53 protein-coding genes and 1 pseudogene (2 of these 54 only partly in view) are annotated in these 57,671 nt (G+C 59.9%); 49 read left to right on the top strand and 5 right to left on the bottom strand.

Translation table 11 applies throughout. From position 1 onward, the window contains the following. The 45 genes from PseAD21_RS08325 to PseAD21_RS08105 form a co-directional block, all read left to right on the top strand. Positions 1-1,041, top strand: the 3' portion of a protein-coding gene (locus PseAD21_RS08325) for a calcium-binding protein (RefSeq protein ID WP_102355277.1). 966 nt of this gene lie to the left of the window's left edge; the window shows 1,041 of its 2,007 coding nt (coding positions 967-2,007); its start codon lies beyond the left edge, outside the window; its stop codon occupies positions 1,039-1,041. Positions 1,042-1,296: 255 nt separating this feature from the next. After that, positions 1,297-2,070, top strand: coding sequence for a glucose-1-phosphate cytidylyltransferase (gene rfbF / locus PseAD21_RS08320; RefSeq protein ID WP_095139348.1), 774 nt, complete (start codon positions 1,297-1,299; stop codon positions 2,068-2,070). Then, positions 2,052-3,134, top strand: a complete 1,083-nt coding sequence (rfbG, locus tag PseAD21_RS08315) for a CDP-glucose 4,6-dehydratase (RefSeq protein WP_003222822.1) — start codon at positions 2,052-2,054, stop codon at positions 3,132-3,134. The genes rfbF and rfbG overlap by 19 nt, the downstream gene beginning before the upstream one ends. Further along, positions 3,131-3,691, top strand: coding sequence for a dTDP-4-dehydrorhamnose 3,5-epimerase (rfbC, locus tag PseAD21_RS08310; RefSeq protein WP_102355276.1), 561 nt, complete (start codon positions 3,131-3,133; stop codon positions 3,689-3,691). The genes rfbG and rfbC overlap by 4 nt, the downstream gene beginning before the upstream one ends. Further along, positions 3,688-4,914 carry a class I SAM-dependent methyltransferase gene (locus PseAD21_RS08305; RefSeq protein ID WP_102355275.1) on the top strand — a complete coding sequence of 409 codons (1,227 nt, stop codon included), beginning with the start codon at positions 3,688-3,690 and terminating at the stop codon, positions 4,912-4,914. The genes rfbC and PseAD21_RS08305 overlap by 4 nt, the downstream gene beginning before the upstream one ends. Continuing rightward, positions 4,911-5,762 (top strand): NAD(P)-dependent oxidoreductase, encoded by an 852-nt coding sequence (locus tag PseAD21_RS08300; protein WP_102355274.1) that lies wholly within the window; start codon positions 4,911-4,913, stop codon positions 5,760-5,762. Before PseAD21_RS08305 ends, PseAD21_RS08300 begins: the two co-directional genes overlap by 4 nt. Continuing rightward, the gene (locus tag PseAD21_RS08295) at positions 5,759-6,829 is read left to right on the top strand and encodes a class I SAM-dependent methyltransferase (RefSeq protein WP_102355273.1); all 1,071 of its coding nucleotides are present in this window, start codon (positions 5,759-5,761) and stop codon (positions 6,827-6,829) included. The genes PseAD21_RS08300 and PseAD21_RS08295 overlap by 4 nt, the downstream gene beginning before the upstream one ends. Before the next feature lie 17 nt (positions 6,830-6,846). Then, positions 6,847-7,584 (top strand): cephalosporin hydroxylase family protein, encoded by a 738-nt coding sequence (locus PseAD21_RS08290; RefSeq protein WP_102355272.1) that lies wholly within the window; start codon positions 6,847-6,849, stop codon positions 7,582-7,584. 55 nt (positions 7,585-7,639) lie between these two features. Further along, a complete protein-coding gene (locus tag PseAD21_RS08285; RefSeq protein ID WP_102355271.1) occupies positions 7,640-10,555 on the top strand; it encodes a TIGR00180 family glycosyltransferase in 2,916 nt (971 codons plus the stop codon). Positions 10,556-10,585: 30 nt separating this feature from the next. Next, entirely contained in the window at positions 10,586-11,587 is a 1,002-nt protein-coding gene (gene pseB, locus PseAD21_RS08280) for a UDP-N-acetylglucosamine 4,6-dehydratase (inverting) (protein WP_102355270.1), read from the top strand. Beyond that, the gene (pseC, locus tag PseAD21_RS08275) at positions 11,584-12,741 is read left to right on the top strand and encodes a UDP-4-amino-4,6-dideoxy-N-acetyl-beta-L-altrosamine transaminase (protein WP_102355269.1); all 1,158 of its coding nucleotides are present in this window, start codon (positions 11,584-11,586) and stop codon (positions 12,739-12,741) included. Before pseB ends, pseC begins: the two co-directional genes overlap by 4 nt. A gap of 31 nt (positions 12,742-12,772) precedes the next feature. Next, positions 12,773-13,393: a pseudaminic acid biosynthesis-associated methylase gene (locus PseAD21_RS08270; RefSeq protein ID WP_102355268.1), complete on the top strand. Its 621-nt coding sequence runs from the start codon at positions 12,773-12,775 to the stop codon at positions 13,391-13,393. Next, positions 13,390-14,082, top strand: a complete 693-nt coding sequence (gene pseF, locus PseAD21_RS08265; RefSeq protein ID WP_102355267.1) for a pseudaminic acid cytidylyltransferase — start codon at positions 13,390-13,392, stop codon at positions 14,080-14,082. Before PseAD21_RS08270 ends, pseF begins: the two co-directional genes overlap by 4 nt. Beyond that, the gene (gene pseG / locus PseAD21_RS08260) at positions 14,082-15,587 is read left to right on the top strand and encodes a UDP-2,4-diacetamido-2,4,6-trideoxy-beta-L-altropyranose hydrolase (protein WP_102355266.1); all 1,506 of its coding nucleotides are present in this window, start codon (positions 14,082-14,084) and stop codon (positions 15,585-15,587) included. The genes pseF and pseG overlap by 1 nt, the downstream gene beginning before the upstream one ends. Next, a complete protein-coding gene (gene pseI, locus PseAD21_RS08255) occupies positions 15,580-16,632 on the top strand; it encodes a pseudaminic acid synthase (RefSeq protein WP_102355265.1) in 1,053 nt (350 codons plus the stop codon). Before pseG ends, pseI begins: the two co-directional genes overlap by 8 nt. Positions 16,633-16,858: 226 nt before the next feature. Beyond that, positions 16,859-17,785 carry a ketoacyl-ACP synthase III gene (locus PseAD21_RS08250; RefSeq protein WP_096796272.1) on the top strand — a complete coding sequence of 309 codons (927 nt, stop codon included), beginning with the start codon at positions 16,859-16,861 and terminating at the stop codon, positions 17,783-17,785. A gap of 85 nt (positions 17,786-17,870) precedes the next feature. Continuing rightward, positions 17,871-19,160, top strand: coding sequence for a motility associated factor glycosyltransferase family protein (locus PseAD21_RS08245; protein WP_102355264.1), 1,290 nt, complete (start codon positions 17,871-17,873; stop codon positions 19,158-19,160). Further along, positions 19,157-19,429, top strand: a complete 273-nt coding sequence (locus tag PseAD21_RS08240) for a hypothetical protein (protein WP_102355263.1) — start codon at positions 19,157-19,159, stop codon at positions 19,427-19,429. Before PseAD21_RS08245 ends, PseAD21_RS08240 begins: the two co-directional genes overlap by 4 nt. 237 nt (positions 19,430-19,666) lie before the next feature. Next, positions 19,667-20,527: a flagellin domain-containing protein gene (locus tag PseAD21_RS08235; protein ID WP_102355262.1), complete on the top strand. Its 861-nt coding sequence runs from the start codon at positions 19,667-19,669 to the stop codon at positions 20,525-20,527. A gap of 73 nt (positions 20,528-20,600) precedes the next feature. After that, entirely contained in the window at positions 20,601-20,960 is a 360-nt protein-coding gene (locus tag PseAD21_RS08230) for a flagellar protein FlaG (protein ID WP_102355261.1), read from the top strand. An 84-nt stretch (positions 20,961-21,044) separates the two neighbouring features. Next, complete coding sequence (gene fliD / locus PseAD21_RS08225; protein WP_102355260.1) at positions 21,045-22,514, top strand: flagellar filament capping protein FliD; 1,470 nt, start codon at positions 21,045-21,047, stop codon at positions 22,512-22,514. Positions 22,515-22,643: 129 nt separating this feature from the next. Then, complete coding sequence (gene fliS, locus PseAD21_RS08220; protein WP_102355259.1) at positions 22,644-23,042, top strand: flagellar export chaperone FliS; 399 nt, start codon at positions 22,644-22,646, stop codon at positions 23,040-23,042. A gap of 11 nt (positions 23,043-23,053) precedes the next feature. Further along, the gene (gene fliT / locus PseAD21_RS08215) at positions 23,054-23,350 is read left to right on the top strand and encodes a flagellar protein FliT (RefSeq protein ID WP_102355258.1); all 297 of its coding nucleotides are present in this window, start codon (positions 23,054-23,056) and stop codon (positions 23,348-23,350) included. Between the two features lie 171 nt (positions 23,351-23,521). Beyond that, positions 23,522-24,997: a sigma-54 dependent transcriptional regulator gene (locus PseAD21_RS08210; RefSeq protein WP_003222863.1), complete on the top strand. Its 1,476-nt coding sequence runs from the start codon at positions 23,522-23,524 to the stop codon at positions 24,995-24,997. A gap of 125 nt (positions 24,998-25,122) precedes the next feature. Then, complete coding sequence (locus PseAD21_RS08205; protein ID WP_178082105.1) at positions 25,123-26,316, top strand: PAS domain-containing sensor histidine kinase; 1,194 nt, start codon at positions 25,123-25,125, stop codon at positions 26,314-26,316. 5 nt (positions 26,317-26,321) lie between these two features. Further along, the gene (locus tag PseAD21_RS08200) at positions 26,322-27,713 is read left to right on the top strand and encodes a sigma-54 dependent transcriptional regulator (RefSeq protein WP_102355256.1); all 1,392 of its coding nucleotides are present in this window, start codon (positions 26,322-26,324) and stop codon (positions 27,711-27,713) included. Positions 27,714-27,963: 250 nt separating this feature from the next. Continuing rightward, positions 27,964-28,293, top strand: a complete 330-nt coding sequence (gene fliE, locus PseAD21_RS08195) for a flagellar hook-basal body complex protein FliE (protein WP_025111944.1) — start codon at positions 27,964-27,966, stop codon at positions 28,291-28,293. A 15-nt stretch (positions 28,294-28,308) separates the two neighbouring features. After that, complete coding sequence (gene fliF / locus PseAD21_RS08190; protein WP_102355255.1) at positions 28,309-30,096, top strand: flagellar basal-body MS-ring/collar protein FliF; 1,788 nt, start codon at positions 28,309-28,311, stop codon at positions 30,094-30,096. Further along, a complete protein-coding gene (gene fliG, locus PseAD21_RS08185; RefSeq protein WP_007920042.1) occupies positions 30,089-31,108 on the top strand; it encodes a flagellar motor switch protein FliG in 1,020 nt (339 codons plus the stop codon). Before fliF ends, fliG begins: the two co-directional genes overlap by 8 nt. 4 nt (positions 31,109-31,112) lie before the next feature. Beyond that, entirely contained in the window at positions 31,113-31,919 is an 807-nt protein-coding gene (gene fliH, locus PseAD21_RS08180; RefSeq protein ID WP_102355254.1) for a flagellar assembly protein FliH, read from the top strand. Further along, complete coding sequence (gene fliI, locus PseAD21_RS08175) at positions 31,909-33,267, top strand: flagellar protein export ATPase FliI (protein ID WP_083366598.1); 1,359 nt, start codon at positions 31,909-31,911, stop codon at positions 33,265-33,267. The genes fliH and fliI overlap by 11 nt, the downstream gene beginning before the upstream one ends. Before the next feature lie 6 nt (positions 33,268-33,273). After that, positions 33,274-33,723 (top strand): flagellar export protein FliJ, encoded by a 450-nt coding sequence (gene fliJ / locus PseAD21_RS08170; protein WP_102355253.1) that lies wholly within the window; start codon positions 33,274-33,276, stop codon positions 33,721-33,723. A 189-nt stretch (positions 33,724-33,912) separates the two neighbouring features. Further along, a complete protein-coding gene (locus PseAD21_RS08165) occupies positions 33,913-34,218 on the top strand; it encodes an STAS domain-containing protein (RefSeq protein ID WP_102355252.1) in 306 nt (101 codons plus the stop codon). Between the two features lie 5 nt (positions 34,219-34,223). Continuing rightward, entirely contained in the window at positions 34,224-35,927 is a 1,704-nt protein-coding gene (locus PseAD21_RS08160; protein WP_102355251.1) for a fused response regulator/phosphatase, read from the top strand. A 30-nt stretch (positions 35,928-35,957) separates the two neighbouring features. Beyond that, positions 35,958-36,305, top strand: a complete 348-nt coding sequence (locus PseAD21_RS08155; protein ID WP_102355250.1) for an Hpt domain-containing protein — start codon at positions 35,958-35,960, stop codon at positions 36,303-36,305. A gap of 104 nt (positions 36,306-36,409) precedes the next feature. Then, positions 36,410-37,792 carry a flagellar hook-length control protein FliK gene (locus PseAD21_RS08150; RefSeq protein ID WP_102355249.1) on the top strand — a complete coding sequence of 461 codons (1,383 nt, stop codon included), beginning with the start codon at positions 36,410-36,412 and terminating at the stop codon, positions 37,790-37,792. A gap of 210 nt (positions 37,793-38,002) precedes the next feature. Further along, positions 38,003-38,506: a flagellar basal body-associated protein FliL gene (fliL, locus tag PseAD21_RS08145; RefSeq protein ID WP_102355248.1), complete on the top strand. Its 504-nt coding sequence runs from the start codon at positions 38,003-38,005 to the stop codon at positions 38,504-38,506. A 9-nt stretch (positions 38,507-38,515) separates the two neighbouring features. Next, on the top strand, positions 38,516-39,484 hold the full coding sequence (gene fliM / locus PseAD21_RS08140) for a flagellar motor switch protein FliM (protein ID WP_003222890.1): 969 nt from the start codon (positions 38,516-38,518) through the stop codon (positions 39,482-39,484). Between the two features lie 56 nt (positions 39,485-39,540). After that, the gene (fliN, locus tag PseAD21_RS08135; RefSeq protein WP_102355247.1) at positions 39,541-39,990 is read left to right on the top strand and encodes a flagellar motor switch protein FliN; all 450 of its coding nucleotides are present in this window, start codon (positions 39,541-39,543) and stop codon (positions 39,988-39,990) included. Beyond that, positions 39,991-40,440 carry a flagellar biosynthetic protein FliO gene (gene fliO, locus PseAD21_RS08130; RefSeq protein ID WP_102355246.1) on the top strand — a complete coding sequence of 150 codons (450 nt, stop codon included), beginning with the start codon at positions 39,991-39,993 and terminating at the stop codon, positions 40,438-40,440. It abuts the gene before it with no gap. Further along, positions 40,440-41,198, top strand: coding sequence for a flagellar type III secretion system pore protein FliP (fliP, locus tag PseAD21_RS08125; protein ID WP_064121002.1), 759 nt, complete (start codon positions 40,440-40,442; stop codon positions 41,196-41,198). Before fliO ends, fliP begins: the two co-directional genes overlap by 1 nt. Beyond that, complete coding sequence (fliQ, locus tag PseAD21_RS08120) at positions 41,195-41,464, top strand: flagellar biosynthesis protein FliQ (protein WP_064586586.1); 270 nt, start codon at positions 41,195-41,197, stop codon at positions 41,462-41,464. The genes fliP and fliQ overlap by 4 nt, the downstream gene beginning before the upstream one ends. A gap of 3 nt (positions 41,465-41,467) precedes the next feature. Beyond that, a complete protein-coding gene (fliR, locus tag PseAD21_RS08115; RefSeq protein ID WP_102355245.1) occupies positions 41,468-42,253 on the top strand; it encodes a flagellar biosynthetic protein FliR in 786 nt (261 codons plus the stop codon). A gap of 3 nt (positions 42,254-42,256) precedes the next feature. Next, positions 42,257-43,396 carry a flagellar biosynthesis protein FlhB gene (gene flhB / locus PseAD21_RS08110; protein WP_102355244.1) on the top strand — a complete coding sequence of 380 codons (1,140 nt, stop codon included), beginning with the start codon at positions 42,257-42,259 and terminating at the stop codon, positions 43,394-43,396. A gap of 179 nt (positions 43,397-43,575) precedes the next feature. Then, the gene (locus PseAD21_RS08105; RefSeq protein ID WP_102355243.1) at positions 43,576-44,235 is read left to right on the top strand and encodes a hypothetical protein; all 660 of its coding nucleotides are present in this window, start codon (positions 43,576-43,578) and stop codon (positions 44,233-44,235) included. 351 nt (positions 44,236-44,586) lie between these two features. On the opposite strand, the pseudogene PseAD21_RS08100 reads toward PseAD21_RS08105, so the two are convergent. The 5 genes and pseudogenes from PseAD21_RS08100 to PseAD21_RS08080 all read right to left on the bottom strand — a co-directional run. Beyond that, a pseudogene (locus PseAD21_RS08100) lies at positions 44,587-44,799 on the bottom strand (DUF6124 family protein); the annotation flags it as partial. A 207-nt stretch (positions 44,800-45,006) separates the two neighbouring features. Next, positions 45,007-46,884, bottom strand: coding sequence for a hypothetical protein (locus PseAD21_RS08095; RefSeq protein WP_102355242.1), 1,878 nt, complete (start codon positions 46,882-46,884; stop codon positions 45,007-45,009). 44 nt (positions 46,885-46,928) lie between these two features. Beyond that, a complete protein-coding gene (locus tag PseAD21_RS08090; RefSeq protein ID WP_102355241.1) occupies positions 46,929-48,815 on the bottom strand; it encodes a hypothetical protein in 1,887 nt (628 codons plus the stop codon). 28 nt (positions 48,816-48,843) lie between these two features. Further along, on the bottom strand, positions 48,844-51,336 hold the full coding sequence (locus PseAD21_RS08085; RefSeq protein ID WP_102355240.1) for a hypothetical protein: 2,493 nt from the start codon (positions 51,334-51,336) through the stop codon (positions 48,844-48,846). Between the two features lie 288 nt (positions 51,337-51,624). Continuing rightward, positions 51,625-51,984, bottom strand: a complete 360-nt coding sequence (locus tag PseAD21_RS08080; protein WP_102355239.1) for a DUF6124 family protein — start codon at positions 51,982-51,984, stop codon at positions 51,625-51,627. 635 nt (positions 51,985-52,619) lie between these two features. On the opposite strand from PseAD21_RS08080, the gene flhA reads away from it, so the two are divergent. The 4 genes from flhA to fliA form a co-directional block, all read left to right on the top strand. Beyond that, entirely contained in the window at positions 52,620-54,749 is a 2,130-nt protein-coding gene (gene flhA / locus PseAD21_RS08075; protein WP_102355238.1) for a flagellar biosynthesis protein FlhA, read from the top strand. Between the two features lie 11 nt (positions 54,750-54,760). Continuing rightward, positions 54,761-56,101: a flagellar biosynthesis protein FlhF gene (gene flhF, locus PseAD21_RS08070; RefSeq protein WP_008077677.1), complete on the top strand. Its 1,341-nt coding sequence runs from the start codon at positions 54,761-54,763 to the stop codon at positions 56,099-56,101. A gap of 113 nt (positions 56,102-56,214) precedes the next feature. Then, the gene (fleN, locus tag PseAD21_RS08065; RefSeq protein ID WP_003222917.1) at positions 56,215-57,045 is read left to right on the top strand and encodes a flagellar synthesis regulator FleN; all 831 of its coding nucleotides are present in this window, start codon (positions 56,215-56,217) and stop codon (positions 57,043-57,045) included. Continuing rightward, positions 57,042-57,671 carry the 5' portion of an RNA polymerase sigma factor FliA gene (gene fliA, locus PseAD21_RS08060; protein WP_003222919.1) on the top strand. It continues 111 nt past the right edge of the window, so 630 of the gene's 741 nt are visible here — the first part of the coding sequence; it begins with the start codon at positions 57,042-57,044; its stop codon lies beyond the right edge, outside the window. Before fleN ends, fliA begins: the two co-directional genes overlap by 4 nt.

Raw genomic sequence — 57,671 nt, 5'->3', positions numbered from 1 at the left:
GTGGGTGTGACAATCGTCGAGGAGTGGGGGAGCCCGGGGTACGACGAGCTGTACACCAGCCTGTCGGTGATGAAGATGGATCCGTTCATCGAGAAGATGACTTACACCGGTACCGCTGATTTCACCGGTTATGGCAACGAGTCCGACAACCACATCTTCGGCGGCAGTGGCAATGATCTGTTCTTCGGTGGCGCCGGACGTGATGTTTTCGTCGGCGGCGAGGGGACGGACATTGTCAGCTATGACGACAGCGATACTGGCGTGGTAGCGGGGTTGTGGAAGATCGGCCAGAACGGCACGGCCGAAGGTGACATGTATTACGACATCGAAGGTTTGCGTGGCAGCCGTTTCAACGATGTGCTGGATGCCAGCCGGGACGACACGAGTCTGGAGGGTGGTAACGGCGACGATGTCATCAATGGCAATGATGGCAACGATCACCTCTATGGCGGACTGAAATCCGGTCTCGACGGCGATACCGCACAGGCTGACAAATTGTTCGGCGGCGACGGCGATGACGTCATCGTCAGTGCTGCGCATGACTTCGGCACCGAGGCCTACGGTGGACAAGGCAATGACACCCTCAGGGTCAACAGCGGCAGCGCCTTTGGAGACGATGGTAATGACGTGCTGACCGGCACCGGTAATCACTATCTGTTGTCCGGCGGCAGCGGCAACGATGTGCTGAATCTCAACGTCTCCGGGCAGTCGGGCACTGGCGGCGTCGCACTGGGGGGGATGGGGGATGACACCTATATCGTGAACGCCAGCGGCCTGGTGTCGATTCAGGACGAGGGCTGGGATCTCAACGACACCCTGATCCTGAACACCCTTGCCAATATCAGTCAGATGAACGTCACCCGCATCGGCGACGACGCCTACCTGCACAGCGCCAACGACGGCAGCACCGGCGTCCCTGACAGCGGCGTGAAACTGGCGGGATGGTATGCCGGGTTCAACAACATCGAGCACCTGCAGACTGCCGATGGCCAGGTCTACGACCTGCCTGCGACTGTCGATGGGTTCGCCATGTTTGGCTAATCGCTCAAACTGTTGATGCAACGCAATGAAAGGGATGAATCCGCTGCTGGATTCATCCCTTTTTTCATGCCTCGCGGCGCAGCTGATGCAGTGCTCGCGGAGCTGGCGCGTTTCCTGCAAGTCCCCCTTAAATCGCCATAAAACGAGCGCTCGCGGTCATCGCAGCGGCGCCGCAGGCGGCAAAAGGGTTAGCCAGACGGCCCGCATCGCTCAAGAAAGCCATGCGCAGCCCGGTGACGAACGAGAGGGGAGACGATGAAGGCAGTTATTTTGGCGGGTGGCCTCGGCACACGCATCAGTGAAGAGTCGCACCTCAAGCCCAAGCCCATGATCGAGATCGGCGGCAAGCCAATTCTCTGGCACATCATGAAGCAGTATTCCGCTCACGGAATCCACGACTTCGTGATTTGCCTGGGCTACAAGGGCTACGCGATCAAGGACTTCTTCGCCAACTACTTCCTGCACACCTCCGACGTCACGTTCGACATGCGCAACAACCGTATGGACGTGCACCAGAACTACAGCGAGCCGTGGAGCGTCACTCTGATCGACACCGGAGAGGAGACCATGACCGGTGGCCGTCTGCTGCGCGCCGGGCGTTACCTCAAGGATGAAGAGGCGTTCTGCTTCACCTACGGCGACGGCGTTTCCGACATCAACATTGCGCAACTGGTGGACTACCACAAAGCCCACGGCCGCCTGGCGACCGTCACGGCCGTACAGCCGCCGGGACGTTACGGCGCGCTGGAGCGTCAGGGCGATCAGGTCCTCGGTTTCACCGAAAAACCGCGCGGCGACGGTGGCTGGATCAACGGCGGTTTCTTCGTGTTGTCACCCAAGGTCTTGTCGTATATCGCCGGTGACGAAACCACCTGGGAAGCCGAGCCCTTGGCGCGCCTGGCCGAGGACGAACAGCTGAACGCCTTCGAACATGAAGGCTTCTGGCATCCAATGGACACCCTGCGCGACAAGAACCACCTCGAAGCGCTGTGGCAGAGTGGGGAGGCCCCATGGAAGCAATGGGCCTGAGTGCGGATTTCTGGCGCGGCAAGCGTGTACTGGTCACCGGTCACACCGGTTTCAAGGGCAGTTGGCTGACGCTGTGGCTGCAAAGCCTCGGTGCGCAAGTCAGCGGCTTTTCCCTTGATCCGTCGACCGAGCCGAGCCTGTATGAGCTGGCGCGGGTTCACGAAGGCATCAACGATCAACGCGGTGATCTGCGCGATCTCGGCGCGCTCCTGGAGATCATCGCCGACACCGAGCCGGAGATCGTCCTGCACCTGGCCGCGCAGCCGCTGGTGCGTGAAGGCTATCGCGACCCGCTGGGCACTTACTCCAGCAACGTCATGGGCACGCTGAACCTGCTCGAAGCGATTCGTCAGGTCGGCTGCGTGCGCGCCTGCGTGCTGGTGACCACCGACAAGGTCTACGCCAACAAGGAATGGCTGTGGCCATACCGCGAGGACGAAGCGCTTGGCGGGCACGATCCTTACAGCAGCAGCAAGGCTTGCTGCGAACTGTTGGCGCAGTCGTATGCGGCCTCGTTCTTCCCGGCCGACAAGTACGCCGAGCACGGCCTGGCGCTGGCCACCGCGCGCGCCGGCAACGTCCTGGGCGGCGGTGACTTTGCCCCTGAGCGCCTGATTCCCGACGTGCTCAAAGCCTGGACCGCAGACGAGCCGGTGACCCTGCGCTACCCGCAAGCCGTGCGCCCGTGGCAGCACGCGCTGGAACCGCTGGCCGGTTACCTGCAACTGGCTGCAGGTCTCTACGAACAAGGCCCGGAATACGCCGGGGCGTGGAACTTCGGCCCGGGCGAGGCAGACATGTGCAGTGTCGGCGAAGTGGTCGAGTTGCTCGCCAGTCGCTGGCCACAGGCACGCGGTTTGCGCATCGAAAAAAGCGAACTGCACGAGGCCGGTCTGTTGCGTCTGGACAGCAGCCGCGCCCGTCAAGTACTCGGCTGGCAGCCACGCTGGACCTTGCAGCAATGCTTGACCCAGACCCTCGACTGGCATCTGGCCTGGCAGAACGGCGATGACATGCGCAACGTCACTCTCGGCCAACTGAACCTGTACCGAGGCGCGCTGTGAGCGAGTTCTCCTTGAAACAGTTATCGCTGGCCGGACTGTTCAGCATCCAGCACAAGCGTTTCGAAGATCAGCGCGGGCACTTCGCCCGGCTGTTCTGCGAGGGCAGCCTGAGCGCGTTCGGCCGTGAATTTCACATCCGCCAGATCAACCATTCCTGCACCCGCGAGAAGGGCAGTGTGCGCGGTTTGCATTACCAGAACGCCAACGCCCCGGAAGCCAAGCTGATCACCTGCCTGCGCGGTGAAGTGTGGGATGTGGCGGTGGATCTGCGTCCTGATTCCGAGACTTTTCTGCACTGGCACGCCGAGCATCTGAAGGCCGGTGACGGTCGCAGCCTGTTGATTCCGGCCGGCTTCGCTCACGGCTTCCAGACCCTGACCGACGACGCCGAACTGCTTTACCTGCACAGCGCCGATTACGCGCCGGAGCATGAGGGCGGGCTGTCGGTGAACGATCCACGGCTGGCGATTGCCTGGCCGGTGCCTGTCAATAATTTGTCAGCGCGTGATTCCAGCCATCCCGCGCTCGATCAACACTTTGCTGGAGTGCGTCTATGAACTGTCGTGGGTGCGCCGCACCGCTGAGCCTGCCGCTGATCGACCTCGGCACCTCGCCGCCGTCCAACGCCTACGTGCATGCCGATCGCCTGGATCAGGCCGAGCAATGGGTGCCGCTGAAGGTTGCCGTGTGCCAGCAATGCTGGCTCGTGCAGACCGAGGACTACACCCGCGCCGACAGCCTGTTCGACGCCGAATACGCCTACTTCAGTTCGTTCTCCAGCACCTGGCTGTCCCATGCCGAGCGTTATGTGGCCGAGATGGTCGAGCGCTTTGACCTGAACGCCGGCAGCCGTGTGGTCGAAATCGCCGCCAACGACGGTTATCTGCTGCAGTACGTCGCCGCTCGCGGCATCCCGTGCCTGGGCGTCGAACCAACCCGCAGCACCGCGCAAGCGGCGCGGGACAAGGGCCTGGAAATCCGCGAACTGTTCTTCGGTCGCGACAGCGCAGCACAGTTGAAAGGCGAAGGCTGGGGCGCCGACCTGATGGCCGCCAACAACGTGCTCGCGCATGTGCCGGACATCAATGATTTCCTCAATGGTTTCGCCACGCTGCTCAAGCCGACCGGCGTTGCTACTTTCGAATTCCCGCAACTGCTGACACTGATGGCCGGTGCGCAGTTCGACACCCTGTATCACGAACACTATTCCTACCTGTCGCTGACCGCCGTGCAGACCCTGTGCGAGCGCAATGGCCTGGAAGTGTTCGACGTCAGTCAGTTGAGCACTCACGGCGGTTCGCTGCGGGTGTTCGTGCAACGCCGGGACGGTGAGCGTCGTGCGGTGCAGCCGGCGGTGCAGCAACAGCTGCAGGCCGAACTGGATGCCGGGGTGAAAACCCCTGAGTACTACGCGACCCTCGCGCCGGCTGCCGAACGTATCAAGCATGAGTTGCTGCGCTTCCTGTTGCAGGCCAAGGCCGACGGCAAGCGTGTGGTCGGTTACGGCGCGGCGGCCAAGGGCAACACCTTGCTCAACTACGCCGGGGTCAAACCCGACCTGCTGGCGTGGGTGGCCGATGCCAACCCGCACAAGCAGGGCAAGTACCTGCCGGGCAGTCGTATCCCGATTGTCGCGCCGACGCAGATCGACATCGAAAAACCGGATTACGTGCTGGTGCTGCCGTGGAACCTGCTGCACGAAGTCAGTCAGCAACTGGCGCAGGTGCGCCAGTGGGACGGGCGCTTCGTGATCGCCGTGCCTGAGTTGAAAGTCCTGTGAAAGTCCTGGTAACCGGGGCTACGGGCTTCGTCGGTCGGCATCTGGTCGCGGCGTTGCTCGCGCGTGGCTGCGCCGTTCGCGCAGTGGCGCGCAATACAGATACTGCCTCGACTATGCCGTGGATCGACCACGTCGAATTCGTCGCGGCGGATATTCACGCGGCGGATCTGGACATTGCGGCGCTCACCGACGGCATCGACGTCCTCGCGCACCTGGCCTGGCCGGGCCTGCCGAACTATCGGGCGCTGTTCCATTTCGAGCACAACCTGATGGCCGACTACCGCTTTATCAAAGGCGCGGTCGAAGCGGGTGTGCCGCAGGTATTGGTGACCGGCACCTGCTTCGAGTACGGCATGCAAAGCGGCCCGCTCAGCGAAACCGTCGAGCCGCAGCCGAGCAATCCTTACGGTCTGGCCAAACACACGCTGCATCTGTTCTTGCAAAATCTGCAGCAGGAAAAACCGTTCACCTTGCAGTGGGCGCGTCTGTTCTACCTGCATGGCGAAGGGCAGAACCCCAACAGTCTGCTGGCGGCGCTGGACCGGACGATCGATGCCGGGGAGGCGTCGTTCAACATGTCTGGCGGCGAGCAGCTGCGGGACTTTTTGCCGATCGCCAGCGCCGCCGCTTACCTCGCCACGATCATGCATCAGCGCGATTTCAACGGCGTGATCAATTGCGCCAGCGGCCAGCCGGTATCGGTGCGCGCACTGGTTGAACAACGTCTGCGCGAGCGCGGTGCGGCACTGAATCTGAACCTCGGCCATTACCCTTATCCGACCCATGAACCGATGGCGTTCTGGGCCGTGACCGAGCGTTTGCAACAGCTACTGGGAGAGCCGCAATGAGGCACGAGTTGTATCGGGTCACCGACCTGCCGGTGTTGCAGAACCGCACCTTTGCCGACCCCGAGTCGGCAAAAGCTTCGGCCAGCGCCGACATGCTGCTGGTGCAGGATGAGCGCAGCGGCTTGATCTTCAACGCCGCGTTCGATGCCGACAAGCTCAGCTACGACGCCGACTATCAGAACGAGCAGGCGCACTCCGGCCAGTTCCAGAAGCACCTGAGCGACGTCGAAGGCATCATCGCCAAACACTTCAAGGGCCAGGAGCTGATCGAAGTCGGCTGCGGCAAAGGCTACTTTCTTGAGTTGCTCAAGGGCCTCGGTTATTCGATCACCGGGATCGACCCGGCCTACGAAGGCGACAACGCCGACGTGATCAAGGCGCCGTTCACCCGTGGTCTCGGCCTGGCGGCGGACGCCATCGTCCTGCGTCATGTGCTGGAGCACATCGAAGACCCGGTGAGCTTTCTGGCGGTAATCGCCGAAGCCAATCAGGGCGGGCAGATCTACATCGAAGTGCCGTGCTTCGACTGGATCCTCGAGCACAAGGCCTGGTTCGATCTGTTCTACGAGCACGTCAATTATTTCCGCCTCGATGACCTGCGCCGAATGTTCGGCACCGTGCACGAGGCCGGCAACCTGTTTGGCGGCCAGTACCTGTACATCGTCGCCGACCTGTCGACGTTGCGTCTGACTCCGCAGCAACCGGTGCCACGCCTGACGTTGCCAGACGATTTCACCGCGAGCCTTGAGCGCGCGGTGCAGATCATCCAGTCCGCACCCGAGCAGGGTTCGGCGATCTGGGGCGCGTCGTCCAAAGGCGTGATCTATTCGCTGTTCCTGCAGCGCGCGGGTGTCGCGGTGGATCGCGTGGTGGATATCAACCCGGCCAAGCAGGGGCGTTATCTGCCCCTGAGCGGCGCGCGAGTGTCCTCGCCGCAGGAGGCTATGGACGCCTTGCCCGAAGGTGCCAATCTGTTTGTGATGAACTCCAATTACCTCGAAGAAATCAAGCGGATGACCGGTGGACGCTACGTCTATCACGCCGTCGATAGCGCTTCGTTCCAGTGACCATTGAGACTTTGAACATGACCGACAACAGCATCAACCAAGCCTTCGAAGCTGAATGCCGCGAGCAGATCGCTCAGCAGGGTGACGACCAGAAACTGACTGGCCTGGCCCGCGATTTCTTCAACGAATCGGCCAAACACAAGTACAGCTACCACTTCTCGTGGATGGGCCGCCCGATTATCCAGTTGCCACAAGACATGATGGCGATGCAGGAGATCATCTGGCAGGTCAAGCCGGATCTGGTCATCGAGTGCGGCATCGCCCACGGCGGCTCGATCATCTACTACGCCTCGTTGCTTGAACTGCAAGGTCACGGCGAAGTGCTGGGCATCGACCTTGACATCCGCCCGCACAACCGTGAAGCGATCGAAAGCCACCCGATGGCCAAGCGCATCAAGATGATCGAAGGCTCGAGCATCGACCCGGCCATCGCTGCACAAGTGCAAGCAGTCGCCAAAGGCAAGAAAGTCATTCTGGTCCTCGACTCCAACCACACCCACGATCACGTACTCGAAGAGCTGCGCCTTTACGCGCCGCTGGTCTCGGTCGACAGCTACTGCGTGGTGATGGACACCGTGGTTGAGGACATGCCGGCCGATTTCTTCCCTGATCGCCCATGGGGCCCGGGTGATAACCCAAAAACCGCGGTGTGGAAGTACCTGGAAGAGAACCAGGACTTCGAGATCGACCAGCAGTTGCAGAACAAGCTGCTGATCACCGTGGCGCCGGACGGCTATCTGCGCCGCGTTCGTTAATTCGCAACATCACCAAAGCGTTATTTCGGCGAGTCGCCGGTTGTGGAGAGAAGTTATGCAAGGCAAGTACAGTTCTGAACTGGCGCTACCGCTCAACGAGCTGTTGACCGTGGTGCTGATTACTCACAATCGGCCGGCGTTCCTGCGTCGGGCGGTGAAGTATTACAGCAGCTTGCCCTGCCGGATCATGGTGCTGGACTCCACACCCGAGCGGCCGGAAGGGGATTTCTCTGCCGTCGATTATCACCACGTGCCGCAGTTCGCCTATTGGGGCATGCAGGCCAAGCTGGCGTATGGCGTGGAGCGCCTGACCACGCCGTACATGGTGCTGGCGGCCGACGATGACTTCATCCTGCACGATTCGCTGGCCGAGTCCGTCGGTTTCCTGCAAGCGAACCAGGACTACGGCATGTGCCACGGCTATTGCCTGATGTACCTGACGCTTTCCGGCGGTGTGAACTATTACCGCCGCGACAAGAAAGTCCAGGAGGACTATGCGTCCGAACGGGCTCAGGATCGGGTTATCGATTATATGGGGCAGTACATCCCGCCGTTCTATGCGGTGACCCGTACCGAACTGATGAAAACCTGGCACTCGGCATTGCCGGCGGGGACCAATTTCCAGTGGCAGGAAATCGGCCACGTGTACTTCTTGTTGGCCAGCGCCAAGGCGCGGATCCTGCCAATGCCTTACGTGGTACGCGAGATCAACTATGGCAACTCCGAGCACAGTACCGAGGTGTATCACTCGCTGACCTACGTTGATGCCAAATCGGTCGCCGAGCGTGAAGCGTTTGCCGAGTTCCTCGCCTCGCTGCCCACCGGTATCAAGGATCTCGATGCGCAACAGGGCAAGGCGTTTGCCTTGCAGAGTTTCGAGGCAATGGTCGACAGCCTGCAAAGCGGTCGGGCACTGACGGCGGAACTGATTTTCCAGTCCACCTGGAATCAGTCGCTCAAGGCACCTGATCGTCGGTTCGGACCTCTGCAATACGTCGAGATGCCATTTTACAACCAGCCATTTTTCGATCGTCTCGCGCAATTCGAATTCATGCTGCACGCCATGCCGGCCGGACGCATTCAGTTGCAGGGCCTGGAAGGTGTATGGACCCGCCAGGCGCACTTGCTGCAAGCGCGCAACAACGACACTCCGGAAAGCGTCCTCGATCGTTTGTGGCAGGCGCACGACCTCAATGCGTTCAACCGCACGGTGGTCAAGTGTCTGACGCAGCAGCTGGAACTGGCCGGCGAGGACGAAGAGGCGCAGAAAATGCGTGACTGGAATGCCCGGCTTGATGCGTTGACGGTGGAGGACCACCATCGGGTATTTGACCAGATGCAGTCCGGCCGACTGCTCAAGTGGCTGGATTCGCGCCGGCCCGATGCCGGTCAGGCGACGTCGATTGCCGAGCACCTGGCGGTCAACGGCGGTGGCCCGCAGTTCGGCATCTTCCTGCTGGATCTGGACAACGATATCGACAAGTTGCAGGTCAGCCTCGACAGCCTGCTCGAAGGGCAATGCAAGGCCTTCAGGATTGTCGTGTTCACCACCGGCGAAGCACCGGCGGCCACCACCGCGCAGAACACTTTGCACTTTGTCCGGGTGACGCCGGCCAACCTGGTCGACAAGCTCAATCAGAGCGCCAGTCAGTCGCCTTGCGACTGGCTGCTGCTGGCCGAGGCGGGGGATGAGTTCACTGCCAGTGGCTTGTTGCGCGCCAGCCTGGAGTTGATGGCTGCCGGCGATTGCCGCGCTGTTTCCACCGACGAGATCCAGCGCGGGGAGAAGGGCGCGCTGCTGGATGTGTTCCGTCCCGGCTTCAACCTCGACCTGTTGCTGAGCCTGCCGGGCCTGATGGCGCGCCACTGGCTGGTGCGGCGTGACACGCTGATCGATATTGGCGGCTACCGCGCCGACTTCAACAAGGCCCTGGAATTTGACGTGCTGCTGCGCATCATCGAAGAGCACGGTCTGAACAGCCTGGCCCACCTCGACGAGCCGCTGCTGATCACCGAAGCCGCGTCGCTGGAGGAAAACGCTCATGAGCGCCTGGCGCTGCTGCGCCATCTGGGCAATCGCGGCTACAAGGCCAAGGTCACCTCGGCGGTGCCTGGCATTTACCAGATCGATTACCACCACAGCGATCGTCCGCTGGTGTCGATCGTGGTTCCGGCCGGCAACGACCTGCCAGCCCTGCAACGCTGTCTGGAAGGGGTGCAACTGCGCACTCGTTATCACCATTACGAAATTCTGATCGCCACCACGGTCACGCAATCGGCCGAGGTCAATGACTGGCTCGGTACTCACCAGCATCCGAAAGTCCAGGTGCTGCGCGCCGATCAATCGCTGAGCACAGCGGCGTTGCTCAACGCCGCCAGCCGACAGGCACAGGGCGAGTATCTGGTACTGCTCGCGGCCGACGCGGAAGTGGTCAACCCGAACTGGCTGGATTCGTTGCTCAATCATGCCTTGCGTCCGGAAGTTGGCGTGGTGGGGCCGAAACTGGTCGACCGCGACGGCAAAGTCAGTCAGGCCGGCTTGATCCTCGGTATGAATGGCGGGGTGGGCTCGGCGTTCATCGGTGAAAAACACGACGCCGACGGCTACCTGCATCGGTTGTCGGTGGACCAGAACTGCTCGGCGGTATCGAACGTGTGCCTGATGGTGCGCAAAGAACTGTTCGATGCGCTGGGCGGTCTGGACGACAGCACTTTCAGCGACGGCTTCAACGATGTCGATCTGTGCCTGAGCGCTGCTCAGGCCGGCTACCTGACGGTGTGGACGCCGACGGTGCAGGTCCTGCATCAGGGCGAGATTGCCCAGGCGCCGCAGTCACTGGCTGCTTTGCAGGAAAAGTGGGCCGCCGCGTTTGCTCAGGATCAGGCGTACAACGCCAACCTGAGCCTGACCGGCAAAGGCTATGGCCTGAATGACAGCGCGTCGCTGAACTGGGCGCAGTTGCTCGCCTGAGCCGGGTGCACAAAGAACGGGATTCAAACTATGTTCAATGGTAAATCGATTTTCATCTCCGGCGGCACCGGCTCGTTCGGGCGTAAATTCATCGCCCGTCTGCTTGAGCAATACCAGCCCAAGCGCGTGGTGGTGTTCTCCCGCGATGAACTCAAACAGTACGAAATGCAGCAGACGTTCAACGCGCCGTGCATGCGGTATTTCCTCGGCGACGTGCGCGACGCCGACCGTCTGCGTCAGGCCATGCGTGGCATCGACTACGTGGTGCATGCGGCGGCGCTCAAACAGGTGCCGGCGGCGGAATACAACCCGACTGAATGCATCCGCACCAACGTCAATGGCGCGGAGAACATCATCGCCGCCGCCATCGACAACGGCGTGAAAAAGGTTGTGGCGCTGTCCACCGACAAAGCGGCCAGCCCGATCAACCTGTACGGCGCAACCAAGTTGCTCTCGGACAAGCTGTTCGTCGCTGCCAACAACATTGCCGGCGAGCAGCAGACCCGATTTGCCGTGGTGCGCTACGGCAACGTGGCGGGCTCGCGCGGCTCGGTGGTGCCGTTCTTCAGCAAGCTGATTGCCGACGGTGCGCAGGAGTTGCCGATCACCGACGAGCGCATGACGCGCTTCTGGATCACCCTCGATCACGGCGTGCAGTTTGTCCTCGACAGCTTCGCGCGGATGCATGGCGGCGAAGTGTTCGTGCCGAAGATCCCGTCGATCCGTATCGTCGATCTGGCGCGCGGCATGGCCGAGCAACTGCCGCACAAGAACGTCGGTATTCGTCCCGGTGAAAAACTGCATGAACTGATGGTGCCGCTGGATGATGCGCGGATGACCCTGGAGTTCGAAGACCACTACACCATTCAGCCGTCGATCCGCTTCACCAGCGTCGATGTCGATTTTGCCGTCGACAAGCTTGGTGAATGCGGCCGGCCGGTGGGGGAGGACTTCGAGTACCGCTCCGACACCAACCCGCACTTCCTCTCGGTCGGGCAGATCGCCGACCTGCACGCGAAGCTCTCGGTATGATCCCCTACGGTCGGCAGAGCGTCGATCAGGCGGACATCGATGCCGTAGTCGAAGTCCTGGAATCGGACTGGCTGACCCAGGGGCCGAGCATCGAGCGCTTCGAGCAGGCAATGGCCGAACGCTGCCAGGCAGACTTCGCGGTAGCAGTGTGCAACGCCACGGCGGCGCTGCACATCGCCTGCCTCGCTGCCGGCCTTGGCCCGGGCGATCGCTTGTGGACCACGCCGAACACCTTTCTGGCCTCGGCCAACTGCGGGCGCTATTGCGGCGCCGACGTCGATTTCGTCGACATCGACCCGCTGACCTGGAACCTCGATGCTTTCGCTCTCGCCGCGAAACTCGATCAGGCCGAGCAGGACGGTACTTTGCCGAAAGTGCTGGTGGCGGTGGCGTTCTCCGGGCAGAGCTGCGACCTGCGCAAGATTGCTGAACTGGCCGAGCGCTACAACTTCACCGTGATCGAAGATGCCTCGCACGCGGTGGGCGCCAGCTACGCCGGACGCCCGGTGGGTTGCGGGGAATTTGCGGCGATGACCGTGTTCAGTTTCCACCCGGTGAAAATCATCACCTGCGCCGAAGGCGGCATGGTCCTGACCAATCGCCCGCAACTGGCCGAGCGTCTGCAACGCCTGCGCAGCCATGGCATGACCCGCGATCCGCAGCAAATGAGCGAACCCAGCCACGGCCCGTGGTATTACCAACAGATCGAGCTGGGCTTCAATTACCGGATCACCGATCTGCAAGCCGCACTGGGTCTGTCGCAACTCGGCAAGCTGGATGAATTCATCGCCCGCCGCCGTGAGCTGGCGGCGCGCTATGACCGCTTGCTGGCGTACCTGCCGCTGACTTTGCCCAGCGCGCAGCCGGAGGCAGAATCGGCGTGGCACCTGTACGTGGTGCGCCTGGAGACCGAGCGCATCGGCCTGACCCACCGGCAGGGGTTCGAAGGCTTGCGTGCCGCCGGCATCGGCGTGAACCTGCACTATATTCCGGTGCATTTGCAGCCGTACTATCGCGACCTGGGTTTTGCCGAAGGCGACTTCCCCGAAGCCGAGCGTTATTACGCCGAGGCGATCAGCCTGCCGCTGTTTCCGTTGCTCAGTGACGAGCAGCAGGATCATGTGGTCGAGCAATTGCGCCGGCTGACCGAATAAATCCCGCTGCGGCGGCGAATGAGACTGTGCAATGCGTGATCTGAGTGAGCAGGAAAAATTCTGGCAGGGCGAGTTCGGCAACCAGTACGTGGATCGCAATGTCGGTCAGCCGCTGGTCGCGGCCAACCTGGCGTTGTTCGCCAAGGCCCTGAGCCGCGCCGGGCGCATCGGCAGTGTGGTTGAGCTGGGCACCAATGCCGGCAACAACCTGCAGGCGCTGCGTCAACTGCTGCCGCAAAGTGAATTGTTCGGCGTCGAGATCAACCAAAGCGCCTGCGCTCAGGCGCGGGCACTGGGCATCGCGCAGATCTGGCACGGTTCGCTGTTCGACTTTCCGCGCGAGCGCAGTTACGACCTGACCCTGAGTAAAGGCGTGCTGATCCATCTGGCGCCGGAGCTGCTGCCGACCGCCTATGCGCAGTTGTATGAGTTGAGCCAGCGCTACATCCTGATCGCCGAATACTACAATCCGGCGCCGGTGGAAGTGTCCTATCGAGGCAACAGCGGCAAGCTGTTCAAGCGCGATTTCGCCGGGGAAATGCTCGATCGTTACGCCGATCTGCACTTGCTCGATTACGGCTTTGGTTATCACCGTGATCCGCAATTTCCGGTGGACGACATCACCTGGTTCCTGCTGGAAAAACGTCGTTGAACAGCGTCGCAATCATCCCGGCCCGTGGCGGCAGCAAGCGCATCCCGCGCAAGAATCTGTTGCCGTTCGACGGCGTGCCGATGATTGTTCGCTCGATCCGTACGGCGCTCGACAGTGGCCTGTTCGAACAGGTCGTGGTCAGTACCGATGACGCCGAAATTGCCGAGCTGGCGCTGGCCCACGGTGCGCAAGTGCCGTTCCTGCGCCCGGCTGAACTGGCGGATGATTTCACCGGCACCGCAGCGGTGATTGAGCATGCCTTGCAGCAGCTCCCGGCCTTCGATTACGCCTGCTGCGTGTACGCCACGGCGCCGTTGTTGCAGGCCCGTTACCTGCGCCTGGGGTTCGAGTTGCTGGCGCGGCACCCGGACAAAGCCTTTGCGTTCTCCGTGTGCAACTTTGGTTTCCCGGTGCAGCGGGCGTTGACGCTGGACGGGCAGGGCGCGCTCACGGCGCTGTACCCCGAATTTCGCAACACTCGTTCGCAGGATCTGCCCGAAGCCTTTCAGGACGCTGGCCAGTTTTACTGGGGGCGTAGCGAGGCGTGGCTGCGCGGTGAGGTGCTGTATTCGCCCGCGAGCCTGCCGGTGATTCTGCCACGGCATCTGGTACAGGACATTGATACGCTTGAAGACTGGAAGCGCGCCGAATACCTTTACGCCGCACTGAAGGCTGGCGGAGAACTGTAATGAGAGTGTTGATCCGCGCTGACGCCTCGCCGACCATCGGCAGCGGCCACATTGCCCGCTGCCTGACGCTGGCGCGGGTGCTGCGCGAGCAGGGCAGTCATGTCGCGTTTGCCTGCCGGCGGTTGCCAGGGCATCGGCTCGATGCGTTGCGTGCCGACGGTTTCGAGACCTTCGCCTTGCCCGAACGTTACCCCACTGAAGACCCGCAGCAGGCCATCGAATCGATGCTGCCGTGGCAGGCCGATATCGACGCTCTGGCATCGTTGCTGGAGGGGCATGCCGCATTCGACTGGATCATCGCCGACCATTACGGCCTCGACCATCACTGGCAGACTGCTGCCCGGCGTTGGGCGCCTCGGATCGCGGCGGTGGACGATCTCGCCACCCGGCATTACAGCGTTGATTTGCTGCTCAATCAGAATCTGTCCGGTCTCAGCGCAAACTACGTGCCGCTGTTGCCTGCCGACTGTCGCACCTTGCTCGGGCCGCGCTACGCCATGTTGCGCGAAGAGTTCGTGTGCCCGGCCATCGAGATCAAACCGAAGGCCCGCCGCGTGCTGGTGAATTTCGGTGGTTTCGACGCGGCGATGCAGACCCATCATGCGATGCTCGCACTGCAGGATTTCACTGATCTGGAGGTGGATTTCGTCGCCGGCGCAGACAACCCGGCGTGGGCGCAAATGCAAGCCATGGCCGAGACGCGGCCGAACTGGCGCCTGCACAGTTTCGTCAGCGATTTCCAGCAACGCATGGCCGGCGCCGATCTGTTCATCGGCGCGGGTGGCGGCACCAGTTGGGAGCGCGCAGCCCTGGGCCTGCCGACCCTCTGCATCGCGGTATCGAACAATCAGCAGGCCAACGGCGAAGTGATGGCGGCGGCGGGGGCGCACGTGTTCATGGGTGCCCGCGAGCAGGTCAGCGTCGAACAACTGCGCGACGCCATCGGTTTTGTCGTCGACAATTTCTATCTGCGCCAGAGTCTGGCCGAGCGTTCACGGCAACTGGTCGATGGGCGCGGTGCGTTGCGCGTGGCGGCGGCACTGGCCGGTGCAGTGCTCAAGCTGCGCCTGGCGACCCTCGATGACGCGCAATCGCTGTTCGACGGGCGCAATGCCGAGGCTGTACGGCGCTGGTCACTGGACACGGCTGCAATCGAGTGGCCGCAGCATCTGAACTGGCTGAATGCGAGCCTGCGCAACCCGCAGCGTCTGCTGTTGATTGCCGAGGCCGATGACGGCGCGGTCGGCGTCTTGCGTTATGACTTGCGTGGATTCGAGGCTGAAGTGTCGCTGTATCTGCTGCACGGGCGTTTCGGTCTGGGTTGGGGCAGGGCGCTGCTGGCGCGAGGCGAGGCGTTCGTCCGCGAGCACTGGCCGCAGATGACCGCCATCACCGCTCAGGTTCTACCGGGCAATCGTCCCTCTTTGAATGTATTTCGTGACGCCGGATTCACCCAGAGTGCCTGCGCGTTCACCCAGGTTTTGAAGGATCACCGCGATGAGTAGTTTCAAGATTGGCGAACGTCTGATTGGCGCCGATGCGCCGCCGTTCATCATTGCCGAAATGAGCGGCAACCATAACCAGTCGCTGGAGGTGGCCCTGCAGATCGTCGAAGCCGCCGCCAAGGCGGGCGCCCATGCGTTGAAATTGCAGACCTACACCGCCCAGACCATGACCCTGGATCTGGCCGAGGGCGAGTTTTTCATCAAGGACCCGAACAGCCTGTGGGCCGGCACTTCGCTGCACGACTTGTACGAGAAGGCCCACACGCCGTGGGAATGGCATGCGCCGATTTTCGCCCGGGCCAAAGCGCTGGGCATGCTCGCGTTCTCGACGCCGTTCGATGACACGGCGGTGGATTTTCTCGAGAGCCTCGACGTCCCGGCGTACAAGATCGCCAGTTTCGAAAACACCGATCTGCCGTTGATCCGTCACGTAGCCGCGACCGGCAAACCGCTGATCATCTCCACCGGCATGGCCAGCATCGCCGAACTCGACGAAAGCGTACGCGCCGCGCGCGAGTCGGGGTGCAAGGATCTGGTGCTGCTCAAATGCACCAGCACTTATCCGGCAACGCCGCTCAACAGCAACGTGCGCACGATCCCGCACCTGCGTGAGTTGTTCGGTTGCGAGGTCGGACTGTCCGATCACTCCATGGGGGTTGGCGTGTCTGTGGCCGCTGTGGCCCTCGGGGCGACGGTGGTGGAAAAGCACTTCACCCTCGACCGTTCGGCGGGTGGCGTGGATGCCAGTTTCTCGCTGGAGCCTGCGGAGCTGGCCAGTCTGGTGGTCGAAACCGAGCGCGCCTGGCAGGCCATGGGGCAGGTGCATTACGGCGTAACGGAGGCCGAGCGCAAGTCGCTGGTCTATCGCCGCTCGCTGTACGTCACCGCCGACATGGCCGCCGGTGAGCCTTTCACCGTCGCCAATCTGCGCGCCATTCGTCCCGGTCTCGGTTTGCCGCCCAAGCACACTGACACCGTCCTCGGTCGCCGCGCCCGTCAGGCGATCAAACGCGGCACGCCGCTGGACTGGTCGTTGGTCGAATAACCCGATCTGCACCCGATTCGGCAAAATAGCGTGACCTGCGAGTCATAACGCGCATCTTCACTGTATTGTATTGACCGGGGAGATGGCGCCTGGCCGTGTATCGGTTCCAGTGATAGTCCTTTGTGCTCCCCGTGGCTGCCCGTCGTGGCGGCCGTTTTCTGTTTGTCGGCGCCCCTCGAATCCTTGCGAGCGGTGGTTTTGGGCTGTTTTTTATTGGGAAGCCGTAATGATTGGCATAAAAAGCATTGCGAGCTACGTTCCTGTAGCCGGCGTGGACAATTACGCACAAGGTGCAAAATTCGAGAAGGATGAAGAATTCATCCTCGGTAAAATCGGTTCGGCCTTCCTGCCGCGCAAAGACGCTGAACAGGAAACCTCCGATCTGTGCGTGGAAGCGGCCAATGCGCTGTTTGCCAGCAACCCTGAACTGAAACGTGAATCGATCGACGCGCTGATCGTCGTCACCCAGAACGGTGACGAAGAAGGTCTGCCGCACACCGCTGCGATCGTCCAGGACAAGCTCGGTCTGCCGACTAATGTCGCGGCGTTCGATATTTCCCTGGGCTGCTCCGGCTACGTCTACGGCATCTACGCGATCAAGGGTTTCATGGAAGCCGCCGGCCTGAAGAATGGCCTGCTGATCACCGCTGACCCGTATTCGAAAATCGTCGACCCGGAAGACCGCAACACCACCATGCTCTTCGGCGACGCCGCCACCGCCACCTGGATGGGCGAAGATCCTTCCTGGGCGCTGGGCAAGGCCAAGTTCGGCACCGACGGTTCCGGCGCGCCGCACCTGAAAGTCACCGATGGCGTGTTCTTCATGAACGGACGTCAGGTGTTCAACTTCGCGCTGCTCAAAGTTCCGGCGCACCTGCACGAGTTGCTCGACGACTCCGGCCTCAAGGCTGACGACATCGACGCCTTCTGCATTCACCAGGGCAGTGCGGCGATCGTCGATGCCGTGGCACGTCGTTTCGAAGGCGAGCCCGAGAAGTTCATCAAGGACATGGTCGAGACCGGCAACACGGTGTCTTCGAGCATTCCGTTGCTGCTGGAAAAACACGTCCTCGATTCCGACTGGCAGCGCATTGCCCTGAGCGGTTTTGGTGTCGGTCTGTCGTGGGGCTCGGCGATCATCTATCGTCCTTGAGTCGGTCAAAAACGGCGGATACAAAAATAGCGTTCAAGGTTACCCTTGAACGCTATTTTTTTGCCTGAATGGAGCGCTAGGCGGCATGAGCGATTTTTTCCAGAACAACGCCCACGTCATCCAGCAACGCTGGCCGGCGTTGCTCACGCGGCTGATGGCTGAAGACAGCTCGGTCGTGCAGGCCGAGCTGGTGCAGGGACTGGGGTCGACGCTGAGCGTCAATGGCGTCCAGTTGACCAGCCGCCATGACCGGGTCCGCGAAGCCCGAATCCAGGCCGCCAGCTTGCCGGAACAAGCGCAGTTGCATGTCTATGGCACCGGGCTGGGCGATTTACCAGCGGTGCTGCTGGAGCGTGCCGGGCTTGAGCGGCTGTATGTGCATGTGCTTAACGGCGCGCTCTTTGCTCTGGTGCTGCAGTTGCTCGATCAGCGCCAATGGCTGGAAGACTCGCGAGTGCAGTTGTTCTATGCCGGTGATCTGTCGGACATTTGCACGCCGTTTTTTGCCTTGCCGGCCGAGATGCTGCTGGCCGATGACTTCAATGCGAAGATCCGCGATCGGCTGGTCAGTGAAGTGCACCTGAATTTCAACAATCGTGAGTTCGATCCGCAGTTGCCGTTCATTCAGCAGCGTTTGCAGGACTGCTTGCCGGTGTTGCTGGCCGATGATGATGTGGCGCAACTGTTCGGCAGCACCCGTGGCCGAGAAATCTATGTGATCGGCACCGGGCCGACGCTGGAGGGGCATTTCGAGCGCCTCGCGGACATACGCGCGCAGGCCGAGCGGCCCTTGTTCCTGTGTGTCGATACCGCTTACCGGCCACTGCGCGAGCATGGTGTCGTGCCGGATCTGGTAATCACCATCGATCAGCGCATCAGCTTTCGGCATTTGCCGTTCGAAGCGTCTGACGACATCCCGCTGGTGTATTTGCCCATGAGTGATCCTGCGGTGCTGACCGCCTGGAAGGGCAAGCGTTACGGCGGTTACTCGGCCAGCCCGGTTTACGCCGCGTTGCGCGAGCAATACCCGCGCGGGCAACTGCATGTTGGCGGCAGCGTGATTCATCCGACGGTGGACCTGGCGGTGAAGATGGGGGCATCGCGCATTACCCTGTTCGGCGCCGACTTCGCGTTCCCGATGAACAAGACCCACGCAGGCTGGAATGACGGTGATCTGGGGCCTGGGGTTGATCAGGCGCGGCATTGGGTGCAGGACGGTCATGGCCAGCGAGTCAGCACGCAGCTGAATTTTCGCGGCTACCTGTGCGTGCTGGAGCGTTATATAGCCGCCCATCCGCAGGTGCAATTCTTCAACAGCAGTCGGGCGGGTGCATTGATTGCCGGGACGCAGTTCAATCAGGAGTTTGTGCAATGACGACGATTGAGCATTGCGTCGACGAATGCCGTCAGTGCGCCGGGCTGTTTCGTCTGGGACGTGATGTCGAGGCGGCGCTGGATATGGTCGATGTGTTCGAGGGCGCGCAGCAGTTGCTGATAGCTGCGTCTGCGCCGATTCAGCAGGACTGGTCCTTTGTGCTCACGCACATGCTCGATTGTCAGGAGCGTCAGGACTGGTTGGGGCTGGCTGACTGGATGGAGTACGAGCTGATCGAAGTGTTGCAAAAAGCACGATCGGCACAGTGAGCGAGCGCACTGGCCCGCGGCTTTACGCGCGGGTCGGTTTTATGACGTCATTTTTTCGCAGGTGGGAGGGCGCTAAGCCCTTGTTTTCTCGGGGGTGGCAGGGTGATGGCAAATTTTTTTCAAAAAGCCCTCAAGCAACCTGCCGATCCGACGATAACTATTACGAAGGTTCTCTAGGCCATTCCAGGCGGTTGCCAGGGCCGGAAGCCGCAGTACCCAACCAACGAGGAATTCGTCATGGCTTTAACAGTAAACACCAACACTACGTCGCTGAACGTTCAAAAGAACCTGAACAACGCTTCCAGCGCCCTGTCGACTTCGATGCAGCGCCTGTCTTCCGGCCTGAAAATCAACAGCGCCAAAGACGACGCTGCTGGCCTGCAGATCTCGAATCGTATGTCTTCGCAGATCCGTGGTAACACCCAAGCCATCCAGAACGCCAACGACGGTATCTCCGTTGCCCAGACCGCTGAAGGCGCTCTGCAAGCTACTACCGACATCCTGCAGCGTATGCGTGAACTGGCTGTTAAAGCACGTAACGGCACCAACGGCACTGCTGACCAGACCGCTACCAACTCCGAATTCGCTCAGATGTCCGACGAGATCACCCGTATCTCGGCTTCGACCAACCTGAACGGCAAAAACCTGCTGGACGGTTCGGCTGGTACTGTGACCCTGCAAGTGGGCGCAAACACCGGTTCGGCTAACCACATCGACCTGGTACTGAGCTCCAAGTTCGACGCCGCCAGCCTGTCGGTTGGTAGCGGTACTCTGGCCCTGACCGGTACTTCGGGTACTGCCGCTGGTTCTGCTGCAGCTAACGCTGACAACGCTATCACCGCAATCGACGCTGCAATCGCTGCGATCGGTGCACAGCGCGCCAGCCTGGGTGCTTCGCAAAACCGTCTGACCAGCACCATCTCCAACCTGCAAAACATCACTGAAAACACCACTGCTGCACAAGGTCGCGTACAAGATACCGACTTCGCCGCAGAGACTGCTAACCTGACCAAGCAGCAAACCCTGCAACAGGCTTCGACTTCGGTTCTGGCTCAAGCCAACCAACTGCCTTCCGCTGTACTGAAGCTGCTTCAGTAATTTCGGATTGAGTTTGGGCGGGGGAGTGCGCTGGTCGCGCTCTCTCGCCTTTTTACGTTAGAGGGTGATGAGCATGGACATGAGCGTAAAGCTTAACGTGTCTTATCCGGCTCCCAAGCCAGCAACACCTGTTGCTGACAAGCCGTCAGAGACGCACAAAGTTGCGCAGACTGATGCTCCGGTCGCTGACAAGAAAAGTCAGATAACGGATGACGCCAAGTTGAAACTGGCGGTGCAGGAGATCGAGAAGTTCGTTCAATCGATCAAGCGCAATCTGGAGTTTTCGATCGATGAGCATTCCGGAAAGGTCATCGTCAAGGTGATCGCAAGCGAGACGGGGGAGGTTGTTCGACAGATCCCCTCCGCAGAAGCCCTCAAGCTGGCAGACAGCCTCGCCAACGCAAGCCATGTGTTGTTCGACGCCAAAGTCTGATAGCTGGCATGAATAGTGTTTGTCATTTCTTTAATGACGCCTGGAAGGGTCAAAAGTCTGGCAACAATCTGAAGGGAGATGCACATGGCAAGTCCAATTCTACCGGGTTCCGGACTGGGTTCCGGTCTGGACATCGGCGCGATCGTGACCGCGCTGGTCAACGCCGACAAGTCGCCGAAGCAGACGCAGATCGATTCCGCGACCAAAACCAATACCCTGAAGATTTCCGGTATCGGCACGTTGAAGAGTGCGCTGACCGCGTACCAGACGGCGATGACTAACCTGGGCAGCAAGACCAACCCGGCGTTTGCCGGCTTCACGGCGACCTCGAGCAACACAGCGATTCTGGGCGCCACCTCCGATAACACCGCGGTTTCGGGGACTTACAACATTGTTGTCAACCAGTTGGCCACTGGCTCGAAAGTTGCCAGCGCTTCTTTCGCCGGCGGTGCTGCCAGTGCCATTCCGAGTGGTACCCTGAAAATCAGTCAGAATGGCACTGATTACAATGTCACGATCCCGGCCAATGCGACTTTGCAGAGCACGCGTGACGCGATAAACACGGCTCAGGGCTCCAATGGCATTTCTGCCAACATCGTGACCGACAGCAGCGGTGCTTCGCGTCTGGTGATCAGTTCGAGTAAGACCGGTGCGGGTTCCGACCTTACCGTCAGCGGTATTGCCGGTCTGGAGATCGATGGCACTCAGCCGATGGGCAGCAATCCGGCGGCGGGTGCCTCGGGCAACGTCAACGGTCTTGCACAAGATGCCAAGGTGACCGTCGACGGTCTCCAGGTGTCCAGCAAGAGCAACACGGTCAGTGGGGCAATCAGTGGCTTGACCCTGAATCTGACCAGTGTCAGCCCTGTGGTTGGTGGCGTTGCGACGCCGACCGTTGTCAGTGTCGATACCAACACCAAGGGGCTGCAGGCTTCGGTCCAGGCGTTTGTCGATGCCTACAACACCCTGAAGACCACCGTCGACACCCTGTCCAAGGCGACACCGGATGCCGATGGCAAGCTGACGGTACAGGCCGCTTTCACCGGTGACTCTCTGCCGCGCTCGCTGATCGCCGACATCCGTGGCCAGTTGACTGCTCCTGGTGCTGGGGCAGATGGTGCTTTGTCCTATCTGTCGGAGATCGGTGTAATGACCGATCGCAACACCGGTAACCTGACGTTTGATACTGCTGCGTTCACCAAAACCATGAGTCAGCCCGGGAAGGCCGGCCAGGTTCAGCAGATGTTCACCGGGACCAACGACACCAATGGTCTGCTGGCGCGCATGAGCAAGGCGGTGGACCCGTATCTGAAAGCTTCTCCTGATGGTAAAACCACCACAGGTTTGCTTGATCAGCGCATGACCATTCTGAACAACAACACGCGTAACCTGACTTCCCAGCAATTGGCGCTGGATCTGCGTGTTGCCAACCTGACCAAGACGTTGACTGCCAAGTACAACGCCATGGACTTGCTGGTGGGTCAGATGAAGGCGACGGCCAGTAACATCACATCGTTCTTCAGCTCGCTGAACGCTCAGCAATCCGCGAAGTAACCTGCAGGAACGACAAAAACCCGGCTACGCTTTATCGGCGTGCGCCGGGTTTTTGTCTTTTGATCTAAAGTTCTGTGATTCGTTGGCGATACACTGGTTATACGAGTCATTGTGGCAATGAGGTAGAACATGAACCCAATGTTAGCCCTTCGGCAATATCAGAAAGTCGGCGCGCACGCCCAGACCTCCGAGGCGAGCCCGCACCGTCTGGTGCAAATGCTGATGGAAGGCGGGCTGGCCCGCATCGCTCAGGCCAAGGGTGCCATCGAGCGCAAGGATGTTCCTGGCAAATGCACTTCGATCAGCAAGGCCATAGGCATTGTCAGCGGGCTGCGCGAAGGTCTGGATCTGGAAAAGTGTGCTGATGAACTGGCCGATCTGGATGGACTGTACATCTACATGATGAAGCGTCTCGCCGAGGCCAACATCAACAGCGATCCGCGCATTCTTGATGAGGTCGCCGGCTTGCTGGGCACGGTAAAAGAAGGCTGGGATGCCATCGCTCCCGAGCCTGCTCCGCAGTTTTAAAGGAGAGCACCATGAGTCTTGTATTGCAGCGAATCGCAGATACCCGTGAAGCGTTGGTCAGCGCGCTGGCCGAGCGTAACTGGGAGGCCATTGGCGAGTTGGATCTGGCTTGCCGTTCCTGCATGGAAGACGTCATGGCCGAGGCCTCGCTGGATGAGGAGGCCTTGCGCAGTCACCTTGAGGAGTTGCTCCACGTGTACAAGGAGCTTCTTGAGGCAGCGATGGGTGAGCGGCAGGCGATAGCCAACGAGATGTCGCAGATCACCCAAGCGCAAAAGGCGGCAAAGGTTTACCATCTGTTTGGTTAATTAACCCCAGTTAATCCAGACATGTGCGCCATAAATTTGACTGTGCACGGTTTTTTGACTTAACTAGTGGCTGTTTTCAGATTTCAGACGTCTACAGGCACAAGGTGTCCTGCAAGCGTCTCGCTTGCCCCATTTTTCGGGCATTGAGTTGACTAGGGAAGTTGCTATTGCATGTGGCGTGAAACCAAAATTCTGCTGATCGATGACGATAGCGTCCGCCGCCGCGACCTGGCGGTGATTTTAAATTTTCTTGGCGAAGAAAATTTACCCTGCGGCAGCCATGACTGGCAGCAGGCAGTCGGCTCTTTGTCGTCTAGTCGTGAGGTCATTTGCGTACTGATCGGGACGGTCAATGCTCCTGGTGCGCTTTTGGGCTTGCTAAAGACACTCTCAACCTGGGATGAGTTCCTTCCGGTTTTGTTGATGGGCGATAATTCTTCCGTTGACTTGCCTGAAGACCAGCGTCGCCGAGTGCTTTCGACCCTCGAAATGCCGCCCAGCTACAGCAAATTGCTCGACTCCCTGCACCGTGCCCAGGTCTATCGCGAGATGTACGACCAGGCCCGCGAGCGCGGCCGTCATCGTGAACCCAACCTGTTTCGCAGTCTCGTCGGCACCAGCCGGGCGATCCAGCACGTGCGCCAGATGATGCAGCAAGTGGCCGACACCGACGCCAGCGTGTTGATCCTTGGCGAGTCCGGTACCGGCAAGGAAGTGGTTGCGCGCAACCTGCATTACCATTCCAAGCGTCGCGACGCGCCATTCGTCCCGGTCAACTGCGGGGCGATCCCGGCAGAGCTGCTGGAAAGCGAGCTGTTCGGTCACGAGAAGGGTGCCTTCACTGGTGCGATCACCAGCCGTGCCGGGCGTTTCGAACTGGCCAACGGCGGTACGCTGTTCCTCGACGAAATCGGCGACATGCCGTTGCCGATGCAGGTCAAGCTGCTGCGCGTCCTGCAGGAACGTACCTTCGAACGCGTGGGCAGCAACAAGACCCAGAGCGTCGATGTGCGCATCATTGCTGCGACCCACAAGAATCTCGAAAGCATGATCGAGATCGGCACCTTCCGCGAAGACCTCTACTATCGCCTGAACGTGTTCCCGATCGAGATGGCGCCGCTGCGTGAGCGCGTGGAAGACATTCCGCTGCTGATGAACGAACTGATCTCGCGCATGGAGCACGAAAAGCGCGGCTCGATCCGTTTCAACTCGGCAGCGATCATGTCGCTGTGCCGTCACGGCTGGCCGGGCAATGTTCGCGAACTGGCCAACCTGGTGGAGCGCATGGCGATCATGCACCCGTACGGGGTGATCGGCGTCGTCGAGTTGCCGAAGAAATTCCGCTACGTCGATGACGAAGACGAGCAGATGGTCGACAGCCTGCGCAGCGATCTCGAAGAACGTGTGGCGATCAACGGTCATACCCCGGACTTCACCGCCAACGCCATGCTGCCGCCGGAAGGCCTGGACCTCAAAGACTACCTTGGCGGTCTGGAGCAGGGTCTGATCCAGCAGGCGCTGGACGATGCCAATGGCATTGTGGCGCGTGCCGCTGAACGCCTGCGGATTCGTCGTACCACGCTGGTGGAGAAAATGCGCAAGTACGGCATGAGCCGGCGCGAAGGAGACGAACAGGCGGATGATTGACGCCTGTTTTTCAACCTCTTCATTTATAAGCGGTTTTTTTTAGGCACGGGTATTGCTACATCCCTCGCAACGTTCCGTTTAACTGACGGTCAGCCAAGCGAGAGAACACAATGCCCCACGCCCAGATGTCTTCTGCCTCCAATGCCGAGGGGCAACCGTCGTCCGTAGAGCAGGCGAGCCGTCAGGGCCTTGAGCAGGCGTTCGCGCTGTTCAATCAGATGTCCAGTCAACTGACCGATTCCTACAGCATGCTGGAAGCCCGGGTCACCGAGCTCAAGGGCGAGCTGGCGGTGGTCAGTGCCCAGCGCATGCAGGAGCTGGCTGAAAAAGAGCGTCTGGCCAACCGTCTGCAAAACCTCCTCGACCTGTTGCCCGGTGGTGTCATCGTGATTGACGGCCACGGCATCGTCCGTGAAGCCAACCCGGCGGCGATCGAACTGCTCGGGCTGCCGCTGGAAGGCGAATTGTGGCGTCACGTCATCGCCCGTTGCTTTGCCCCGCGTGAAGACGACGGTCACGAAATTTCCCTGAAAAACGGTCGACGCCTGTCGATTGCCACCCGCTCGCTGGATGCCGAGCCGGGGCAATTGGTGCTGCTCAACGACCTGACAGAAACCCGTCATCTGCAAGATCAACTGGCGCGCCATGAGCGCCTGTCTTCGCTGGGGCGCATGGTCGCCTCGCTGGCTCATCAGATTCGTACACCGCTGTCCGCCGCGTTGTTGTACGCCAGTCATTTGACTGAGCAGGCGCTGCCGGTCGCCACCCAGCAGCGTTTTGCCGGACGCCTCAAGGAGCGTCTGCATGAGCTGGAGCATCAGGTGCGCGACATGCTGGTGTTCGCCCGTGGCGAGCTGCCGCTGACCGATCGCATCACCCCCAATGCGCTGATGCAGTCGCTGCAAGCCGCAGCGCTGACCCATGTGCAGGATTTGCCGATCCGCTGGCAGTGCGACAGCCACGCCGGCGAGTTGCTGTGCAATCGCGACACCCTGGTCGGGGCGATCTTGAATCTGATTGAAAACGCGATTCAGGCCAGTGACGGTAACGTGCGCCTGAAAGTGCATTGCTACACCCGCGACAACAGCCTGCGCCTGTGCGTCAGCGACAGTGGCAGTGGTATTGATCCGGTGGTGCTCGAGCGTCTCGGCGAGCCGTTTTTCACTACCAAAGTGACCGGCACCGGACTTGGCCTGACCGTGGTCAAGGCAGTGACGCGGGCGCATCAGGGAGAATTGCAGCTGCGTTCGCGGGTCGGGCGCGGCACGTGCGCGCAGGTGATCCTGCCGTTGTTTTCCGCTGTACAGGGAGCTGAGTGAACGTCATGGGCATCAAGGTTTTGCTGGTCGAGGATGACCGCTCGTTGCGCGAAGCGCTGGCCGATACGCTGTTGCTGGCAGGCCACGACTACCAGGCAGTCGGCAGCGCCGAAGAGGCGTTGAAAGCGGTCGAGCGCGAAGCGTTCAGTCTGGTGGTCAGCGACGTCAACATGCCCGGCATGGATGGCCATCAATTGCTCGGATTGCTGCGTGCCCGCCAGCCGCAATTGCCAGTGCTGCTGATGACCGCCCATGGCGCGGTCGAGCGTGCGGTGGATGCGATGCGTCAGGGCGCGGCGGATTATCTGGTCAAGCCGTTCGAGCCAAAGGCCCTGCTGGACCTGGTTTCTCGCCATGCCCTGGGCTGCGTCAGCATTGTGGACAGTGAAGGTCCGGTGGCGGTCGAACCGGCCAGTGCGCAGTTGCTGGAGTTGGCGGCGCGCGTTGCCCGCAGTGATTCCACGGTGCTGATCTCCGGCGAATCCGGCACCGGCAAGGAAGTGCTGGCGCGCTACATCCATCAGCATTCCCATCGTGCCAGTCAGCCGTTCATCGCGATCAACTGCGCGGCGATTCCCGACAACATGCTCGAGGCCACGCTGTTCGGTCACGAGAAAGGCTCGTTCACCGGCGCCATCGCGGCGCAGGCCGGCAAGTTCGAACAGGCCGATGGCGGCACCATTCTGCTCGACGAAATTTCCGAAATGCCGCTGGGCCTGCAAGCCAAGTTGCTGCGGGTGTTGCAGGAGCGCGAAGTCGAGCGCGTCGGCGCACGCAAGCCGATTATCCTGGACATTCGTGTGGTCGCCACCACCAACCGCGATCTGGCCGGCGAAGTCGCGGCGGGGGGCTTTCGTGAAGACCTTTTCTACCGTCTGTCGGTTTTCCCTCTGGCCTGGCGTCCACTTCGCGAGCGCACCGCCGATATCCTGCCGCTGGCGGAGCGGTTGCTGAACAAACACGTCAATAAAATGAAGCATGCGACGGCGAAACTTTCGCCGCAAGCGCAGGCATGTCTGACGAATTACCCATGGCCGGGCAACGTGCGCGAGCTGGATAACGCGATTCAACGTGCACTGATTTTGCAACAGGGTGGGTTGATCCAGCCGCTGGATTTCTGTCTGACGGGGGCGGTGACGTTTACCGCCGCGCCGGTTATTGCGCCGGTGCAAGCGCTGGTGCGCGAGATCGAAGTCGAGGCTGAATCCGCCGGTGCGCTGGGCGATGACCTGCGTCGCCGGGAGTTTCAGGTGATCATCGACACCCTGCGCGCCGAGCGTGGCCGCCGCAAGGAGGCCGCCGAAAAACTCGGCATCAGCCCGCGGACCCTGCGCTACAAGCTGGCGCAAATGCGCGATGCCGGGATGGATGTCGAAGCTTACTTATTCGCCACCTGAATTAACCCAGAACCCATTGTGGGAGGGGGCTTGTTCCCGAAGAGGGGGTGTCAGTCGATATTTATGCAACTGACACACCGTCTTCGGGAGCAAGCCCCCTCCCACAGTAGTTTTGCGTAACTCGCAGTTGATGAGGCGCCCCGATTGGCTTTTGTGGAAGAAATCCGCCGAGCTGGCACCCTTGTTGCTAACACCTGTGTACCCGCCGAGTGAGTGTCAAAAAATTGCGGGCCGCCCAAGAGAGTAGACCATGAGCCAAGGTATTGAATTCAATCGGTTGATGATGGACATGAAGGCCATGAAAATGGACGCCATGGCCACGCCGAAATCGACTGCCGCCGTCCCTGAACTGGCAGGCAGCAGCTTTTCCGACATGCTCGGTCAGGCCATCAACAAAGTCAGCGATACCCAGCAGGCGTCGACTCAGTTGGCCAACGCATTTGAAATCGGCAAGAGCGGCGTCGACCTGACCGACGTGATGGTTGCCTCGCAGAAAGCCAGCGTGTCGTTCCAGGCTCTGACCCAGGTACGCAACAAGCTGGTTCAGGCTTATCAAGACATCATGCAGATGCCGGTTTAAGGACGAGATTGAGTCATGGCAGAAGCAGTCGCCGATAACGTTCCGGCCAAGGCCACCCCGATAGACGGCAAACCGCCGCTGTTCGGCCTGTCCTTTCTGGAAAACCTCTCCGAGATGACCATGCTGCGTCAGGTGGGCCTGTTGGTCGGCCTTGCTGCGAGCGTGGCGATTGGCTTTGCCGTGGTGCTGTGGTCGCAGCAGCCGGATTACCGTCCGTTGTACGGCAGCCTTGCCGGCATGGACGCCAAACAGGTCATGGACACCCTGGCCTCCGCCGATATTCCCTACACCGTCGAACCGAACTCCGGCGCCTTGCTGGTCAAGGCCGACGACCTGTCCCGTGCGCGGATGAAACTCGCAGCCGCTGGTGTCACTCCCAGCGACGGCAACATCGGTTTCGAAATCCTCGACAAGGAACAGGGGCTGGGCACCAGCCAGTTCATGGAAGCGACGCGTTACCGTCGTGGGCTGGAAGGCGAACTGGCGCGCACCATCTCGAGCCTGAACAACGTCAAGGGCGCCCGCGTGCACCTGGCGATTCCGAAGAGTTCGGTGTTCGTGCGTGATGAACGCAAGCCAAGCGCCTCGGTGCTGGTCGAGTTGTACTCCGGACGTTCGCTGGAGCCAGGCCAGGTGATTGCGATCATCAACCTGGTGGCGACCTCTGTTCCCGAGTTGAGCAAATCGCAGATCACCGTCGTCGATCAGAAGGGCACCTTGCTCTCTGATCAGGCGGAAAACTCCGAAATGACCATGGCCGGCAAGCAGTTCGATTACAGCCGCCGCATGGAAAGCATGCTCACCCAGCGCGTGCACAACATCCTGCAGCCAGTGCTGGGCAACGATCGCTACAAGGCTGAAGTCTCGGCCGATATCGATTTCAACGCCGTCGAGTCGACGGCCGAGCAGTTCAACCCGGATCAACCGGCGTTGCGCAGCGAACAGTCGGTCAACGAACAACGCACCGCCAGCAATGGCCCGCAAGGTGTGCCGGGTGCCCTGAGCAACCAGCCACCGGCGCCGGCCTCGGCACCGCAAACCACCGGTGGCGCAGCTGCGCCGGCCAGCATGGTGCAGCCAGGTCAGCCATTGGTTGACGCCAACGGCCAGCAGATCATGGACCCGGCCACTGGCCAGCCGATGCTCGCGCCTTACCCGGCAGACAAGCGTCAACAATCCACCAAGAACTTCGAACTCGACCGTTCCATCAGCCACACCAAACAGCAGCAGGGTCGCCTGAATCGTCTGTCGGTGTCGGTGGTGGTCGACGATCAGGTCAAGGTCAACGCAGCCAACGGTGAAATCAGCCGCGCGCCGTGGAGCGCCGATGAACTGGCACGCTTCACTCGTCTGGTGCAGGACGCCGTCGGTTTCGACGCCAGCCGTGGCGACAGCGTCAGCGTGATCAACATGCCGTTCTCCGCCGAGCGCGGTGAAGTGGTCGCCGATATTCCGTTCTACTCCCAGCCATGGTTCTGGGACATCGTCAAACAAGTGCTGGGTGTGTTGTTCATCCTGGTGCTGGTGTTTGGTGTGCTGCGTCCGGTGTTGAATAACATCACCGGTGGCGGCAAAGGCAAGGAGCTGGCCGGTCTTGGCAGCGACGTGGAACTCGGTGGCATGGGCGGCCTGGACGGCGAACTGGCCAACGATCGCGTGAGCCTCGGTGGTCCGCAGAGCATTCTGTTGCCTAGCCCAAGCGAGGGTTATGACGCGCAGCTGAATGCAATCAAGAGTCTGGTGGCTGAAGATCCGGGTCGCGTGGCTCAGGTCGTGAAAGAGTGGATTAACGCAGATGAGTGATAACCGAGCCGCAACCGTCAAACTGAACAAGGTCGACAAAGCCGCGATTCTGCTGCTGTCCCTGGGTTCGACCGATGCCGCGCAAGTGCTGCGCCACATGGGCCCCAAAGAGGTTCAGCGTGTCGGTGTGGCCATGGCCCAGATGGGCAACGTCCATCGCGAGCAGGTCGAGCAGGTCATGAGCGAGTTCGTCGACATCGTCGGCGACCAGACCAGCCTCGGCGTCGGGTCCGACGACTACGTGCGCAAAATGCTCACCCAGGCCCTGGGTGAAGACAAGGCCAACGGCCTGATCGACCGCATCCTGCTCGGTGGCAACACCAGCGGCCTCGACAGCCTGAAATGGATGGAGCCGCGCGCCGTTGCCGACGTGATCCGTTACGAACATCCGCAGATCCAGGCGATCGTGGTCGCGTACCTCGATCCGGATCAGGCCGGTGAAGTGCTCGGTAACTTCGACCACAAGGTGCGTCTGGATATCATCCTGCGCGTGTCGTCGTTGAACACCGTGCAGCCAGCGGCACTGAAAGAGCTGAACCAGATTCTCGAGAAGCAGTTCTCCGGCAACTCGAACGCCTCGCGCACCACCCTGGGTGGCATCAAGCGTGCGGCGGACATCATGAACTTCCTCGACAGTTCGATCGAAGGCCAGCTCATGGACTCGATCCGCGAAGTCGACGAAGACCTGTCCGGTCAGATCGAAGACCTCATGTTCGTGTTCAACAACCTCGCCGATGTCGATGACCGCGGCATCCAGGCGCTGTTGCGCGAAGTGTCCTCGGACGTGCTGGTACTGGCCCTCAAGGGTTCCGACGAAGGCGTCAAAGAGAAGATCTTCAAGAACATGTCCAAGCGTGCGGCCGAACTGTTGCGCGACGACCTCGAGGCCAAAGGCCCGGTGCGCGTCAGCGATGTGGAAACCGCTCAGAAGGAAATCCTCACCATCGCCCGTCGCATGGCCGAAGCAGGCGAAATCGTGCTCGGTGGCAAGGGTGGCGAGGAAATGATCTAAGCCCATGGACAAGCATGACGAGTCAGTGACGGATCTGATCCGCGCCCGCGATGTCCGTGGTTTCGAATCCTGGGAACTGCCCAGCTTCGATCCACCGAAACCGGAACCCGAGCCGGAACCGGAGCCCGAACCGCCGGAAATGGAAGAAGTGCCGCTGGAGGAAGTCCAGCCACTGACCCTGGAAGAACTCGAAAGCATCCGTCAGGAGGCTTACAACGAGGGCTTTGGCATCGGCGAAAAAGAAGGTTTTCACAGTGCCACGCTCAAGGTGCGTCAGGAAGCGGAGGTTGCGCTGGCGGCAAAACTGGCCAGCCTCGAGCAACTGATGACCCACCTGTTCGAGCCGATTGCCGAGCAGGACACACAGATCGAGAAGTCGCTGGTCGACCTCGTGCAACACATCACCAAACAGGTGATCAAGCGCGAACTGGCCATCGACTCCAGCCAGATCGAACACGTCATGCGCGACGCGCTCAAACTGTTGCCGTTGGGCGTGGACAACGTGCGCCTGTACGTCAATCCGCAGGACTTCGAACAGGCCAAGGCCTTGCGCGAGCGTCACGAAGAATCCTGGCGCATCGTCGAGGATGAAGCGCTGATGCCCGGTGGTTGCCGGGTTGAAACCGCGCACAGCCGGATCGACGCGAGCATTGAAACGCGCATCACCCAGGTCATGGACAAGCTGTTCGACCAGTTGCACGAACAGGCTTTGCACCCGGCCGCACCGGATCTGAGTCTGGACTTGCCGCAAGAACCCAAATCGGCCGCCACCCCTGACGAGCCGCTCGCGGACACCGCCGATGCGCCTTGAACGCACCAGTTTCGCCAAGCGCCTGAGCAGCTACGCCGAGGCCACTGAAATGGCCGGTGCGCCGATTCTCGAAGGCCGCCTGCTGCGCATGGTCGGCCTGACCCTCGAAGCCGAAGGCCTGCGCGCCGCCATGGGCACGCGCTGCCTGGTGATCAACGACGACAGCTATCACCCGTCGCAGGTGGAAGCGGAAGTCATGGGTTTTTCCGGCAGCAAAGTATTCCTGATGCCGGTCGGCAGCGTCGCCGGCATTGCTCCGGGTGCCCGCGTGGTGCCACTGGCGGAAACCGGTCGGTTGCCGATGGGCATGAGCATGCTCGGCCGCGTGCTCGATGGCGCCGGACGCGCGCTGGACGGCAAGGGCGGAATGAAGGCCGAAGACTGGGTGCCGATGGACGGCCCGACGATCAACCCGCTCAACCGCGACCCGATCCACGTCCCGCTGGACGTCGGCATCCGTTGCATCAACGGTTTGCTGACAGTCGGCCGTGGTCAGCGTCTGGGCCTGTTCGCCGGTACCGGTGTCGGTAAATCGGTGCTGCTGGGCATGATGACCCGCTTCACCGAGGCCGACATCATTGTCGTCGGCCTGATCGGTGAGCGGGGCCGAGAAGTCAAAGAGTTCATCGAGCACATTCTCGGTGAAGAGGGTCTCAAGCGCTCCGTAGTGGTCGCATCCCCAGCGGACGATGCGCCGCTGATGCGTCTGCGCGCGGCGATGTATTGCACGCGGATTGCCGAGTATTTCCGCGACAAGGGCAAGAACGTCCTGTTGCTGATGGATTCGCTGACCCGTTTCGCCCAGGCCCAGCGGGAAATCGCTCTGGCCATTGGCGAGCCGCCGGCGACCAAGGGTTATCCGCCCTCGGTGTTCGCCAAGCTGCCGAAACTGGTGGAGCGTGCCGGTAATGCGGAGAAGGGCGGGGGGTCGATCACCGCGTTCTACACCGTGTTGTCCGAAGGCGATGACCAGCAGGACCCGATTGCCGACTCAGCGCGGGGCGTGCTCGACGGCCACATCGTGTTGTCCCGGCGTCTGGCCGAGGAAGGTCACTACCCGGCCATCGATATCGAAGCCTCGATCAGCCGGGTGATGCCGGCCGTGGTTTCGGCGGAACACATGCAGCGCGCGCAGTACTTCAAGCAGCTGTGGTCGCGCTATCAGCAGAGCCGCGATCTGATCAGTGTCGGTGCCTATGTGGCCGGTGGCGATCGCGAGACTGACCTGGCAATTTCTTTGCAGCCGCAACTGACCCGCTACCAGCGGCAGGGGCTGAACGATAAAATCAACATGGGCGAAAGCCAGGCCTATCTGGAAACCCTGTTCGCGCCTGCGGCAGGCGGGTAACCGGCCATGGCCGCGAGTCGCGCCGCACGCCTGGCGCCGGTGGTGGACATGGCCGAGCAGGCCGAAAAAACCGCCGTGCAGCGTCTGGGCTACTTTCAGGGTCAGGTCAAAGTGGCCGAAAGCAAACTCGCCGACCTCGATGCCTTTCGTCTGGATTATCAGGAGCAGTGGGTCATGCGTGGCCGCGACGGGGTTTCCGGGCAATGGCTGCTCGGTTATCACGGCTTTCTGGCGCAGCTGGACACCGCCATCGACCAACAGCGCCAGAGTCTGGTCTGGCACCAGAACAACCTGCTCAAGGCGCGGGACGCCTGGCAGCAGGCGTTCGCCAAGGTCGAAGGCCTGCGCAAACTGGTGCAGCGCTATCGCGAAGAGGCGCAACGCCTCGAAGACAAGCGCGAACAGAAACTGCTGGACGAATTGTCGCAGCGTTTGCCGCGGCATGAACCCTTCTAAGCAGCGCGGCTAAACCCTGTGGGAGCGGGCTTGCTCGCGAAAGCGGAGTGTCAGTCACTGAAAATGTCACTGAAACATCGCCTTCGCGAGCAAGCCCGCTCCCACAGTTGAAACTGCGTTGCACCTTGCCCCTGCGTCTACCAAGTGCTAAACCTTGTACACGTTCGTCAATGACAAGGAAGCCAGTCAATGTCAGTCGTTACAGAAGTCTCTCCGGATGGTCAAAAACTGACGATTTCGGTCAGGGGGCGCTTCGATTTTGGGCGCCATCAGGAATTTCGCGAGTCCTATGAGAGTCTTCCCAAGAAGCCCGATTCCATTGTGGTCGACCTGAAAGACGCCACCTACCTCGACAGCTCGGCACTGGGCATGCTGCTGTTGCTGCGCGATCACGCCGGCGGCGACAATTCGGATGTGCGGGTGGTCAACAGCAACTCCGACGTGCGCAAGATCCTCGCCATCTCCAATTTCGACAAACTCTTCGACATCAGTTGACGGCCATGCAGGCGCAAGAGCCGCTGACGATCCTGATCGCCGAAGACAGTGCCGCTGATCGCCTGCTGCTGTCGACCATCGTCCGCCGTCAGGGTCATATAGTGCTGACGGCAGCCAACGGCGCAGAAGCGGTCGAGATCTTTCGCCGGCAACAACTGCATCTGGTGCTGATGGACGCGATGATGCCGGTGATGGACGGCTTCGAAGCGGCACGACAGATCAAGGCACTGGCGGGGGAAACCCTGGTGCCGATCATCTTCCTGACATCGCTGACTGAAAGTGAGGCGCTGGCCCGTTGCCTTGAGGCCGGTGGCGACGACTTTCTGGCGAAGCCCTACAACCAGGTGATCCTCGCCGCCAAAATCAAGGCGATGGATCGCTTGCGCCGTTTACAGGCCACGGTGCTGCAACAGCGCGATCTGATCGCCAAACATCACGATTACCTGCTCAACGAACAGCGCGTCGCCAAAGCGGTGTTCGACAAGGTCGCGCACTCGGGTTGCCTGAGCGCGCCGAACATTCGCTATCTGCAATCGCCCTACGCGTTGTTCAACGGCGATCTGCTGTTGGCGGCGTACACCCCGGACGGCGACATGCACGTGCTGCTCGGCGATTTCACCGGGCATGGCTTGCCGGCGGCGGTTGGGGCGATGCCGTTGGCCGAAGTGTTTTACGGCATGACTGCCAAGGGTTACGGTCTGGCCGAAACCCTGCGCGAGATGAATGCCAAGCTCAAGCGCATCCTGCCGGTGGACATGTTCTGCTGCGCGACCATGCTTTGCCTGAGCTTTCAGCGTCGTTCGGTTGAAGTGTGGAATGGCGGCATGCCTGATGGTTATCTGCACCGTATCGCCACGGGCGAGCGCGTGCCGCTGTCGGCGCGGCATTTGCCGCTGGGCGTGCTCAGCCCGCAAGCGTTTGATGATCGCACCGAAGTGCAGACCCTGGCCGTCGGTGACCGGGTGTTTCTGCTGTCGGACGGGGTGATCGACACCACCGATGCCGATGACCAGTTGTTCGGTGCAGAGCGCTTACAGCAACTGTTTGCCGCCAACCGTGAGCCGGACAACCTGTTTGCCGAGATCGCTCAGGCCTTGCACGCATTTCGTGGCGAGCCCCGTGACGATGTGAGCATGGTTGAAATCAGCCTGCTGGAAGCTGCGCAGGTGGTGCCGTCGGTGCCGGTCTATTCTGACAGTGGCCAGTCCTGTCCGCTGGACTGGTCGGTGAGCTTCGAGTTTCGCGGCGCCACGCTCAAACGCTTCAATCCGTTGCCGTACCTGCTGCAGTTGTTGCTGGAAGTACATGGTTTGCGCACGCAGGGCGGTGCGATCTACAGCGTGCTCGCGGAACTGTATTCCAATGCCCTGGAGCACGGGGTGCTGGGTCTGGATTCCAGTCTCAAGCGCGATGCCACTGGGTTTGCCCGCTACTACGAACAGCGCAACGAGCGGCTGGAGGCTTTGCAGGACGGCTACGTGCGTGTACATCTGCAAGTGCGACCGCAGGGTTCGGGTGGCTGCCTGGTCATCCGCGTCGAGGATAGTGGCAAGGGTTTTGACGTGGGGCGGGTGATGGAGCGGCGGCTGGACGGTGTCCGTCTGTCGGGACGCGGTGTCAGTTTGATCCGGCAATTGGGGCATAACGCCCGCTGGTCGGACGAAGGTCGCAGTGCCTGCGTGGAGTTTTTCTGGGAGGTTAAGGCATAATTCGCCGATTCTTGATCAAGGAGTGAACAAGTGACTGACACACATATTGATCGCGAGGCGCTGAGCGTACTGCGCGAAGTCATGGAGGATGGTTATCCGGAGCTTCTGGATACCTTCCTGACCGATTCTGAAAGTCGCTTGGATCAATTGCAAAAGACCGCCGATGCCAAGGTACTGGCGGAACTTGCCCATAGCTTCAAGGGCAGCGCCAGCAACATGGGCGCGGTTCGGCTGGCGACGCTTTGCCAGGCGCTGGAGTCGGATGCCAAGGACAAAAGTCCAGCGGAAATCGTAGCGCTGGTGGCTGACATCAGCAGCGAGTTCGCCGATGTCCGTCCGGTTTACGAAGACGAGCGACAGCACGCGTTGACTCACTGACCCGTCGTCCGGCGCTTTTCTCAGGCGCCGGACAAATCTGGCCCGACACTTGCAGTAATCCTCTTCAACTGTACCTACGATCCCAGTGCAGCGGAGACCGTGTCATGCCTGCGACCCCCAATATTCTTCTTCAATCTGCCGCCCAGGCCAAGGCGCTAGCCGCTGCTGCCAAAGCGCCGGCAATGGCCGCAGATACCGGGGACAAGGCCTCAAGCTTCGCTCAGGTGTTCGCTGATCAAGGTCCGAAAAAACCGCTCGCCAGTCCTGACAATTCGTTGAAACCGGCGCGCGATAAGGTCGCTGACACCAGCGATAAGAAGGATGTCGGCAAGACGCAGTCTGCCGCCGCGCAACAGACCGTTGCCGATAGCGGCAATGCCTTGCCTGCCGACAAGACCGCCTCGACGGCTTCCGACGACCAAACTGCTGCCGACGACGCTGCCGCAGACACGGCGCAGACGCCAGTGGCTGACACTGCGCCGGTTGATCCGGCGCTGGATCCGGCGCTGGCGCAAACTGTGCAGCCACTGGTGACGACGCCTGTAGCGCCAACCCCGGTCGTTGAAACGCCGGCACCGACCAAAACCGAATCACCGGTCGTGGCCGCTACCGTCGCACCGGCGGAGATCAAAGACCTGGCGGCCTCCACCGACAGCGCTTTTGACCCGGCAGCCGATCCTCTCGACTCGCTGCCAGCATTGCGCATGGCAATGGAGCAGGGCGGGCATATTTCCGCCGCCAGCCAGTCTCAGCCCAAAGCCGCGCCGGCCCAGACTCAGGCCGACGGTGAATTGACTTCGGCGCAGACCTTTGCCGCCGGCATGGCCAGCATGCTCGACGTGCAGGCCGACAAGGACAGCACCAGCCAAAATGGCGAAAAAGCCTTCAGCGGCCTGATCGACGATGGCCTGAAAGACCTCAAGTCTGCCACCAGCGACACTCGTGTCGATGATTTCGCCAACCGTCTGGCGGCGCTGACGCAGGCGGCCACGCCGAAAACCGCGAACGCAGTGCCAGTGAATCAGCCGATCGCCATGCACCAGAGCGGCTGGACCGAAGAAATCGTCAACCGCGTCATGTACCTGTCGAGCGCCAACCTGAAGGCGGCCGATATTCAATTGCAGCCGGCAGAGCTCGGGCGTCTGGACATCCGGGTGAACATGGTGCCGGATCAGCAGACCCAAGTGACGTTCATGAGTGCGCATCCAAGCGTGCGTGAAGCCCTCGACGGCCAGATGCATCGCCTGCGCGACATGTTCACCCAGCAGGGCATGGGCCAGGTCGACGTCAACGTTTCTGACCAGAGCCGTGGCTGGCAGGGGCAGCAGGGCCAGGAGCAGGCGCAGCAAGGCCAGAGCGGCCGTACCAGCGCCGCCGGCGGTCGCCTCGATTCGGCAGATGAAGAATTGGCGCCTGCGGCTGTTGCTGAAGCCGCTGCTCAAACGACCAGCGTGATTGGCTCCAGCGCTGTCGACTACTACGCCTGACAAAACGCTGTAACCCTGTGGGAGCGGGCTTGCTCGCGAAATCGGTTTAACATTCAACATCTTTGTTGTCTGTCACTCCGCCTTCGCGAGCAGGCCCGCTCCCACATTGGTTTTGTGGTGGTCTCCCATACGCTCCGACACTTCTGGCATAACACTTGCTCTTGCCTTGCCGTGCGACTGTGAAAACCCGATTAGTGACGGATTATTGGCATGGCGAAGAGCGAAGCAGCAGCTGTAAAAGACCCCGCGACCAAAGGCAAACTCAAGATGATCATCCTGATCGTGGTGGCTCTGCTGCTGGCGATCGGTGTGTCCGTGGGCGCGACCTGGTACTTCATGCACAGTGCCCAGAGCAAGCCTGTCGCAGCGGCCGAGGCTGCGCCGGTCGGCAAGCAGCCAGCGATCTTCGAGCCGATGGCGCCGGCGTTTGTCGCCAACTACAACCAGAACGGCCGTCAGCGCTACATGCAGGTGAGCATCACCATGCTGGCGCGTAACCAGGCCGATCTGGACGCGCTCAAAGTGCACATGCCGGTGATCCGCAACAACCTGGTGATGCTCTTCTCCGGTCAGGATTTCGCCACATTGGCGACCCCGGTCGGGCAAGAGATGTTGCGCCAGAAGGCCACAGCCAGCGTCCAGGAAGTGGCGCAGAAAGAGCTGGGCAAAGTGGTGATCGAACAGTTGCTTTTCACTAATTTCGTACTGCAGTAGGAACACGACATGGCCGTGCAGGATCTGCTGTCCCAGGATGAAATCGACGCGCTGTTGCATGGCGTCGACGATGGTCTGGTACAGACCGATAACGCTGCCGAACCCGGCAGTGTCAAAAGCTACGACCTGACCAGCCAGGATCGCATCGTCCGTGGACGCATGCCGACTCTGGAAATGATCAACGAGCGTTTTGCCCGTTACACCCGCATCAGCATGTTCAACATGCTGCGTCGCTCGGCGGACGTTGCCGTCGGTGGCGTGCAGGTGATGAAGTTTGGCGAATACGTGCACTCGCTGTACGTGCCGACCAGTCTCAACCTGGTCAAGATCAAACCGCTGCGCGGCACCGCGCTGTTCATTCTGGACGCCAAACTGGTGTTCAAACTGGTGGACAACTTCTTCGGCGGCGACGGCCGTCACGCCAAGATCGAAGGGCGTGAATTCACCCCGACCGAACTGCGCGTGGTGCGCATGGTGCTGGAGCAGGCTTTCGTCGATTTGAAAGAAGCCTGGCAGGCGATCATGGAAGTCAATTTCGAGTACATCAACTCGGAAGTGAACCCGGCCATGGCCAACATCGTCGGCCCGAGCGAAGCGATTGTGGTTTCCACGTTCCACATCGAACTCGACGGCGGTGGCGGCGATCTGCACGTGACCATGCCGTACTCGATGATCGAACCGGTGCGCGAGATGCTCGATGCCGGTTTCCAGTCGGACCTCGACGACCAGGACGAGCGCTGGGTCAATGCCCTGCGTCAGGACGTGCTCGATGTCGACGTGCCGATCGGTGCCACCGTGGCCCGCCGTCAGTTGAAGCTGCGCGACATCCTGCACATGCAGCCGGGGGATGTGATCCCGGTCGAGATGCCGGAAGACATGATCATGCGCGCCAATGGCGTACCGGCCTTCAAGGTCAAGATGGGCTCGCACAAAGGCAACCTCGCGTTGCAGGTGATCGAGCCGATCGAGCGTCGCTGAAGCGGCGCTCTCACCCCCACGCATTTAACTGAATTGTTGCCCGCCGAGGACAAATGATGAACGACGAAATGAACGCCCAGGACGATCAGGCACTGGCCGACGAATGGGCTGCGGCCCTGGAAGAGACCGGTGATGGTCAAGCTGACATCGACGCACTGCTGGCGGCCGACGCATCTACCGGCTCCCGTCTGCCGATGGAAGAGTTCGGCAGCGTGCCGAAGAACAACGATCCGGTGACACTGGACGGTCCGAACCTGGACGTGATCCTCGATATTCCGGTCTCGATCTCGATGGAAGTGGGCAGCACCGACATCAACATTCGCAACCTGCTGCAACTGAACCAGGGTTCGGTGATCGAGCTCGATCGTCTGGCGGGTGAGCCACTGGACGTGCTGGTCAACGGCACCCTGATTGCGCACGGCGAAGTGGTGGTGGTCAACGAGAAGTTCGGCATCCGCCTGACTGACGTGATCAGCCCTAGCGAACGCATCAAGAAGCTGCGCTGAGTGAAACGCTTTCTCTGGGCATTGCTGGCGCTGCCATTGAGTGTGCTGGCCGCCGAACCGGCCACCACGTCTGCCGCGGCCACCGCCGCACTGGCGGTCGGCAGCGGCGTGGCCGGGCAGCTGACGCAACTGGTCTTTGGTTTGTTACTGGTGCTGGGCTTGATCTTCTTCCTCGCCTGGTTGTTGCGCCGGTTGCAGCAGGCTGGTCCAGCAGGCAAGGGCCAGGTGATCGAACTGATCGGTTCCCGCGCCCTCGGCCCGCGCGACCGGCTGATGCTGGTGCAGGTCGGCAACGAGCAGATTCTGCTCGGCTTGAGTCCCGGCACCATCACCGCGCTGCACGTGCTCAAGGAACCGGTGCAGGTGCCGAGCACCAGCGAGAAAGCGACCCCGGAATTTGCCCAGCATCTGCTGAAGATTCTCGGCAAGGATCAGAAGGATACGAAGTAATGGGTGCGTTACGCATCGTCTTGACGCTGGCCTTGTTGCTGGCCGCGCCGCTGGCGTTCGCCGCCGATCCGTTGTCGATCCCGGCGATCACGCTGGGTACCAACGCTGACGGCGCGCAGGAGTATTCGGTCAGCCTGCAGATCCTGCTGATCATGACCGCCCTGAGCTTCATTCCGGCGGCCGTGATTCTGATGACCAGTTTCACCCGGATCATCATCGTCTTCTCGATCCTGCGTCAGGCCCTTGGTCTGCAGCAGACGCCGTCGAACCAGATCCTCACCGGCATGGCGCTGTTCCTGACCATGTTCATCATGGCCCCGGTGTTCGATCGGGTGAACAACGATGCGCTGCAGCCGTATCTGGCGGAAAAACTCACCGCGCAGCAGGCGGTGGAAAAGGCTCAGGTACCGATCAAGGACTTCATGCTCGCCCAGACCCGCACCAGCGATCTGGAACTGTTCATGCGCCTGTCCAAGCGCACCGACATCGCGACGCCGGATCAGGCGCCGCTGACCATTCTGGTGCCAGCGTTCGTCACCTCCGAACTGAAGACTGCGTTCCAGATCGGTTTCATGATCTTCATTCCGTTCCTGATCATCGACTTGGTCGTGGCCAGTGTGCTGATGGCGATGGGTATGATGATGCTGTCGCCGCTGATCATTTCCCTGCCGTTCAAGATCATGCTGTTCGTGCTGGTGGATGGCTGGGCGCTGATCATCGGCACCCTGGCCAGTAGCTTCGGAGGTGTTTCGCCATGACGCCGGAAGTTGCGGTCGATATCTTTCGTGAAGCGCTGTGGCTGACCACGATGATGGTCGCAATCCTCGTCGTGCCGAGCCTGCTGGTCGGCCTGCTGGTGGCGATGTTCCAGGCCGCCACGCAGATCAACGAACAGACCCTGAGCTTCCTGCCGCGTCTGCTGGTCATGCTGGTCACCCTGATCGTCGCCGGCCCATGGATCGTGCAGACGTTCATGGAGTACATCATCCAGCTCTACAAGAACATTCCGATGGTCATCGGCTGAGCCATGCAATCACTGCTTCAGCTGACCGACACCCAGATCAGTACCTGGGTGGCGTCATTCATGTTGCCGCTGTTTCGCGTCGCGTCGATGCTGATGGTGATGCCGGTGTTCGGCACCACGCTGGTGTCGCGCCGGATACGGCTGTATTTCGCCGTGGCCATTACCGTGTGCATTGCCCCGGGGCTGCCGCCGATGCCGGAGGTCAGTCCGCTTGCTCTCAGTGGCTGGTTGCTGATTGCCGAGCAGATTCTGGTGGGCGCGGTGCTCGGGTTTTCACTGCAACTGTTTTTCCAGGCCTTTGCCGTGGCCGGGCAGATTGTCGCGATCCAGATGGGCATGGGTTTCGCCTCGATGGTCGACCCGGCCAACGGCGTCTCGGTCGCGGTGATCGGACAGTTTTTCACCATGCTGGTGACCTTGCTGTTCCTGTCGATGAACGGCCATCTGGTGGTCTTCGAAGTGCTCGCCGAGAGCTTCACCACGCTGCCGGTTGGCGGCGGGTTGATGACGGCGCAGTACTGGGAGTTGGCCGGCAAGCTTGGTTGGGTTCTCGGGGCGGCGTTGTTGCTGGTATTGCCGGCGGTCACTGCGCTGCTGGTGGTCAACATCGCGTTCGGCGTGATGACCCGCGCCGCGCCGCAACTGAACATTTTCTCCATCGGTTTTCCGCTGACCCTGGTGCTGGGCCTGTTCATTGTCTGGGTCGGTCTGGCGGACATCCTCAATCAGTATCAACCGCTGGCCACTGAGGCCTTGCAGTTGTTACGCGAACTGGCACGAGCGCGCTGAGTCATGGCTGAGAGCGAAAGCGGTCAGGACAAAACAGAAGACCCCACGGAGAAACGTAAAAAGGACTCCCGTGAGAAGGGTGAGATTGCCCGTTCCAAAGAGCTCAACACCCTGGCGGTGATGCTTGCCGGTGCCGGTGGCTTGCTGATCTTCGGCGGCATGCTGGCGCAGGAACTGATGGACCTGATGCGCCTGAATTTCACGCTGTCGCGGGAAGTGATCATGGACGAGAAATCCATGGGCACGTTCCTGCTGGTCTCGGGCAAGATCGCGCTGGTAGCGATCCAGCCGGTCATGATCACCCTGTTGCTGGCCGCGCTGATCGGGCCGATTTCCCTGGGTGGCTGGCTGTTCGCAGCCGGCTCCATGGCGCCGAAATTCAGCCGGATGAACCCGGGTGCGGGCCTCAAGCGCATGTTCTCGATGAAGGCGGTGATCGAGCTGCTCAAGGCGCTGGCCAAGTTCATCATCACCCTGTTCGTGGCGCTGATGGTGTTGTCGTCCGATATCGACGATTTCCTGCGGATCGCCCACGAGCCGCTTGAGCAGGCGATCATCCACAGCGTGACGCTGGTGGGCTGGAGCTCGCTGTGGCTGGCCTGTGGCCTGATCATCATCGCCGCCGTCGATGTGCCGGTGCAGCTCTGGGAAAGCCACAAGAAGCTGCTGATGACCAAGCAGGAAGTGCGCGACGAACACAAGGATCAGGAAGGCCGCCCAGAGGTCAAGCAACGCATCCGCCAGACCCAGCGCGAGATGTCGCAGCGACGGATGATGGCGGCGATTCCCGACGCCGACGTGGTCATCACCAACCCGACGCACTACGCCGTCGCGCTCAAGTACGACACCGAGAAGGGCGGCGCACCGGTATTGCTGGCCAAGGGCAGCGACTTCCTCGCGCTGAAAATCCGCGAAATCGCCGTGGCCAATAACGTCATGCTCCTGGAGTCGCCGGGGCTGGCGCGGTCGATTTACTACTCCACGGAACTGGATCAGGAAATCCCCGGCGGCCTGTATCTGGCGGTTGCGCAGGTCTTGGCCTACGTCTACCAGATCCGCCAGTACCGCGCCGGCAAGGGCAAACGCCCGGATCCGCTCAAGGACGACCTGCCGATCCCGCCGGATTTGCGCCGCGATTCTTGATTCCTTTCGCCTGCGTTGACTCTGTGCCTGCTGCCGTTTATCGGAAAGCCATTCTGACCTGTCAGATATGACAGTAGACGTCGATTGATTTTGATTGCTCCATAGTCATGACGGCGCTGTTCAGGTGGTTTGTCTGTCTGTTGCGGTTTCCCGTCTCATTTGGTCAAAGGAGCACGGATATGGCGGATCTCATCTACAAGCAGCTCGAGGGTATGAAGTTAAGGTTCGTTTCCGGTGAGCTGAGGCGGAGCGATGACGACAGGGTTCTGAGTTATGCAATGACCTTTCAGTTGGATCTGGACTTCACCCACTTCGTGCATATGAGCAAACAATTCATTCCGGGTTATCTGGATGGGTTGGTCAATGCGATTCGGCCTGAACTAGGCGGGCTTGCTTATCACCTTGCCTACAATTATTTCTTTGATGCTGCGGGAAATATCCACAGCAGCAAAGCGCTGACCGACGTCTTTGCCAACCCTCGGTATTATCTGGATGAATGGGCTACGGCGGATTTTCAGCATCGTTACCACAAACCTGTCTTTCAAACCGTTGATGGGCAGTTACAGATCACGGCGCGGCGCGATTATCGCTGGTCGGATTTACGGCCAATCCAGATCTGGGATTTACCGGTCATTCAGTTTGAGTGGTCGCTCAATCTCATGGAGGGGCATCCCTTTCCGGGAGCCTCGCTCGCACCTGCTTCGGTCGTGATACTTGGCTATTCGAGCGCCGACGAGGTGGATGTGGGCGGTATCTCAATGCGCAAAGGCACGCGCTACATGCAGGGCAGCTCACTGCAATTGGGTGCGATCGTTGAGGCGCAAATCCTCACCGCTTGAGTTTGACTCACCGAAAAAATTCCCTATTCCGTTCCTTTGCAACAGTTGGAAGGCTCCTGCCGGTCCAGCAAGGCTTCTGCCAGGCCGGGCGCGATTCCTGGTTTTACTGTGATGAAACAAAAAGCCGCTGTGCCGATTGAACGGGACGGCGGTTTTTTATGCCTGAACACAGACCTCCCTGAGCTGCCGCAGGCTCGGGCCGCGATCGGACGATCTTTTTATCTTTATGATCGTTCCCACGCTCTGCGTGGGAATGCCTCAACGGACGCTCCGCGTTCGACTCTGGATGGAACGCAGAGCGTCCCGGGCTGCCTTCCCACGCGGAGCGTGGGAACGATCATTGGAGCGGCGCTATTGCGGCAACTGCAGATTATCCAGCGCGCGATTCACCGCCAGCTCCCCGAGCATGATCAATTGCGCGATACCCAGCAGCGTCCTGCGTTGCGACGCCGGCATGAGGTTGGCGAAATCGTTGGCGATGGTTCTGGCGCAAGCGAGGGTTTCGCAGGCGTCGGCCAGCAGCTCTTCGTTTTTGAAGTCTGCGGTCACGGTGTACATACAGCGGATTCCGGCGCAGCTGTAGGCAATGGCGCAAGACTTCGTAGCTTTTGTGCTGGTTACTTAAAACTCGATTAAATCCCTCTACCCTTTACCTGTTTCAATTAGCAGGATCGGAGTTCTTGTCGAAGGACGGGAAGCTCACCACCGGATAAAACCGTGCCGGTTCAATTTCTGGACGGGCACGGTTCGGGGAGGCATTCGAACTGGTATTTATGACTTTTCGGTGTTCTCGATAGCAGCTTGGGTTTTTGGCTTGTAGTACTGATTTTTAACGTTGCCGCCCCAAAGCACGTAACTTCCGTCTCGACGTCTTGCCGCGAATGACGGATCAATCGGCGGTGGGTTGGGAGGCGGTGCCTGGTAAAACGGATAACGTTTGATTGAATAAAGCTCCACGACCTCACCGCTGAGGTACTGGGCCAATTCTGGTGGAATTTCCCCAGCATCTTCCATCGCCAGAGTCGCTCCCCAGACGATGACCGCGCCATACACGCCACCCTGAGACGCCACAACGCCATACGCGCCATTTGTACAGTAAACGCCAGTAATCCTGCTGGCCATCAATGCCTGACGAACGCCTAGCGTGATTGCTCCGCCGTGAGTATTCATTCCCCAGACCACCACAGCGCGGGTTCTACCGTCGTCGTGCTGGCTCAAAAGAAAGAAGCTCAAATCATTGGAATAAAGGCTGAGTATTCCTGGAACTGTAATGGCCCGATTACCAACATGACCGCGAGCATCTTCGGGCTTGGGCCGCATATCTTTGATGGTTGCTTCAATCTCGTTACGAGTGGCTTCAGTGATGGAGGCACCTCCATAACGTTGCGCTCCCCAAGCTTCTGCCTCTCCGCGTTCGGTGATAATGCAAAACGCCCAACGGGTTGCCTTGCATAACAGTACACCGCCACGTGCAGCGATCAGGGAAGCTGATTCAGACATCAATCCGCCCTCACCATTGAGCCCCCAACTGACAGCCTTACGCCTGCCACGGGTGATTGCGCAAAATGCTGTGGTAGATGCTGTGACTGAATTCACCCCACCGTCAGTAAGGATCGCCTCCAGCTTGCCAGACGGAATTGCACCGCCATCGGCTGTCTTTCCCCACGTCACAATATCGCCATTACGCCCAATTGCACAAAATGCAGCCGCCGCTGCAATAATTCGTTCGACGAACATACTGTCGAGTTGCACTTGTGCATCGGCATTAATTGCACCGCCATTATTAGGATTGCCCCACGCATAGACTTTGCCGTTTTGAGTACGAACGGCAAAAGCATTTTCCGTGGCGTAGATGGCGACCGGTTCATCAAACCAAAGGGCTCGTTGGATGAGCTCCGGAATGGTATCGCCGGAGTTTTTCAAACCAATAGCGCCTATTCTGTTTTGATCACCTGTTGGATCTTTATAAATGAAAGCGAAACACACTCGGTTGCTATAAACCGACTTGATATCAGTCAGTTTCACGGAGTGGCTGGCCGGAATATTGGCTCCCCAAACCAGTAGCTGATTGCTCGATCCGTTGTTTACCAGTGCGGCAAAATCCTTCTCTGTTGAAAACAATCGAGTGGCCGGGTTGTTTTTCAGAAAGTTGATGATGTCGGGTGGAACCGGCAGCCCCCAACCCGTCTGCCCCTCGAAGTAAATATCCTGCGTATCTGGATCAATCAGGCCAAAAGCGCCTCCTGTCGAGACGAATACCCGATCAGGAGGTTCAGGAACATGGGCAGAGAAATTTCCCCATTGCTTGAGAAAACTGTTCTCATTTTCTTCCCGAGTGATGCCTTGAAAGTCAGGGTCCACAGTTTTGGCGACAGAGCGGGTTTCCTTTCCGGTTTCACCAATAGCGGACACCGGAGTAACAGCGAATACGATTGTTCTTGCGCTGTACCCGGATTTGATCTTCAAATCGATGGCTATGCCTTCTGGTTCCTCGATTTTTACGTTGTCGAGATACCATTGATAACGAGAGGCTCCTTCAGGGTTTTCGTCAGCATTGTCATAGCGATAGCTGCCGCGTACAAAACCACCAATAACCGGCTCTCCAATGATCATGACATTCCGCGCAATTGGTTCGGCTGTAGTACTCATAGCGATACTCCTCAACGTACAAATAGTCTGTCGGTTGAACAAGCTCAACTGCGTCCTGGCTCAAACTCCTCTTGTTTGACGTAGGCACCCCACGTCACATATTTGTTGTTCGATTTGCGTGCCGCGAAGGCGGCTGGAACCGTCGCGGTCGAAGGTGCTGGAGCTGCCTGGATGGTATAAATTTCGACAACACCGCTACTCAATGCGTCTCGAAGAGCGACCGGAATCATCCCGCCATCCTGTGAGGCTCGTCCCCAGGTGACGACCACACCTTCGGTTGTGCCTTGGTCAACCAGAGCTGCGTAAGCGCCATTGCTGCAGTAGATTTTTCGAATGCGACTGGCCATCAGTGTTTGCTTGATATCACCGGGTATCGTGCCTCCCGTCGCAGCTAAACCCCAAGAAACCAGATTTTTTGTGCGTCCATCGGGATGGCGGTTGAGCAAGACAAAGCTGCCATCGTTGCGCGTTAGTTCGATTGCTTCGCCGTTGGTCAGGGTGACACTGGAAGACACGCGGCTATGTAGGCTTTTTGAGAATCTGGCATTGCTGAACATGGTCTCGATCTGCGCTGCGATATCGCCCTGCTCCAATAACGCCTGAGCATTCAAGGGCAAAGTCGAGGTTTCTTCCCCGGCGCTTTGGGCAGGGATGGCCCCGCCACCATGGCCAGCCGAGCCCCAGGCAGCCGCTTGTCCGCTTTCATTGATGAAGCACATGGCCCAGGGGGCAGCCGTGCACAGCACGAGATTTCCTCTGGCGGCAAGACTGGCGGCCGCCTCTGACATGGTTCCGCCGTATGCCGCCAACCCCCATGTAGCGGCTTTTCTGCGGCCTCTGGTTATGGCGATGAATGCGCTGTCATTGGCAATGACAGTGAGCGCTCCGTCATCGTCATATATCTTCTCCAGAGTCACAGCGGGAATAGCGCCGTTAGCGCCCCACGCAATGATTTCTCCGGATTCCGTCAGGGCACAAAATGCAGTTCGGGAAGCAACAATGCGATCGACTTTCATAGAATTCAATTGAGTCTGTACATCGATCGGAATTGTTCCGCCATTCGCCGCATTACCCCAGGCATATACGCGTCCGCTGTCTGTCAGCACAGTGAAAGCATCGAGGGTGGCGTAGATGGCTTTCGGGCGATCAAACATCAGTTTGTTTTGCACTTCGACCGGCACAACACCGCCTGTTGCTGCCGTTCCGACGGCGCCGATAGTGTTTTCGCCGGAGGGTGGATCCTTATATATAAATGCTAGCGAGGAGCCGTTGCTGTAGACCGACTTGATGTCTTGAAGATTGGGTAATGTCGCCGGTATCCCGGGTCCCCAGACGAGCAACTGATTGTGTTCACCTATAGGGACCAGGGCGCCAAAATTTGTTGTGGTGGTGAACATTGTGATAGCGGGGTTGTTTCTCAGGTATGTCGCTATCTCTGGAGGGATTACGCCACCAAAACTTTGTGTGCCTACGACAGTGACGTTTTGTGTGACTCTGCTCTTCAGGGCAAATGCTCCTGCGGTGGAGGTGAATACTCCGTCCTTAGGCCCGTTCGCATGAAAAGCGAACTGACCTCTCTGTTTCAGAAAGCTGTTTTCACTTTCTTCATCCGAGATATTCTGATACCCCTCTTTTATCACTTGAAGGGGGGCAGAAAACGATTCCACGCCTTTTTCTCCCGATGCAGCAACGGGAGTCACCGAAAACGTAAGTTTCATTCCTGCATGTGCAGTGACCAAGGTCAGGTCGATTGAAGTAGCAATAATTGTTCCGCTGGTTCCACCGTCATACCAACAGAAAGTAGATAACCCTTCGGGATTCTCATCAGGGTTTTCATATAAATAGCTGCCGGTCAGTGTTCCTCCTACTTCGGGCACTCCCATGATTGCTACCTGTCTGACGGTCGGAACTGCTTTCGTACTGGTGTTCATGCTGGTAACTCCTTTCACGATAAAAAACTCATTCGCTGTATGAGACCAAGCCCGACAAGGCCGTGAGATCGGGCGCATTGGGGCCTGCCGATAGCAGTTGACTGTCAGCACTCAGCAGCACGACGTGTGGGCCGGCAGCGTAGACGCAGACAATGGATTCAAGGGTTTCAGCTGAAGTGTTCACCCCCCACGTAACCGCGCGACGTGTATTCAGTACGGCGCTGAATGATCCATAGGACGAGGATGTTGCAAGGGCAGGTGATAACTCTGAAGGCACTTGCCCACCTTCTTCAGCTACCCCCCAAGCGATCAATGAGGCATCGGCTTTTATTGCACAAAAAGCTGTTGTTGATCCTGTCAAATGGGACACTGACTGGAGGTTGTCCGGAGCTTTGCCGCCGAATCGTTGATTACCCCATGCGGCGATCGAACCATTGGATTTCAGGGCGGCAAACGCAGCGCTGGTGGATGCGAGAAGAACGACTTCTTCGGTTGAACTCTGCACGTTGTCAGGAGTGACTCCGCCGTGCTCGGATGACCCCCATGCAGCAACGCGGCGATCTGTTTTCAGTGCACAGAAGGCGCGATCACTGGCACATAGCTGAATAGCACCGCGCGCGTCAGATACCCAAAAACCGTCAGGCCAACTGGCTCCCCAGCTGAAGACTCGACCGTCGCATAGCAACGCCGTGAAGTCGCCAGTGTTACCAATGATTTTTTCGACGGGGCTGAGCTGAGAAATTACCGATGTGGGAATCGTACCTCCATAGTCAGGATCGCCCCATGCGATAAGTTGGCCATCATTTCGGAGTGCGACGAAGGCGCCATCGGTGGCTGCCAGTTTCCTTACATTCCTGAGCTCTTTATCTGTTTCGAGTGCAATAAGTCCTCCACGAGAGGGGTCTCCCCAGGCAACGACGGTGTTGTCATTTTTAAGCGCAACATAAGCATGGCCGCCAGCGGCCACATAACGCACATCTTTCAAACCGGGAGGGGGCAACATTTCACTATTGTCACTCCAGCCAAAAACACTTCCATCATCCTTAACAATGCAACCGCTGTGATGGTTTCGCAGATTGAATATTCCGCTGACGTTGCCGGGACGAAGTACCGTACGAGCAATGATGTTCTCTTCGTCCTGCAGCGAGACGATTAAGGCTCTTTCTGGCTCGATATCAAGAAAAGTCCAACCTTGGACACCTTCGGTGTCGCCTGCATAAGTCCACTTAACTTCAGTCGCGGTGGAGTGGCCTTTAATTGCTGGAGAAGAGGCCGTCAGGCGGCTCAAGTTCGAATGGTAGCGCGGTGAGGTCTGTGATCGGTTGCCCACGACGCTGAGCTGACCGGTGCCGATCACGAAAGCGGTGGCCGGGTTGGAACTGCCCACGAGATCACCATCGGGTTTGCGCAGTTCGTACGTTACGGTGACGCTACTGCCAGCGAAAACCTTGTCGTTGGGTATCTCAAGGAACAGGGTTTGTTTTACTCCGAACCGATCCACTTCGACTTTGCCACTAACCGTTACCACCACATCGGCGGGGTGCCCCGTATTAGTCGCTGTATAGGTCGCGATAACGTCGTAGCCCACGACAAAACGGTTATCGTTAGTCAGAACGACCAGTAGCAGCGGATTACCCGCCAGTTTTTCCAGATCAATGATGCTCGCGTCATCACCGGGATAATCCTCTTTGCGTTCCAGCAAAATCGGCATCGGCAACAGGACGCCATCCAGATCCTCATCCACGCTCTGCACCGCCGACCACGGGGCATCGGTGTCCGGGCCGTTGCCGATCTGATCGGTGACGGTGTAGGAGAAATGCAGTTTTTTATTCTGACGTTTCGCCTTGTCCAGGTACGCGCGAGTGACGGTGAAGCAAATGGTGATAGGGATTTCGTCGCCCGGGTTCGGCGGTTGCGGCGCCTGATTCGGATTGACCTTGGGCTTGGGTTCCAGAAATTCGCCGTTGCACTTGAGGGTGATGACGTCATACGCCCGGCAATATGGGTAGGCCACGCAGACTTCGGCGCTGACAAAATCCGGGCCGACACCGTTCTTGATGACGTCGGGCAGCAGGAGTTTGAGTTCGGAGTGGCCACTGGGATCCGTCAGGCGATCTTTCAGGCCGGGGCGGATGCGGTTATAGAGGATTTCCAGCGGTGGTGTGGAAGTGCCGATGTTGCTGCTGCCACGAGTGACGGTGTAGTACAGCTTGTTGATCCGGTCCGGATGCAGGCGACCCTTGGGAATGCGCAGTGTGGTGCGCGAGTCCGGGTCGATAATGGTTTCGCTGTCCAGTGCGGCCGGTTCATTCTCAAGCCAAAGCTCCATGACGTCGTCGGGATCCATGGTACCCGACAACGGTGGGTCGACGAGGACAACGGCGCCTTCACCGTCGGTGACCAAGTCATAGGCCACCAGGGGCACGCCGATGTGTGCGCCTACCACGGGCGTGGTCTGGCCGTTGACTATTGGCGGGCTCAAGACCAGGACGGTGTTGTCCTGTGGGGTTGAGGTGGTCATGAACGAGGCTCCTGCGCGGTGAGAGCGGGCAGGGGTTATCAGAGCGCTTAATGACCGATTGCGCACCTGTCAGATCTGACAGGTGCCGATGAGTGGTCGTTGGCACGAACATAAAAAGCGAAAAATCGCAGCCTTTGGCGGCGCCTGCATAAATCGGTGTAAACGCCGCAGGAGGCTGTGGTCTTTTGATCCGGGAAGCGGAAAACGTGGTCTGGCTTTGTTCCACTGCTGTAGAGGTCACTGTGGCGAGGGAGCAAGCTCCCTCGCCACAGGTTATTGCCTGGCTTCTTAGGCTGGTAACTGCAGATTATCCAGCGCCCGATTCACCGCCAGCTCCCCGAGCATGATCAGCTGCGCGATACCCAGCAGCGTCCTGCGTTGCGACGCCGGTACGAGATGGGCAAAGTCATCGGCGATGGTTCTGGCTGAGGCTAGTGTTTCGCTGGCATCGGCCAGCAGTTCCTCATTTTTGAAGTCAGCGGTAACGGCGTACATCCTGCGGGTTCTACGTGGCGGTGGGGTGGAGCCAGGCGGGCAGAGGTAGTGATCGAGTGCGCGGTCGGCGGCGTCGTGGAGTTTTTTTGAATCGAGGGATTCGTAGGGGGAGGTGGGGTCGGTTTCGGGTGGGCTGGGTGTTGGTTTGATCATGGTGAAGCTCCTAGAGTCATTGGAGCTGCCAACGTTCGCTGCGAGACGAATGAGGGTGGCAGCTATACGCGGGTCGCAGACCGGGACTCTAGAACCGGCAGACCCGAAGGTCTCCCACGTACAGCCGCCATAAGCAAAGCGGATGTTGTGCGTCCAGAGATCGACGGGCTGCGAGACCCGATCGCTGATGTGTCAGCGACCGACCCACAATAGAATCCGACCCCAAAGCGCACAAGCCGGCGGATTCTGGGGTAGCTGTAGGCAATGGCGCAAGGATGTGTAGCCTTGAAGGCGTGTCCTGAAGTGTCTTTTAAACACCAGCGTTTAAAAAAACACAGGTCGGGCGATTCCGCACGATTTGCGCCGCGATTCATGATGCTGCGGCGTCGCTGCTGGCCGCTTCGCGAGCAAGCCCGCTCCCACAGGGGATCTGTGTGGTGCACACCCAGTCTCTACGCACTGAAGATCCAATGTGGGAGCGGGCTTGCTCGCGAATGCGTCAGTCCGGGCGCCGAAATTTTCCCGATAAACCCTTCTGTTTCAATCCTTGGCAAAAGTTGGAAGGCTTCTTGCAGTAGCCGCCGTGCGCCTGCTTTGGGCGTCAAAAGTTTGCTTTAAAGGAACGGGGAAAACCGGTGGATCGCTCTCAGTTAATCAACAGCGCACGCTCGAACATTGCCGACCTCAGTCGAGGCAATCTGGGCGTGCCGTTGCTGTTGCTGGTGATGCTGGCGATGATGATGTTGCCGGTGCCGCCGTTCCTGCTGGACGTGTTTTTCACCTTCAACATCGCGCTGTCGATTGTCGTGCTTCTGGTCTGCGTATACGCGCTGCGGCCGCTGGATTTTGCGGTGTTCCCGACCATTCTGCTGGTGGCGACGCTGCTGCGGCTGGCGTTGAACGTGGCGTCGACGCGGGTGGTGATGCTTCACGGTCAGGACGGCCACGCCGCTGCCGGTAAGGTGATCCAGGCCTTCGGTGAGGTGGTGATCGGCGGTAACTACGTGGTTGGTATCGTGGTCTTCGCGATCCTGATGATCATCAACTTCGTCGTGGTGACCAAGGGTGCCGGGCGGATTTCCGAGGTGAGCGCGCGTTTCACCCTCGATGCGATGCCCGGCAAGCAAATGGCGATCGACGCCGACCTCAACGCCGGTCTGATCGACCAGAATCAAGCCAAGATGCGCCGTCAGGAAGTCGCCCAGGAGGCCGAGTTCTACGGTTCGATGGACGGTGCCAGCAAGTTCGTCCGGGGTGACGCCATCGCCGGCCTGTTGATTCTGTTCATCAACCTCATTGGCGGCATGGCCGTCGGTATCTTCCAGCACAACATGACCTTCGCCGACGCCGGCAAGGTGTACGCCTTGCTGACCATCGGTGACGGTTTGGTGGCGCAATTGCCATCACTGTTGTTATCGACAGCAGCAGCGATCATGGTGACCCGTGCTTCCGGTTCGGAAGACATGGGCAAACAGATCAACCGCCAGATGTTCGCCTCGCCGAAAGCGCTGGCCGTGGCCGCTGGTTTGATGGCGGTCATGGGCCTGGTGCCGGGCATGCCGCACTTCTCGTTCCTGAGCATGGCGGCGCTCGCTGCCGGTGGCGCCTACCTGTTCTGGAAGAAACAGAACGTTGCCAAGGTCCAGGCGCTGCAGGAAGTTCAGCGTCAGCAGGAACTGCTGCCGTCGCCGGCCCGCGCCATGGAAACCAAGGAGCTGGGTTGGGATGACGTGACCCCGATCGACATGATCGGCCTGGAAGTTGGTTATCGCCTGATTCCGCTGGTGGACCGCAACCAGGGTGGGCAGTTGCTGGCGCGGATCAAGGGCGTGCGCAAGAAGCTTTCGCAGGACCTTGGCTTCCTGATGCCGACCGTGCACATCCGCGACAACCTCGATCTGGCGCCGAGCGCCTATCGCCTGACCTTGATGGGCGTGATCCTCGCTGAAGCCGAGATCTACCCGGACCGCGAACTGGCGATCAACCCGGGGCAGGTCTACGGCACGCTCAACGGCATTACCGCCAAAGATCCGGCTTTCGGTCTGGAGGCGGTGTGGATTGAAGTCAGCCAGCGCGCCCAGGCACAATCGCTCGGTTACACCGTGGTCGACGCCAGTACCGTTGTCGCAACGCACTTGAACCAGATTCTGTACAAGCACTCCAGTGAGCTGATCGGTCACGAAGAAGTGCAGCAACTCATGCAATTGCTGGCCAAAAGCTCGCCGAAACTGGCTGAAGAACTGGTGCCGGGCGTGGTGTCGCTGTCGCAATTGCTCAAAGTGCTGCAGGCGCTGCTAGCCGAACACGTGCCGGTGCGCGACATCCGCAGCATCGCCGAAGCCATCGCCAACAACGCCGCCAAGAGTCAAGATACCGCCGCCTTGGTGGCTGCGGTGCGCGTCGGCGTATCCCGCGCCATCGTCCAAAGCATTGTAGGCACTGACTCCGAGCTGCCTGTGATCACGCTGGAACCAAGGTTGGAACAAATATTGCTCAATAGTCTGCAGAAGGCAGGACAAGGCTCGGAAGAGGGCGTTCTGCTGGAGCCAAGCATGGCCGAGAAGCTGCAGCGTTCGCTCATCGAAGCGGCGCAGCGCCAGGAAATGCAAGGTCAACCGGTGATCCTGTTGGTAGCAGGCCCGATACGCGCGATGCTCTCGCGTTTCGGCCGCCTCGCAGTCCCAGGGCTGCACGTGCTGGCCTACCAGGAAATTCCGGACAACAAGCAAGTGACCATCGTTGCGACAGTAGGGCCCAACGGCTGAGGTAGTGGTTTATGCAAGTTAAGCGTTTTTTCGCCGCCGATATGCGTCAGGCCATGAAGCTGGTTCGTGATGAGCTGGGCGCTGATGCCGCCATCATTGGCAACCGCCGCATTGCCGGCGGCGTCGAGCTGACGGCGGCGCTGGATTACAAATTGTCGGCGCTGGCGCCACGGGTTCCGAACATGGAACTCGAAGACGAGCTGCGCAAGACCCAGTCGCGCATCGTTACCGCCCAGGCCGAGTTGAGCCTGCGTGGCGAAGCCGATGGCAATAGCAATCGCCAGATTTTTGCCGGACTGCCGTTGACGGCTGGCCTGCCACTGACCGCCGCTGAGCCGCTGAGCGAGCCGACCTATGCCGCTCCGGCGCGTCCGGCCCCGGCGCCTGCGCAGTCCTCCGGCGGCGTGGATCCGCGTGCACTGGATTCGATGCGTTTTGAATTGAACAGCCTGCGCGAGCTGATGGAAGTGCAGCTCGGCACGCTGGCCTGGAATCAGTTGCAGGGCAGCCGTCCGGCGCAAGCCAACCTGTATCGCCGTCTGCAGCGTATCGGCCTGTCCGGACCGTTGTCGCGCGACCTGCTGGCGATGATCACCGACATCGAAGAGCCTCGTCAGGCCTGGCGCATGTTGCTCGCGCACCTGGCGCGGATGATTGCCGTGCCGGAAGTCGAGCCGCTGGAAGAGGGTGGGGTGATTGCCATGGTCGGCCCGGCCGGCATGGGCAAGACCACCACCCTGGCCAAGCTCGCCGCGCGCTACGTGCTCAAGTACGGCGCGCAGAATGTGGCGCTGGTCAGCATGGACAGCTTCCGTATCGGCGCGCAGGAACAACTCAAGACCCTGGGCCGGATTCTCAATGTGCCGGTGACGCACGTTGATCCGGGCCAGTCGCTGGTTCAGGCGCTGGATCCACTGCTGCGCAAACGCGTGGTGCTGATCGATACCGCCGGCCTGCAGGCCAGCGATCCGGCACTGCGCATGCAGCTGGAAAGTCTGGCCGGTCGGGGCATCCGTTCAAAAAATTATCTGGTCCTGGCAACCACTAGCCAGAAACAGGTTCTAACCGCCGCTTATCATAGTTACAAGCGTTGCGGGCTTGCCGGCTGCATCCTGACTAAACTGGATGAGACGGCCAGCCTTGGCGAAGTGTTGAGCCTGGCGATCAGTCATGAACTGCCGGTCGCGTACCTGACCGATGGCCCACGGATTCCGGATGATCTGCATCTGCCGCGCCGCCATCAATTGGTCAGCCGTGCCGTCAGCGTGCAAATGCAGGAAGAACCCAGCGAAGAAGCCATGGCTGACATGTTCGCTGATATCTACCATAGCCCGACCAAGCAGGTTGGCTGAGGTAATGAACCGTTTTTGTACCTACATCGATGGCCTGCCATGCATTGTTCCGGTTGAGAACGCGCAGCCAGTAATGTGGCCTCCGTCTATGCAAGACAAGGTAAAGAAATAACATGGGCAGCATGCATCCCGTACAGGTGATCGCGGTGACCGGCGGCAAAGGTGGCGTCGGCAAGACTAACGTGTCAGTGAACTTGTCTCTGGCGCTGGCAGAGCTTGGCCGTCGGGTCATGCTGCTGGACGCCGACCTGGGGCTGGCGAACGTTGACGTTCTGCTGGGACTGACCCCCAAACGTACTCTGGCCGACGTGATCGAAGGCCGCTGTGAGCTGCGTGATGTGCTGTTGCAGGGGCCCGGCGGGATCCGCATCGTGCCGGCCGCTTCCGGCACCCAGAGCATGGTTCACCTGAGTCCGGCGCAACATGCCGGTCTGATCCAGGCCTTCAGCGACATCGGCGACAACCTCGATGTGCTGGTGATCGACACCGCTGCGGGTATTGGTGACTCGGTAGTCAGTTTCGTACGCGCCGCGCAGGAAGTGTTGCTGGTGGTGTGCGACGAGCCGACCTCGATCACCGACGCCTACGCGCTGATCAAACTGCTCAACCGCGACTACGGCATGAACCGCTTCCGCGTCCTCGCCAACATGGCGCAGAGCCCGCAGGAAGGGCGCAACCTGTTCGCCAAGTTGACCAAGGTCACGGATCGCTTCCTCGACGTCGCCTTACAATACGTCGGCGCGGTGCCGTACGACGAAAGCGTGCGCAAGGCAGTGCAGAAGCAGCGAGCGGTCTATGAAGCCTTTCCGCGTTCCAAGTGCGCGCTGGCGTTCAAGGCGATCGCGCAGAAGGTCGATACCTGGCCGCTGCCTGCCAACCCGCGCGGTCACCTTGAGTTTTTCGTCGAGCGCCTCGTGCAGCAAACGGCAGGGCCTGTGTTATGACCGCGAGCGGTATGAACTACTACAAGAAGTCGGCACGTGACGCGCAGTACGAGTTGATCGAGCGTTACGCGCCACTGGTCAAGCGCATTGCCTATCACCTGCTGGCGCGCTTGCCGGCGAGTGTGCAGGTCGAGGATCTGATTCAGGCCGGAATGATCGGCCTGCTTGAGGTGTCGACCAAATATGACGCCAGCAAGGGCGCCAGTTTCGAAACGTACGCGGGCATTCGAATCCGCGGCGCGATGCTCGATGAAGTGCGCAAAGGGGATTGGGCACCACGCTCGGTTCACCGCAACACCCGTATGGTCAGTGACGCAATTCGGGCAATTGAAGCTAAAACCGGCCGTGATGCTAAAGATCACGAGGTTGCGGCCGAACTCCAATTGAGTCTCGACGATTACTACGGGATTTTGAATGACACGCTGGGCAGCCGGCTGTTCAGTTTCGACGACCTGTTGCAGGACGGCGAACACGAAGGGCTGCACGAGGATGGCGCCAGTGCTCATCTTGAGCCGTCACGCGATCTGGAAGATGAACGCTTCCAGGCCGCGCTGGCGGACGCGATTGCCAATTTGCCGGAGCGTGAGCGACTGGTGTTGGCGCTGTACTACGACGAAGAGCTGAAC

The sequence above is a fragment of the Pseudomonas sp. AD21 genome, assembly GCF_002878485.1.
Taxonomy (GTDB): domain Bacteria; phylum Pseudomonadota; class Gammaproteobacteria; order Pseudomonadales; family Pseudomonadaceae; genus Aquipseudomonas.
Note: the sequence above shows the minus strand (reverse complement) of the source record. Positions and strands in the feature narration are given on the sequence as shown.

What these genes read in the sequence shown, in the direction of transcription:
- rfbF (WP_095139348.1), top strand. Translation starts at nt 1,297, where the DNA reads ATGAAGGCAGTTATTTTGGCGGGTGGCCTCGGCACACGCATCAGTGAA.
- rfbG (WP_003222822.1), top strand. Translation starts at nt 2,052, where the DNA reads ATGGAAGCAATGGGCCTGAGTGCGGATTTCTGGCGCGGCAAGCGTGTA.
- PseAD21_RS08305 (WP_102355275.1), top strand. Translation starts at nt 3,688, where the DNA reads ATGAACTGTCGTGGGTGCGCCGCACCGCTGAGCCTGCCGCTGATCGAC.
- PseAD21_RS08295 (WP_102355273.1), top strand. Translation starts at nt 5,759, where the DNA reads ATGAGGCACGAGTTGTATCGGGTCACCGACCTGCCGGTGTTGCAGAAC.
- PseAD21_RS08290 (WP_102355272.1), top strand. Translation starts at nt 6,847, where the DNA reads ATGACCGACAACAGCATCAACCAAGCCTTCGAAGCTGAATGCCGCGAG.
- PseAD21_RS08285 (WP_102355271.1), top strand. Translation starts at nt 7,640, where the DNA reads ATGCAAGGCAAGTACAGTTCTGAACTGGCGCTACCGCTCAACGAGCTG.
- pseB (WP_102355270.1), top strand. Translation starts at nt 10,586, where the DNA reads ATGTTCAATGGTAAATCGATTTTCATCTCCGGCGGCACCGGCTCGTTC.
- pseC (WP_102355269.1), top strand. Translation starts at nt 11,584, where the DNA reads ATGATCCCCTACGGTCGGCAGAGCGTCGATCAGGCGGACATCGATGCC.
- PseAD21_RS08270 (WP_102355268.1), top strand. Translation starts at nt 12,773, where the DNA reads ATGCGTGATCTGAGTGAGCAGGAAAAATTCTGGCAGGGCGAGTTCGGC.
- pseG (WP_102355266.1), top strand. Translation starts at nt 14,082, where the DNA reads ATGAGAGTGTTGATCCGCGCTGACGCCTCGCCGACCATCGGCAGCGGC.
- pseI (WP_102355265.1), top strand. Translation starts at nt 15,580, where the DNA reads ATGAGTAGTTTCAAGATTGGCGAACGTCTGATTGGCGCCGATGCGCCG.
- PseAD21_RS08250 (WP_096796272.1), top strand. Translation starts at nt 16,859, where the DNA reads ATGATTGGCATAAAAAGCATTGCGAGCTACGTTCCTGTAGCCGGCGTG.
- PseAD21_RS08245 (WP_102355264.1), top strand. Translation starts at nt 17,871, where the DNA reads ATGAGCGATTTTTTCCAGAACAACGCCCACGTCATCCAGCAACGCTGG.
- PseAD21_RS08240 (WP_102355263.1), top strand. Translation starts at nt 19,157, where the DNA reads ATGACGACGATTGAGCATTGCGTCGACGAATGCCGTCAGTGCGCCGGG.
- PseAD21_RS08235 (WP_102355262.1), top strand. Translation starts at nt 19,667, where the DNA reads ATGGCTTTAACAGTAAACACCAACACTACGTCGCTGAACGTTCAAAAG.
- PseAD21_RS08230 (WP_102355261.1), top strand. Translation starts at nt 20,601, where the DNA reads ATGGACATGAGCGTAAAGCTTAACGTGTCTTATCCGGCTCCCAAGCCA.
- fliD (WP_102355260.1), top strand. Translation starts at nt 21,045, where the DNA reads ATGGCAAGTCCAATTCTACCGGGTTCCGGACTGGGTTCCGGTCTGGAC.
- fliS (WP_102355259.1), top strand. Translation starts at nt 22,644, where the DNA reads ATGAACCCAATGTTAGCCCTTCGGCAATATCAGAAAGTCGGCGCGCAC.
- fliT (WP_102355258.1), top strand. Translation starts at nt 23,054, where the DNA reads ATGAGTCTTGTATTGCAGCGAATCGCAGATACCCGTGAAGCGTTGGTC.
- PseAD21_RS08210 (WP_003222863.1), top strand. Translation starts at nt 23,522, where the DNA reads ATGTGGCGTGAAACCAAAATTCTGCTGATCGATGACGATAGCGTCCGC.
- PseAD21_RS08205 (WP_178082105.1), top strand. Translation starts at nt 25,123, where the DNA reads ATGTCTTCTGCCTCCAATGCCGAGGGGCAACCGTCGTCCGTAGAGCAG.
- PseAD21_RS08200 (WP_102355256.1), top strand. Translation starts at nt 26,322, where the DNA reads ATGGGCATCAAGGTTTTGCTGGTCGAGGATGACCGCTCGTTGCGCGAA.
- fliE (WP_025111944.1), top strand. Translation starts at nt 27,964, where the DNA reads ATGAGCCAAGGTATTGAATTCAATCGGTTGATGATGGACATGAAGGCC.
- fliF (WP_102355255.1), top strand. Translation starts at nt 28,309, where the DNA reads ATGGCAGAAGCAGTCGCCGATAACGTTCCGGCCAAGGCCACCCCGATA.
- fliG (WP_007920042.1), top strand. Translation starts at nt 30,089, where the DNA reads ATGAGTGATAACCGAGCCGCAACCGTCAAACTGAACAAGGTCGACAAA.
- fliH (WP_102355254.1), top strand. Translation starts at nt 31,113, where the DNA reads ATGGACAAGCATGACGAGTCAGTGACGGATCTGATCCGCGCCCGCGAT.
- fliI (WP_083366598.1), top strand. Translation starts at nt 31,909, where the DNA reads ATGCGCCTTGAACGCACCAGTTTCGCCAAGCGCCTGAGCAGCTACGCC.
- fliJ (WP_102355253.1), top strand. Translation starts at nt 33,274, where the DNA reads ATGGCCGCGAGTCGCGCCGCACGCCTGGCGCCGGTGGTGGACATGGCC.
- PseAD21_RS08165 (WP_102355252.1), top strand. Translation starts at nt 33,913, where the DNA reads ATGTCAGTCGTTACAGAAGTCTCTCCGGATGGTCAAAAACTGACGATT.
- PseAD21_RS08160 (WP_102355251.1), top strand. Translation starts at nt 34,224, where the DNA reads ATGCAGGCGCAAGAGCCGCTGACGATCCTGATCGCCGAAGACAGTGCC.
- PseAD21_RS08150 (WP_102355249.1), top strand. Translation starts at nt 36,410, where the DNA reads ATGCCTGCGACCCCCAATATTCTTCTTCAATCTGCCGCCCAGGCCAAG.
- fliL (WP_102355248.1), top strand. Translation starts at nt 38,003, where the DNA reads ATGGCGAAGAGCGAAGCAGCAGCTGTAAAAGACCCCGCGACCAAAGGC.
- fliM (WP_003222890.1), top strand. Translation starts at nt 38,516, where the DNA reads ATGGCCGTGCAGGATCTGCTGTCCCAGGATGAAATCGACGCGCTGTTG.
- fliN (WP_102355247.1), top strand. Translation starts at nt 39,541, where the DNA reads ATGAACGACGAAATGAACGCCCAGGACGATCAGGCACTGGCCGACGAA.
- fliP (WP_064121002.1), top strand. Translation starts at nt 40,440, where the DNA reads ATGGGTGCGTTACGCATCGTCTTGACGCTGGCCTTGTTGCTGGCCGCG.
- fliQ (WP_064586586.1), top strand. Translation starts at nt 41,195, where the DNA reads ATGACGCCGGAAGTTGCGGTCGATATCTTTCGTGAAGCGCTGTGGCTG.
- fliR (WP_102355245.1), top strand. Translation starts at nt 41,468, where the DNA reads ATGCAATCACTGCTTCAGCTGACCGACACCCAGATCAGTACCTGGGTG.
- flhB (WP_102355244.1), top strand. Translation starts at nt 42,257, where the DNA reads ATGGCTGAGAGCGAAAGCGGTCAGGACAAAACAGAAGACCCCACGGAG.
- PseAD21_RS08105 (WP_102355243.1), top strand. Translation starts at nt 43,576, where the DNA reads ATGGCGGATCTCATCTACAAGCAGCTCGAGGGTATGAAGTTAAGGTTC.
- PseAD21_RS08095 (WP_102355242.1), bottom strand. Translation starts at nt 46,884, where the DNA reads ATGAGTACTACAGCCGAACCAATTGCGCGGAATGTCATGATCATTGGA.
- PseAD21_RS08090 (WP_102355241.1), bottom strand. Translation starts at nt 48,815, where the DNA reads ATGAACACCAGTACGAAAGCAGTTCCGACCGTCAGACAGGTAGCAATC.
- PseAD21_RS08085 (WP_102355240.1), bottom strand. Translation starts at nt 51,336, where the DNA reads ATGACCACCTCAACCCCACAGGACAACACCGTCCTGGTCTTGAGCCCG.
- PseAD21_RS08080 (WP_102355239.1), bottom strand. Translation starts at nt 51,984, where the DNA reads ATGATCAAACCAACACCCAGCCCACCCGAAACCGACCCCACCTCCCCC.
- flhF (WP_008077677.1), top strand. Translation starts at nt 54,761, where the DNA reads ATGCAAGTTAAGCGTTTTTTCGCCGCCGATATGCGTCAGGCCATGAAG.
- fleN (WP_003222917.1), top strand. Translation starts at nt 56,215, where the DNA reads ATGGGCAGCATGCATCCCGTACAGGTGATCGCGGTGACCGGCGGCAAA.